The following is a 57,671-nucleotide window of genomic DNA, read 5'->3' on the forward strand; positions in this document are numbered from 1 at the left end:
ACCGCACCACCGGCATGAACCTTCAGGTCGCGTGTACATTGTCCGGCCGGTTGGCCTGGGTGTCGGACCCGATTCCCGGAAGCCGACACGACTCGCACTGCCTGAGAGAATCCGGAATGCTGGACGACCGTGACGTGACCGCCTGGATGGGCGACAAGGGCTATGTCGGCACCGGGATGCTGACACCGATCAGGAAACCCAAACACCGCGACCTGCTCGACTGGGAGAAGGACTTCAACCACCACCACAACAAGAAACGAGTCATCGTCGAACACGCCATCGCCAACCTCAAAACCTGGCGCATCCTCCACACCGACTACCGACGCCCCATCGACACCTTCGCCACCACCATCACCGCGGTCCTCGGCTTACAGTTCTACAGACAGGCGTGAATAACCCTCATAGAGCAGGAACGTTAGGTGATCTTGCCAAGTTGCCGGTGGCTTAGATCACGAGAGAACAACGAGACTATCCTATGTGCAAGACCCGTGGCAGCCACTACTGTGCCCCTTGCTCCTTCTTGCCGCTCGCCACCGAGCGAGCCTGTATGAATTCAGGTGTATCACTGTCCGCTAACCACTGCCAAAGGCTTCAGGCGAATCTCTTTGTATGGTTCTGACATTTCGACGAGAGGATAATCTTGTTAAAGAAGTTGCGCACGACAGCTATGGTCGGACTGGCATTGACTGCTGCGGCCAACTTGTCGGTCGGCGTTGCGCAGGCCGCCCCGGCCAGGTCTGTGACCGCGCAACCGGTCGCAGGCGATGCTGCCGATGCACCGGATCCGGGTGCGAAGCGCAACTCCCCGGAAGTCGACTTGGTGCACTACCCTAAGCTTACTCAGGAACAACTGAAGGCTCGCGTGGCCAGGGATGTCCGCGCGCAAGCCACTGCGCCCGCCTCTCTTGCCAACGCTGAGGTCAGTTCAGTTGAGCGGACGACCGACGGGTTGATCGTGACTCGGTACACCGCCGCTCCCGGAGTGACTCCGGAACAGCTAGCCGAGAAACTTCGCAAGACAGGCAAGCAGGGTGTATCCATCGATAGGATGCCCGCTACTTCTCTGGCACCCAGCGACTGCTCATACGGTACCGCTCATTCGTGGTCGTGCCCGGTGGCCTACTGGCGCAACAACGGGTTTGCCGATCCATTGGTTCGGTTCAATGATCACGCTAGTTCTGCTTGGCCGACTGACAACGCGGTCTACAAGTGGAATCAAACGCCCAACATTGATAGCAAGTACCTGTGGAACAGTTGTCCGTTCCAGGCCGGAGCGCGTTGTGTTGACGTCCGCTCGGGCGACTGGGGCACCGAGGGGGGCTGGATCGGTTCAACGGAATTGCATTTGCAGAGCGGTCCCGGTGGTCCGTTCGTTGAACAGGGTGCTGTCGTTCAACTCAACGACGCATTCGTGCCCGATGGGACGTGGACTCGGAACAATGTGGTGACGCACGAACTCGGGCACGTGCTGGGGCTTGACCACAACTCGTACAGCGGGGACGTTCTTTACTACCTTGCGAACCTGCGAGAGGACATCGGCGGACAGAACCCGGCAATGCTCGCTTCGATCTACTCCATTACCAGATAGGGCAGAACTGGCAGATGACATGCGATGGTCCCATGATAGGCACGGGACCATCGCATGTCATCTTGACACCTGATAGCGCGAGGTTACGCGCAGAGCGACGTAGGCGCAGTGGCCATCGGAGCAAAATCGGAGGTTCCTTCGTTCCAAGTAAACCTCGCGAGATCTGCGTTGACGAGGGTCATCTTCCCTGTGGTCGTGTTGTTTCCTGCGGCATTTACTTTCGGCGGAATCGGAGTCTTTGCGGCCCACCAGTGTCCGCCAAAATTGGCATATTGAATCCCGCAATGGGTGTGGAGAGTGTAGTCGTACGTCTCGCCAACCGCTGGATGGTCGGCTGTGCCCGCTTGAGCGGTTGCGGTAATCGAAGCTGGGCGTGTTGCCGTGGTCCCGTCAGGGAGCGCTGGCGCTGTTGATCCGCAACCTGCCGCCAGGACGAGCACAAAAAGAGATCCTATGGTTGCGCGCATACGATTCACCGTACACCACGCGGCATCTTTGTTCGTAGCCTGGGTGCCAAAAGTGGGTGGCCATGTAATTTGATGTCAGACAAGCGAAACGGTAAAGCTGCCGGTGCTCTCGGTCACCCTCTTCGCTCGCCCCCTCCCGACAACACCTAGGGTTGGTCGGCCCCTAATGAGCACTTTTGGCTGCTCAACAGTTCCTACTAGACCAACCGGGCGAATTCCGTGTGCGGCGAGCCGCGGTTTTACGATAGCATTACCTAGATGGAGATTGCGGCCATGTCCGGTGCACTGGGAGACGAATGAAACGAACGTTTGTTGCGGGCCCGCGCTCTCGTGGTCGCCATTCAGCCGGTCTCGCTTGCGATCGCACAGGCGAAGCAGAGATGTGTTGGAGTTGCGGTCGACGAGGTCCCGCCTGCTGTTCCGGTCACCGGGCCGGATGAGGTACCGGTCACGGGGCGCGAGGCGGACAGTGACAGACCTCGCGGAGGACGAGGTCAGCACCGACCTATGAACTGGCAACTCTTGCTTCACCTGGACGTCGCCAGGCCGGTCTCAGTGACTGCGCCGGTCACACTAGTCAATCGCCCGCCGGTGTGCACCAACTCGGCGTCTGTCGCGTCTCGCAGCACGGCGCAACGTCCGACCCCGGACCGACCGGAGACGATGGTCCGCGGGCGATGTTTACCGATCAGCCAGGAGGTGATCTCCGCGCGATGCTAGCAGGGTTGGGCTACCCGCTCGGTGTGGCGACCGGATCGTTGATGTCCTGTCCATTTCCCACGGGCTTCGTCGCTGTCTGCCAGCCTGAGGCCTGGAAGGTATTCGCGTGGCCTTCCAAGCGCGCCATAAGCGCCGCATGGGTTCTCAAGGTATGCCAAAGTAGCTTCGGCTCAAGTGATCGGTGTGGCCGAGGCTCCAGTGAGTGCTGTCGACCGCGTTCGCGCTAGTCGATCAAGCTGGTGATCCTGGCCTCCGCCACCACGGTGGGTCCTTCCATCACCAGCAGCGCCCTACCGGGCTGGAGGTATTCGGAGGCGATTTCCGGTGCCAGGAAACCGACGTCGGCTACGTCCCTGCCGTTGTGGGAGGTGCCGTTCAGGCGGATGACGATGCTGAGATAGGTGTCGGCGTTCCACGGGTCGGCGCGTTCGGGTTCGCCTGCGGTGAGGAAGACCGCGTTGGCGGCGTAGTCGCCCGGCCTAGGGGGGCCGGAGGAGTGGCCCCCCGCCTCGGCGGGGAGCCACTCGATTTCGGCTGTGGCGGCGGGGTGCCAGCCGGGGGCGTGGATCACGCGATCCTGATCCCGTCCATGGTCCTGTTGATCAATTCGAGTTGCGCGGGGGTAGCGTACGCGGCGGGGCCGATACCGTCGAGCATCGAGCGGTGCAGTAGCTGGTCGTAGACCCATCGGGGGGATGTTCGTGGTGAAGGTGATGCCGCTGTCACCGTTGAGGCGCTTGCCCCAGGTGTCGGCGCCGGCCTTGGTGAGGGCGAACCACTTGCCCTCCAGTGAGTTTCCCTAACAACTCCACTTGTGGGTGGTGGCGATGGAGGTGAACTCCGGGTCGATCACGTTTCGATAGATCGCGACCGGGCTCTCGTCGCGAGTCGGCTTTGGCACCGGCCGGACGGTGGGGGCCGGTGTTTGGGCGGGTGCCGGGGTGGCAGACGGCTCGGTGTCGTCGCCGGTGTGAATGTTGATCCGGGGCAGTGTCGGCGCCGTCTGTGGGCCGACCTCGCCACCCACGAAGGCGCCGGTGATCATGCCGAGGCCGAGGGCGAAGGCCGGTGCAGCCAGTGGTAGGTCCAGTCCTCCGGTGGCGGCGACGGACACGACCGCCACCGCCACGACGACGGCCCGGTGGAACCGACCAGGGCGCGGGTGTTGCCCTGCTGGTCGTGGAAGTACCACGAGGTGCCGCCCGAACCGATCTGCTCGATCGGCAGGCCACCAGGCCCGTAGATGTAGCTGGTGGTCCCGTCAGTGGCGAGGTTGGCACCGTCCCAGGTGCACGTGGTGGTGTTTCCGTTGACAGTTTTGCCCGTGCGCAGGCCGGTGCCGTCGTAGGTGTACGACGCGGTCGACCCGGTGGACGCCGAGCTCAACCGGTTCGCCTGGTCGTAGCCGAAGGTCTTGGTGCCCGACTTGGTCCTGTTGCCCGAGCTGTCAAAGGTGTACCCGGTGGCCCCGACGGGTGGACTGGCGCAGGTCAGGTTGGCGATCGTCGTCACCGCGGACCAACACAACTGCCCGGCCGGGTCGAACGCCTGCCGCAGCGTTGTCGCGGGCGGGTCGGCGACAACAGAAGCTTGTCGACAACAACGGCAAGCAAGGACATCACCTTTACGTGACACTAGGGGGTGCTTGGTCTGCTCAAATAGGTGTGGATGACCTGATTTGATCTTGTGTTGTGGTGCGCAGGCATGGGTTGCCGATGAGCAGTGGGCTGTGATCGAGCCGTTGTTGCCGGTCTCGGGTGCGAAGGATCGTCCTCAGGTGGATGACCGTCGAGTGATCAACGGGATGCTCCGCAAGGCCAAGACCGGATCGCCTGGCGGGACCTGCCGGAACGGTACGGGCCGTGGAAAACGATCTGTAACCGATTCTGGCGCTGGTCTCGCGATGGCACCCCGACCACGCTGGTGTCACGGGCGAGGGTGATCGCCGGAGCGATCGACGAACTCGACCGGGAAGTCTCGGTCGGCTCCTCGATCGTGCGCGCAACCAGCACGCCGCCGGCGCCCGCTTGCCGAGGCCGCACACGTGTTGTAGGTCCACGCGGCGAAGTACCAGTTCTCCAGGTAGCGCGGGTTGCCGCCGTTGGCGGTGATGCCCGCGGTGTAGAGCATGTTCATCGCCTCGAACACCGACCGTGGCACCGAGTCCCACGTGTCACCCGCCGGGTGACTCAGCGCGATCTTCGGGAAGTCGCCGTTGGGCGCGTAAGCGACCAGGCCGAGATTGTCGAAGCCCGCCGGGCGGGCGTACCTGCTGCTGTCAACAGGTTCTGCTCGGCCATCTGCACCGCCCAGTCCACCTGCGCGGGCGATGGCTGCGGCACCTGCCGGGCCGGGTCGAGCCGGGGCGCACCGAGCAGGTCGGCGTCTGCGCGGTCGTGGTCAACGCCGTGCCGGTCGGGGCGGCGTCGCCTTTCGGCTGCGGCACACCGGCCGCGGCGTGCCGGGTGGGCGCGACCGGCACGGCCGGGACGACGGCGGTGACCGGTGTCAGGCCGGAACCGGTGCGGCCACGGGTGAACGCCTTGTCGGTGCGGGTCGAGACGAGCACCTGGTTGCCACCCGCCTGGTTGTTGTCGTCGGCGACGACCGCGTGCCCGTCGAGCGAGGCCGCCCGGGCGGTGGGACGGGCGGCGGCGGTGGTCAACCCGGCGTTCTCGACGACGGCGACAACCGGTGACACGGGCTCGGGAATTCACAGGTCGTCGAGACCACTGCACAGGCTGTCCCAAGTCCCCGAACACATGAAAGGGCACGACCCGCCGGAACTCGTTGAACACGGCGAACGTGTCGAGCATGTTCGCCGCGTCGAACGGCCACCGGATCACAGCCGACCCGAGTTCGTCGACCCTGCTCGCGACCTCGGCCGCGGGCCCGATGGCCACCCACGGGCCGACCGGATTGATCAAGTCCACCGGATTTCCTCGCATCAACCTGTGCTCGAACACCCAAGCGGCAGGGAACTCGGGCGGACGGAGGCGCTCCCCACCTCGCTGGGACTGTGTCCCATGTGGGCGGTTCATCCAAGCGGACAAGGCTCACAAGCCAGACAGTGATGTCAACAGGGCGTGGTGGCCCGGATCAGCGGGGAAGTTCGTCGATTCGGGTGTTCGGGTCCACCAGAAGGGCCTCGATGTCCGGGTGGGACAGGACCTTGTCGGCGTTGACCTGGGAACAGGCGATGTAGGTTGAGGAAAGTCGTAGTCCGTGGCGACGACCCACGTGTGGTCGGCGGGCCACCAGTGTTGCGGGCCCGCGAGGTTTGGCACGGGATTGGATGGCGGGCAGGTCGGCGAGCGGCCCGGTGACCACGAACGGGTCGACACCACCGGCGACGGCGGCGAGGTCGTAGGCGAACGTGACCGGTTGGTCCCCGGCCAGGACCGTGATCAGCGCGTCCCTGAAAGCCACCTCGAGTGTTCCCTCGTCTACGCAGAGCCCGAACCCGTCGAACGCGTGGGCTGGGGTGTCGCCGGTGAGGGCGATCCCGGCCAGGACGGCCAAATCCGCCCAGCGTTCCCGACGGGACTCGTCGTCGGGGTGGTACCAGGAATGGAGCGCGCGGACGCAGGCCGCGAACCCGGGGGGCACGACCTCGGTGACCCGATGGCCAGGTCCGGCGGCCGCGGTCACCAGGTCCCGCGGCCAACCAAGCTCGCCCATGTGACGCGTCCTCAGCTTGAGACAGGTCGGGAAGGTCCTCCCCGGGCAGCGGGGTGCTGCCCGGGGAGGACCGGGATCAATCCTGGTCGGCGCTGTCGGGGTGGACGTAGTGGATGTCCGCCCCGCGCTCGAACAGCCGCCATGCCTCGACCGGTCCGGCGCTCGCCGGGAACGCCTGGATTCGGATGTCGTCGGCCACCGTGATGGTGAAGGCTCCGTCCGGTTCCAGTGACGTGTCGCTGACGGTGTCGGTCGTGGTCAACCGGTCCGTCAGCTTGCGGGCGTTGCGGTCGTACATGGTGACCCGTTCGTCGAACGCCTCACCGGGGTCGTCGGAGCGTCGTTGCGGGTAGCGCATGTCCACGCTTCCCAGCAACACCTTCTCCCGGTGGACGATCCGGAACGGGCACTGCACGTGCAGCCGGAACTCGACGTCACCGAGCTGGAACCCGACCTCGGCCATGTTGACCGTGCGGTCGACGTCAGTCCACCGAGCACCCCGCAGGGCGCGCAGCGCTTCGTCCAGTTCCCGCAATGAACTCATCGATCACCCTCCCGAACAGAACATACGCAGGCCCTCTCGGAGGATGCCGTTGTAGTCCAGTCCCTGCTTGGTGATGGCGTCGTGCCACTGGCGGCGGTCGGCCTTGCTCAGTGCCCTGCCTGCGCGCCGCTGGATCTCGCTCCAGGCCCGGTCGGCCTCGGCCTGCTGCTGTTCCCGGGACGAGGGTGAGTTGTAGCCGTCGTCATCGTCGTCCTCCCCGCCGTAGTCCCACTCCATGTCCTCGAAGCGGCCCAGGCCCTCCATGGCCATGGCGGTCAGGCCGCCCGCGATCGCGCCGGCCGTGGCGACCGCCGCCACACCGACCGCGTCGATGGCGATCGCCCCGCCCGCGGCCACCGCGATGGCGCCGCAGGGTTCGAGGACGGCACAGGCACCCACGGCGGCGACCGCGCCGACGACCATCAACCCCGCGCCGAGCACGTCCCAGAAGCTCATGCCGGTCGGGTCGGTGAAGTCGAGCGGGTTGTCGCCGGAGTAGGCGTAGGGCTGCCGGGTCCGCTGCACGAGCGGGTCCACCGTCATGAACTGGGCGGTGGTCGGGTCGTAGTAGCGGGCCCGCAGGTACACCAGGCCGGATTCGGCGTCGGTGTACTGGCCGGTGAACCGCAGCGGGGTGGTCGCCGTGCCGGACGCGGTGGCCACGCCGTACGGGGTGTAGGTGTAGGTCGCGCCGACGGTGCCGGAGCTGGTGAGCAGCCCCAGGGTCGACCCGACCTGGTCGTGCACGAACCACACCGTGCTCGACGCGCTGACCTGCTCGATCGGGTTGCCGTCCGGCCCGTACAGATAGCTGTTGGTGCCGTCGTCGAGCAGGCTCGCGGTCGCGGCGCCGTCCCACGTGAAGTTCGTGGTCGTGGTACCGACCTTCTTCCACGTGCGCAGGCCCTCGGCGGTGTAGCCGTAGGTGGCGGAACCGCCCGGACCGGTGGTGCTGGTCAGCCTGCGCGCCTGGTCGTACCCGTAGGTCGAGGCGGTGCCCTTGTTGGTGCGGTCGCCTACCGTGTCGAACGTGTAGGCGGTCGCGCCCGGCGGGACGGTCCCGCAGGCCGGGTTGGTGGCGGTGCCGGACGGCAGCGTCCAGCACAGCCTGCCCGCCGGGTCGAACGCCTGCGTCGCGGTGCCCACCGTGGTGGGGTTGTCCGCGGCGTCGACGGCGAACGAGGTGGACCCGACCGAGGCCAACTGCTCCCGAGCGGTGTAGCCGACCGTCTGCTGCGGCGACGTCCCGATGGTCAGGGTTGACACCTGGGCGGCCGCGTCCCGACCGTAGCCTGCTGACAGCACCGTGGTCGTCCCGGTGACCGCCGTGGTCGAGGTCAACGCCCCCCGGTTGTCGTAGCCGTTGGTGACGGTGGTCCCGTTGGGGTAGGTGGTCGTGGTCAGCCGGTCGCTGTTGCTGTAGCCGAACGTGGTGGTGCGGGCGGACCAGTCGGTGGTGCTGCGCATCCGACCCGCGTCGTCGTAGGCCCTGGTCACCGGGGTGGTGCGGCCGGGGTAGGTGATCGAGGTCTGGTGCCCGTCGTCGTCGTAGCCGAAGCTGACGAGGGAGCCGGAACCCTGCTTCAGCGAGACGAGCTCACCGAAGGTGTCGTAGGTGTGCTGGGTGACACCAGTCGCGTCGGTCATAGTGGCCCGGCGGCCCGCCGCGTCGTAGGTGAAGGTGGCACCCGGGGTCACACCGTCCGAGTAGGACACCGACAGGGTCTGGCCGACGGCGTCGGAGGTGAACGAGGTCACCCGGCCCGCCGCGTCGGTGACCGAGACGGTGCGACCGGCCGGGTCGAACTTGGTGGTGTCGGTCTTGCCGTCCTGGTCGGTCCGGCTGGTCTGCCTACCCTGCCCGTCGTAGCCGTAACTGGTGGTGCCACCGCGCGCGTCCACCATGTTCGCCGTGGTTCCGTCGGCGTTGTAGTGGAACACCTGGGTTGTGGTGTCGGGCTGGGTGACCTTCGTCGTCCTGCCGACCGGATCGATGGTCTTGGAGGTGGTGCGGTTGTTCGCGTCGGTGGAAGATTGCGGAACGCCGTCGGCGGTGTACGACGTCTTGGTGACGTTGCTGAGCGCGTCCGTTGTGGACGTAGTGCGCCCGTGCGCGTCGTGGCCGTACGACGTGGTGTGGTTGTCGGCGTCCGTTGTGGACGTAACCCAACCCCGTCCGGTGTCGTAACCGTAGAAGGTCTTGTGCTCCAACGGGTCTGTGGTCGAGCTGACGTCGCCGAACCCGTCGTACACCGACGTGGTCGTCTTGCCCAGCGGGTCGACCGCCCGGTTGCGGTCGCCTGGGTGGGCGGTGTCGTCGTAGAAGTAGTTGGTGGTGCGAACCGGTTCGGGGCCGAAGTTGCCGGTGGTGGACTCGACGACGTTGTTCGCCTTGGTCACCGTGGTCGAGGTGAGCACCCCGACGCCGGCGGCCGCCGCCGGGATGTGACCAGTCTGGTCGTAGCCCATCACCGTGGCGACACCGTCCGGCCCGATCTTCTCGATCAGGTTGTCGGCGTCGTCGTACTGGAAGTTGGTGGTGAGTCCGAGGGCGTTCGACGCCGATGTCTGGTTCCCGTGGTCGTCGTAGGTGAAGGTCTGCACGTGGCCGTCGGCGTCGGTCTGCGTGGTCACCCCCAGTGTGACCGGGTCGTAGGTGTAGGAGGCGGTGCCCGCGTCCGGCGTGCCGTAGCCGCGGGTCTCCGACACCAGCAGGCCGTTCTGGTAGGTCTGCAGGTCCTTGTGCCCGGCCGGATCGGTGATCAACACCTGGCCCGCCGACAGCCCGCCGTTCGGGGCGTAGGTGAACGTGGTGTTCTCACCGTTCGGGTTGCTCTGCGCGGTCACCCGGTCTGCGGTGTCGTAGGTCATCGAGGTGACCGCCGACGCGGGACCGGCGAAGTTGGCCGGGGTGCGGACCGAGGCCATCAGATGCTTGCCCGCCACGTAGGTGTAGCGCTCGTGGTCGTCGTCCTTGAGCGTCGGGGTCCGGGTGGTGCCCACGCCGTAGACGTCGGTGAGGTTGCTCCCGGCGTCGTAGCCGTAGGTCACCAGCCGCCCGGTCTGGTCGCCGACCGAGGCGATGTGGTTGCCCGTCCAGGTGAGCGTGTACTTGCGGCCCGCCGGGTCGGTGATCGTGGTCAGGTGACCGGAGCCGTCGTAGGCCAACTGCGTGCTGTACGCCGGGCTCGCCTTCGAACCCGCGCGATCGGTCTCGGCGGTGAGCCTGCCGGTGGCGGAGTCGAACGTGAAGATCTGCTTGCCGCGCCGGGTGAACACGTAATCCGTGCCGGTCTTGACCAACGTGGCGTCGTAGCGCGGAGCCGACGGGGTGTAGACGCCGCCGCTGAGCAGGAAGGTCACCGACGACCCGTCCTCCTGCGCGATGGTCACCGCGCCGGTGCCCGCGTTCGTGGTGGCCTTGAGGTTGTACGAATACGTCCAGCCCCAGCCGAACGGGCCGTCGGCCGCCAGGGATCCGTTGGGCCCCGCGGGGTTGGCGATGCCGCCCGCGTAGCTGCGCTTGAAGTCCAGCGGCATGCCCCGCCCCGGCGTGGACAGGTCCGAGAACTCCTCGCCGTAGTAGCCGGTGCTGGTGTCGACCGGGTCGCCCGCGGTGCGGCGGACGCAGCCGCAGTTGACGAATGCCGGGTTGGAGCCCTTGGGGGCGTCCTGGATGCCGGGTGGGCCGCCGACCGGTTGGCCCGGGGTGCCGCCCTGGGGGATGAACGCTACGGCGTCGAAAGCGACGTCGTAGTCCGACAGGCCCTGGCCGCCTTGTGAGGTGGAGCTGCCGTTGTTGGTCAGCACGACGTTTCCGCCGTTCTGCATCGCGAAGGTGCCGATTGTCACCCACTGCTCGGAGTTCCACGCCTGGTTGACCCGGATCCGCCACGGGCTCACGCCGCCGCCCGGGTTGATCGTGTAGACGACGTTGGTCGCCTGGGCGCCCAGGCCGGGGATGTGCAGTTTGACCTTGTAGTACTGCAGGGAGGGCAGGTTCGGCGTCCAGGTGCCGGTGTTGATCAGCGCGGGCTCGGTGCCGTCCTCGGTGTGGGTGAACAGGATGTGGCCGCCGAGGCCGGTGCCGAGCTGGTGGGTGTCGATCGCGCCGATCGGGTCACCGTTGGCGTTCGTGCCGTAGGCGTAGGTGAACGTGCCGGTGCTCGACCAGTTCGCCGCGCCGCAGCCCTGCAGGTTGTACCGGTTGGGCTCGTCGTCGACGATGATCGCGTTCGCCGCGACCTTGCTGGTGTCCAGGGTGCAGGTCGGTGGGTTGCGCGAGGGGTTGGCGGGCTCGGTCGACCCGGTGCCGACCGCGTAGGCGCTGGTGGCGCACGTCGTCGAGCACGTCGGGATCCAGGTGACCGGCAAGTGCCACCAGCACTGGAAGTCGTTGAGCATGCAGTGGCTGGCGCCCGGGTTGGTCGGGTTGGTGGCGTTCGGGTCGCACTGGTTGTCCGCCAGGGTGCACATCGCCGTGAACGGCGCGGGCTGCGTCCACGTCTTGCCGCCGTGGTAGTCCGGTGTGGCGTAGGCGCGGGAGCCGTAGCGCAGCAGCGGGCTCGCCATCCACCCGAGGACCCGCTCCTGGTACGGCCAACTCGCGGGGTGCGCCGCGTCAGCGTAGGTGTCCTTCAGGTACGGGTCACGGCTGGGCGGGTAGTCCAGGTTCGCCGGGTTGTTCGTCCAACCAAGGCCCCAGGTGCCGTGCGGACCGGTGCAGGACGGGCCGGGGGTGCAGCCGGTGGTGTTGCCGTTGGCCGCGTTGGGCTGGATGCCCGAGTTGTACGCCCAGGCCGCGAAGTACCAGTTCTCCAGGTAGCGCGGGTTGCCGCCGTTCGCGGTGATCCCCGCGGTGTAGAGCTGGTTCCAGGTGTCCTCCAGGATCTGCAGACCGGCGGCCAGGTTTTCCTGGTAGTCCATGGCGATCTTGGTCTGACCGTTCACCGAGTACACGTGGTCACCGGTGTGCATGCCGGTGGTCACCTGGCCGAGGCCGTAGCCGCAGTCGGAGTGGGCGTAGTCGATCGACCGGATGTCGCCATGCGCGCCGTAGTAGTCGGCGACCAGTGGACCGCCCGCGCTGCCCGCCGGGGCGTGTCAAGACGCCTGCGACCAGTTCGACTCCTGGGCAACGATCGCCTCGTACACCGAGCGCGGCACCGTGTTCCAGGTGTCGCCGGACGGGTGCGACAGCGGGATCAGCGGGAAGTCGCTGTTGGGCGCGTAGGCGGCGAGACCGAGGTTGTTGAACCCGGCAGGCCGGGTGTAGGCGGCACCGGTCAGCAGGCCCTGCTCGGCCATCTGGATCGCCCAGTTGACCTGTGCCGGGTTGGGCTGCATCACCTGGCGGTTGCCGTTGAGCCGGGGGACCGCGCAGACCGGGGTCTGGGCCGTGAGCGCGGCGGGGCCGCTGGATTTGGCCGCCGCGGTGTCACCCTGCGGATCGGGCCTGCCGGGGGCCAGTGACGTCGGGCCCGCGGGCCCGGTGGCGACGAAGTCGGCGGTGGCGGTGGTCTGCGCGTGCGTGGTGGGCGGACGCGGGCGGTTGAGCAGCTTGCCGCTGCCGGTGGCCAGCAGGGCCTCGTCACCGTGTTCGCCCGCGGGACCGGTCACCGCGTCGCCGTCGAGGGAGGCGGCGAACGCGCCCCCGGTCAGGCCCGCGTCGGTCACCGAACGGATGCCGGCCGCGGCCAGCTCGGCGGACTTCGTGGAGGTGGTGCCGGTGAGGACCGGTCGACCCGCGCGGCCGCCGAACAGGTGCAGCCGGGTGCGGTCGCCGGTGCCGAGGGTGATGGTCCTGGCGTCCTTGCCGAGGTGCAACGCCTCCGCGGTCGTGGAGCCCGCTCGAGTGTGCAGGAACCCGATACCGCCGTCGGCGGTCGGGCGGAGCTCGTAGGCGTCACCCGAGACAGCGGTGAGCCTGGTGGTGTTGCCGTCGGGGGCGATCCGGACCAGCCCGTCGCCGCGCACGCCGACCAACCCGCTCGCGACCGGCACGGTCGAGGTCACCTGGTCGTGCACCACGATGGCGGGCGAGCGGCGACCGGTGGCCAGGTCGACCTCGACCAGCTGGGTGTCCCGGTCGTCCGCCCCGGTGTAGAGGGTGAACACCGCGCGGTCGTCGACGCCGCAGCCGGGCGAGAAGTACTTCAACCCGACGCCACTGGCCAGCGGCCGCACCGCGCCGGAATCGAGGTCGACCGAATACGCGAACGCGCCGTGGTCACGGGCGGACTGCTGGTTGACCGCGGAGCCCGGGAGCACCGCGACGGCGGCGAACCGACCGTCCCCGGAGACGCACTGGTAACCGGTCCAGGTCGATTCGTCTCGACCGGCAGGACGCAACACCGCGACTTCCTGCCAGGCGAAACCCGTCCGTTCGCGTCCGATGTGGACGTGATAACCCTGGTTGTCGCCCCAGCCGTCGACCACCAGATCCGGCGAGGTCGAGGCGGTGGAACCGAAATCCGGGATTCCGGTCGGTTTCGGTGGATCGGCGGCGGCGACCGGTGTCACCGAACCGCTCACCACCGCGGCGATGGTCAGAGTCGTGAGGGCAGCCGAAAGCCGCCCACGCGAGCGTGAGCCGAACATGGTCGAAAGCCCTTCCCCAGTGTGCCCGGTCACGTCCCGGAAAGTGGACGCCGGACAGTGATTCCCCAGTCGACCTGCCCGTTGGCAGGCCAAATGGACGGTAACCAGTCCACCTTTGCCGAATCAATAGACCAAATGGCTGCCCACGTTCGCACTACAAACCAAGGAACAGGTAATGAGATTGCCTGCTCGGTACAATTCGCGCCCGATAAGACCGAATCGAGCACGGGCGTAGCGTTCGACCAACGCGCGGAGCAGGAGCCGCAGTTCGGGCGGGACTCGACGGTGAAGTCTGTGGCGAGCGTGCCGATGCCCGCGATGCCGCGACCCGCGGTAGCCGCGGGTGGCGTGGACGGGGTAGTCCAGGCCGCGGAGCCGGTCGATGTCGGTGCGGACGGTGCGGGTGGCGACGCCGAGTCGGCCGGATCGGTGCCGCTCCACACCGGTCGGGACGGCAGCAGCGACAGCAGGGCGAGCAGCCGGTCCGGGGCGTTGGCCACGCAGGCCGCCGCCACTAAGGAAGTAGACGTTCCCATAGGCACGCTAGCGTTAGCGGCATGACCAACACGAGCATCCGCCCCTTCCGCGTCGAGATCGCCCAGGCCGACCTGGACGACCTTGCCGATCGCCCGGCCCGCACCCGCCTCCCCCAGCCCGCCCGCATTTCGTCACCGACATCGACGGCCACCCCATCCGCTTCATCCACGTCGAGTCACGCCACCCCGACGCGACCCCGCTGCTCCTGCACACCTACCCCGGCTCGTCCGCCGACTACCTGGGCATGATCGACCAGCTCGTGCACGGCCCGGCGGACCAGGCGTTCCACCTGGTGATCCCGGACGTGCCCGGCTTCGGCTTCTCCACTCCTGTCACCGAGTCCGGCTGGACCTCGGCCCGCACAGCCCGCGCGTACGACACCCTCATGCGCCGCCTCGGCTACACCGGCTGCGGCGCTCACGGCTCCGACCAGGGTGGCGATCTTCTCGGCCTCGTCGGCAATTGCCTTGACGCGGTCGAGCAGGGCTTGCGCGCGACGGCGGATGCCGTCGAGGGCGCGGATTGCTTTGAAGGCGTCCCAACCCGCTTCGGTGATTTTGCCGACCTTGCCCCACGGAACAAAGCTGAATACCAAGCCCGCGCAGGAGAGGATCTCGCCCTGGTCCAGCGGTCGTGGGACACCTTGTCGGTGAGGGACTTGGCCGCGTCCGAGTCCGACAGCGGCGACGAGGCGTCGGCGTACCACGCGATGTTGTAGTAGCCGTAGCGGTCGGATGGGCAGCCGCATTCGGGGAAGAGGCCGGTGGGGTCGCTGGAGGTTACCGGGCTGTTGTCGGCGTAGGCGTTCATCTGCTGCGGGTCGCCGATGTCCATCAGGGGGTCGGCGGCCAGGAAGCGGCCGGACGTGGTGTCGTAGAGGCGGGCTCCTATGCGCAGGAGGCCGGACTCGTCCTTGTTCGCACCGACGAAACCGTGCCGGTCGGGCCAAGACGACGGGGCGACACCTCGGTCACCGCCGTAGGGCAGCATGCGGCGCTTGGTGACCGCGAGGGTGGTGGCGTTGATCCAGGACACGTTGCTGCCCTGGTGGTCGGCCACCAGCCACGACAGGCCGGTCACGCTGTTGCGCACCGCGATCGCGTGTCCGTTGTGGACGTAGTACCTGGTCCAGGACGGTGTGCTGGTGCCCGCGTCCAGGCGGATCTCTTGGCCGAACGCGTACACCGTGGTGGCCGAGGGTTCCCGGGCGATGATCCGGTTGCCGTCCGCGTCGTAGAGGTAGGTCGAGACCTGGCCGTTGGCGTTGGTGACCTTTGAAACCTGGCCCTCGGCGTCGTACTCGATGTTCTGCGTACCACCACCGATCGTCCGCGTCTTGGCCGAACCCACCTCGTTGTAGGTGAACGAGTCCACCGAGGTGCCGGTGGGGCCCGCTGAGGTGACCGAGGTCAACGCGTGCGGGCGGGCCGCGCCCGCCGCCGGGTACGCCGAGGTCCGGATGGTGTTGCCTGCCGCGGCGTGCGTGGTCTCGGTCGACCGGTTGTTGACGTTGTCGAACGTCCAGGATGTCCAGTACGGCGCGGCGCCGCCCAGCGCGGACGTCGACTTCGCCGTGGCGCAGTCACCGCTCGACGGCGTCCACGCCTCGTTCAACCGGCGTAGTTGGTCGTAGGCGAAGCACTGGGTGTCCGCCAAGCTCCGGCAAGCGGCGCCGCGCGGGGCTGAACATCCAGGTCGCCGCCGACATCGAGGGAGGCCTGCTGGGAATATCCGCCCCCTTTCCCGGCTCGATGCACGACAGGAAGCGTTCTCCGAGTGCGGCTGGGAGGACCTTCTGGCCGAGACCACGGTCATCGCCGATCCCGCCTACCAATGGACTCGTGCGATCACGCCCCTTGGTCTCAATGGGCAATACCACTAAGTTGGGCGGTAAGGTTGTCGGGTGGCCAGGGTTGGGCAGGTGAAGGCGTCGGGCGATCGGTTGGCGGTGCGGTTGACGGATCGTATTTCGTTGGGTGTGTTGGCGGAGGTTTTTCCTCGTGATGTGATCGAGGATGTGTTGGTCGAGACGGGGCGGCGTGAGCGGCGGACGCGTGTGCTTCCGGCGCATGTGATGGTGCGGTTTTGTCAGGCGATGTGTTTGTTTTTCGACGATGACTATGAAGAGGTCTTGCGGAGGCTTGTCGGGTCGTTGAAGTCGACGGGTTCCTGTGGGATGTTCCGGACACCGAAATGAACGCCGCGGAGTTCGGCAGCAAGGGCAACAGCGCGAAATCGGGTGCGTTTCCCCAGGTGTTGACAGTGGTATTGGGTGAATGCGGCTCCCATGCGATCGTCGGGGCCGCCATGGGTGCGTGCAATGGCAACGAACGGGCTTTGGCCGAGCAGATCACTCCTCGGGTGGAGTCGGACATGCTGGTTACGGCGGATCGCAACTTCTACAGCTTCGCTCTCTGGGCCGAGTTTTGCCGCACCGGCGCCGACCTGCTGTGGAGGGTCAACGCGAACGTCGAACTGCCCGTGTTGATATGGCTGCCGGACGGTTCCTACCTCTCGATGGCGTTCAATCCGAAGATCCGCGGCCCACGACGAGCGGATCTGATCAGGCACGCCGCGACGGCGACATCGAACCGCACGAAGGACACCTGGTCAGAGTCGTCGAATACGACATCCCGGACCGACCCGGCAGCGGACCGCGAGAGGTCGTCTGCGTGATGACCTCCATACTCGACCCGGTCGAGGCGACCGCGGAGGAATTGGCCGCCGCCTACCATGAACGATGGGAGTGCGAGGGACTCATCGACGAGATGAACACCCATCAGCGAGGACCGGCGCGGGTGCTTCGATCGAAGTCGCCCGACATGGTGCGCCAAGAGATATGGGCCTTTCTGCTCACCCACTACGGAATCCGACGCCTGATGTGTCGAGCCGCCGACGAGATCGGCGAAGACCCCGACCGACTGTCCTTCATGCGATCCCTGCGTGTCATCCGCCGCCATGTCACCGCACAGGCGGACTTTTCCCCCTGAACACCGCCACAAGGCGTGGACCGAAACCCTCTCAGAAATCGTCGAACGACGCACCAGAGGCCGCCGCCACCGAACAAACCCACGCGTTGTCAAACGAGCACGCCACAATTCCCATGCCGTCAAGAGACCCCAGCACCACGGGACAAATCACCACAACCCCGCCACAATACGCCTCTACAGCACATACTTAACTTAGTGGTATTGCCCCAAGAGTGGCCGGCGCAGTGAGCTGCCCAGCCACGAATCCCCAGAGACGTGAACACCTCACGTCGACCTCGATTCAACCGCCGCTGCCACCGCGAGACAGCCGCCAACCAGGAGTGACGAGGACCACGGCGGACCACCGGTCCGCCAGGTTTAACCACCGCACGCTCGTGGTTCTTTCCGCAAACGACGCTGGACGAGTGGTGGACCGGCAGTATCAGGGCGAGTCGAAGCGCTGGTCCGGCTGTGTCTCTGCGGTCACTCTGCCAGGATGGCGGAACTCGGCCTCGGAGTTGAAGAGTTGGTGGTCATCCATTCAGCTCGATGACGGCGGCGGTAAGGGTGGTGGCCAAGAGGGGGGCGGATGCTGGGTTTTGGGCGGTGATCAACCGGCCGTCTTGGATTAGGTGGGGGTGGTTGTCGGGGGCGGATGAGTAGTGGGCGCCTCGGGATTCCAGGGTGTGTTGGAGCGAGAACGGGACGACTGTGGTTAGGCCGCGGTGGTGTTCTGCGGTGTGGGAGAAAGAGGTGAGGCGCTTGCCGGTGACCAGGTGGGGGCCGGTGGTGAGGGTGACGTTGATCAGGGCTGCTTGGCCGTGGCAGATGGCGGCGATGATGCCGGGGCGTTCGTAGATCTCTCGGGTGAGAGAGTGGATTGCCGGGTTGGTGGGGAAGTCCCACATGGCGCCGTGGCCGCCGACGAAGTAGATGGCGTCGTAGGTGGGTTCCGCTTCGGCGATGGGGATGGTGTTGTGGAGGGCTGGGGTGGCCAGGAGGTCGGCGTGGGTGGGGTCTTGGCCGATGGGGGGTGGGTGGCCGCCTTGGGGGGAGGCGAAATCGACGTGGATGCCTGCGGATTGTAGGGAGCGCCAAGGGGCGGCGGTTTCGCCGACGTGGAAGCCGGTGGGTTGTCCGGTGTTGCCGAGGGTGGGGTGGCTGGTGAGGACGAAGAGGACTCGGCGGCGGGTCATGGGGTGGCTCTGCGGATCGAGGTGATGAGGGTGGCGGCTGCGGCGAGTGCGGCGGCGTAGATGATCAGGGTGGTGGTGTAGCCCAGCCAGGTGGCGACCAGTTGGCCGATGGCGGCGCCCGCGAACAGGACGGCCGTGTTGAGGCCGATGGTGATCGCGCCGGGGGCAAGGGTGTGCAGGAGGCCAACCAGGCCGGGCACGGTCAGTCCCATCCCGGCGACGACGACCACGCTGCCCACGACGGCGATCACAGGCTGGTCTGTACCGGCGAGCGCGATGAGCATGCCCGCCGCGGCCGTGAGGAACCCGACCACCGCCGGATGACGGGGGCCGCGTCGGGCGAGGACTCCGGACAGCATCGGCGCGACCAGCAGCGAGATCGCCCCGACTGCGCGGACGCCGACCTGGCCACTGGACGTGATCTCCGTGGTGGCGGCCAGGTGCGGGCCGAGCACCGCGTAGAGCGCCACGAAACCACCGAAAACCGTGATGGCCGAGGCGAAAACCGTTGCCGTCGACCGTGTTGTCAGCAATCGGCCCATCGTGGGCAGCACGCCACGCCACGAAGGCACGACCTCGGGGCGGTCGGCGGGCAGCACCCGGGCCAATGTCAGTGTGGCGATGACGTAGAGCACCGCGCCCGCCCAGAACGGCCACCGCCAGGCATCGATGGCGAGGGCGCCTACCGTCTGACCGACGATGCCCGCGCCGAGCAGGCCCCCGGTCACCGCGGTCATTACCGACGCCCGGCGCGCTGGTTCGGCCCGCTCGGCGACCATGGCCAGTGCCACCGGCGCGAACGATGCCGCCGCGAACCCCTGTGCGGCACGGGCCGCCAGGAATTCTGTCCACAGTGGAGCGACGGCGACCAGCACCGTGGTGATCGCGACGGCGGCCGTTCCGGCGACCAACACGACTCGGCGACCGAGCCGTTCCGACAACGGCCCGAAGACCAGGAACCCGACGGCGTAGGCGATCGCGAACGCGCTGCCCGCCCAGGCGGCCGAGTCCACAGTGAACTCGGTCGCCAGCACCGGGCTCAGCGGGATGACCAGGTAGAGCTGCGCAGGCACGGTCAACGCCAGCGCCACCAGCAACACCACTTGCGCCCCGGTGAGCACGGGGCGCGTGAGGACGGTGGACATGTGTTCCTCCCAGGGAGGCGCCGTGCGAACCCCGGGCGGGGCCCGCACGGCGCTGGTCACAGACCCGAGACAGCCGACAGTTCCAGGGGCCGCACCCCGACCCGGGCGGCTTCCGCCCGGTGCTCGGGGATCTGGTACCCCCACTGCGCCCACAGCGCGCGGGCGCCGGTTTCGGCCACCCGCCGGACGTTGGCCAGGTTGTCGTCGACGAAGGTCACCGACGACGGGGCCAGGCCGCGGCGGGCGGCCAGATCGCGCACGGCATCGGCCTTTCCGCCGCACTCGCCGTACACTTCGGACACGGTGTCGCCGAGGGCGTGGCGGTCCAGGATGGCCCGGACCGACGCGCTGTCCTTGGCGGTGATGATCGCGACCGACCCGGCGTGCCTGCGCAGCGCGTCCGGCAGACCCGCGTACAGCCGGTGCAGGTCCAGCCAGAACTCCGGTTCGTGTTCGCGCAGCCAGGCCCGCGCCGCGCTCGCCCGCGAGGTGAACTCGGCCACCTCGGCGGGGTCGAGCGCGGCGAACAGGTCGTCGAAGTCCCGCTGCGTGACCACGGCGTCGACCGCCCGGTGGTGGGCGAGGACGAAGTGGTCCAGCAGCCGGGAGTGGTCGCGGACAGCGCGGAACCGGGCCACGAACTCGTCCGGCAGGGCGGCCAGGTGCTCGGCACCGGGGATCGACCGGTCGTGCTCGTGCTCGCCGAACCAGGTGACGAGGGCGCACTCGTCGAGCGCGTCGCACACCACCCCGTCGAAGTCCAGCGCGAGCAGACCGGTCACGCCGCGGCCACCTTGTCGGTGGTCTCGAAGACCGCGCGCATGAACGCGCCCATGTACCCGTAGTACGAGCAGGTGATGATGTTGCCGTCGACCACGACGTCGCTGTCGACCACCTCGGCGCCCGCGTTGACCACGTCGTCGCGGAGTCCGATGTAGGCGCACGCCCGGCGGCCACGCAGCACGCCCGCGCTGACCATGATCCACGGTCCGTGGCACAGCCCGGCGACGACCTTGCCCGCGTCGGCCATGCCCGCGACGAAGTCGAGCACGCCGCGGTGCTGGCGGACCCGGTCCGGCGCCTCGTGCCCGCCGGTGAGCACGACCGCGTCGTAGGCGTCCACGGCGAGGTCGTCGAACGAGATCAGCGGGCGCGCGGTCTTGTCCATCGGCAGCGGCACGCCGTACTTGCCGACGGCGGGCTCGGCGCCCTTGGTGGCGATGTCCACCCGCCAGCCCTCTTCGAGCAGGCGGTAGTAGCAGAACACGACGTCGTGGTCCTGGAAGCCAGGACCGGTGACGATGACGGCGTTGCGGCTCATGTGTTTCCCCCTCCGGTCACGCGCGGCTGATGCTGAGGTAGTCGACGTCGGTCTGCGGTCGCCCGCCGTCCTCCGGGTGGCCGGTGAGCACCGCAACGTCGGAGCGCACCACCCCGGACAGGCACAGCGGCACGTGGAACAGGTCGTCGGGTCTGCGCCGGTAGAACAGGTCCATGCCGGTGCGCAGGTCGAACCGGAACCGCCCGTCCGGGGTGCGCTCGCGCATCCGGGCGTGCGGTGAACTCGGGATGCGGCGCATCGGGTACCGCGGCGCCTCCCGGGTGTGCGTCTCGTAGCCCTTGCCGGTACGGCTGTAGTCGTCGGACAGCCGCATGAGGTCGAACTTGTTGCGCGGCACCTCGACCTCGATCAGTTCCAGCGGTTCGTCGCCGGTGTTGCGGGTGCCGTGGAACGCGCCGGGCGCGATCCGCAGCACGGTGCCCGCGCGTACGTCGACCTCGGGCCGGTTCAAGCCGGTTGTCACACCCTGGCCGCCCAGGCACAGCAGGTACGTGAGCTTGCGCGGGTGCACGTGGACGGACGTGCCGTGCGGCGCGTCGATGTGCAGCGCCCAGAAGTCGAAGAACTCGTCGACGTAAGCGCGATACTCGTAGCCCCAAGGCTTCGGGACTATTTCGTCGAGGTGCGCGTCGGTGTCGAACTGCTCGTTGGCGGCACGCGCTCCCCCGCGCACCAGCCTGGTGAGCGCCGCGACGTCGGCGGTTCCCGCGTCGAACGGCACCGGATGACGGCCGGTGTCCAGCGTGTCCGGCGCCAGGCGCGACAACTCCACCACCTTTTCCATGCTCCCCCTCCTTCGATGTCGGATCCCCGACGGCGGAAAGTGAACCACGGGGTGGAAGCGGCGATCCAATAAGAAGTCCGCAGGCGGCCATAAGCGAACCTTGGGCACCGGTGCGGAATTCATCGGCCGCTCCAGGTCGGAATGTCGGGGTGCATTGATCGACGTGGGCCGTTCGGTCGTCGGGCGACGGGAGAATGTGCTCGGAAACCACTCGGGGTCCGCCCCGGCTGGGACGGACCCCGATTTCGCGGTCAGGCGACGGCGGTCGCCGCCAGCTCGCGCACGACGGCCTCGGCGACCCCGACGGCCGACGCCGGGTTCTGGCCGGTGACCAGGCGCTGGTCGACGACGACGTGGGCGGCGAAGTTGTCCGTCCCCTCGTGCAGTGCGCCGTGCTCCTCCAGCCTGCTCTGCAGCAGGAACGGCACGACCCCGGCGAGGCCGACGGCGTGCTCCTCGTCGTTGGTGAACGCGGCGAGCCGCTTGCCGTCGACCAGGTGGCTGCCGTCGGACAGGGTCAGGTTCACCAGGCCGGCCGGACCGTGGCAGACCGCGGCGACGACCCCGCCGGACTCGTAGATGTCCCTGGCCACCGCGGCGAGCTCGGTGTCGTGCGGGAAGTCCCACATGCTGCCGTGGCCGCCCGCGTAGAGGATCGCCGCGTACTCGGCCGGGTCGACCTCGGCCGCGGTCGGGGTGGTGGCGAGCTTGGCGGCCACGGTCTCGTCGGCCAGGAAGCGGTTCTGCACCGGGTCGGACGGGTCGACACCGTCGCGCGGCGGGTTGCCGCCGCGCACCGACACCAGGTCGACCTCGTAGCCCGACTCGGTGAACACCCGCCACGGGTGGGCGGCCTCCGGCAGGTAGAACCCGGTGGTCCTACCGGTGTCACCCAACTGCTCGTGGCTGGTCAGCGCGATGAGGATCTTCTTGCGTTCGGACATGCCGGACTCCCCTTGAGCCTGTCGTGGGAACGCGCGGCGGATCGGTCACGGCCCGCGCAGCACCGAGCGTAGGCTCGTCGACCTATCGGGAACCAATGTGCGCGACCGCATCCCGCCATCAGGATTTCTATCGGAGGCTTCGGTGGACCTCGATCTCATGCGGACCTTCCTGGAGGTCTACCGGGCCGGGACGCTCACCGCCGCGGCGCGATCGCTCGGGTTGGCGCAGCCGACGGTGACCACGCACCTGCGAACGCTCGAACGCGAGTTGGCGCAGCAGCTTTTCGAGCGGCTGCCACGCGGGGTGGCGCCGACGGCGGTGGCGGACGAGCTGGCCGCGCGGATCGGACCGCACATCGACGCGCTGGCCGCGGTCGCCCGGACCCGGCCGGGGCACCGGCTCGCCCGCCCGGTGAACCTGGCCGGGCCGGTGGAGCTGACCACGGTGAAGGTGTTGCCGTCGTTGGCCCCGTTGGTCGAGCGCGGGCTGCGGCTGCGGGTGACCATGGGCCTGGCCGACGACCTGCTGGCCGGGCTGCCGACCGGGCGCTACGACCTGGTGCTCTCGACCGTGCGGCCGCGAACCCGGGCCACCCACGCCGTGCCGCTGACCGACGAGGAGTTCGTGCTGGTCGCCAACCCGGCGTGGGCGGCCAGGATCGGCGACCGGGTGCGCGTCGACGGCGCGGCGGCGCTGCGGGACGTCCCGCTGATCACCTACGCCGAGGAGTTGCCGATCATCCGGCGGTACTGGCGCAGCGTGTTCGGCCACCGCCCCACCGCCTCGGCCGCGGTTGTCGTCCCGGACCTGCGCGGCGTGCTGGCGGCGACGGTGGCCGGGGCGGGGGTGACGGTGCTGCCGCGGTACCTGTGCGCGGGCGAGTTCGAGTCCGGCGCGCTGGTCGCCCTGTTGGAGCCGGAGATCCCGCCGATCAACACCCTGTACCTGGCCACCCGGGCCGGAATGGAGTCGACCCCGGGGATCGCCGAGGTCCGCGCGCACCTGCTGATGCAGAGCAGGCTGTGGTCGTGAGACCGGAACGGCCCGGCCACGCACCCCTCGGTCGATAGACTGGCAAAAGGGAAAGTGTTCGGCGTTTTCCGAACAAGGGGGAAAGCTCGTGGACTACTCGTTGTTGGCGACCTGCCTGGCCGTGTACCGCAGCGGCTCGCTCACCAAGGCCGCCCGCCTGCTGGGCATCTCCCAACCGGCCGTCACCGGGCAGATCCGCTCCCTTGAGGGAATCCTCGGCCAAACCCTGTTCACCCGCGTGGCGAAGGGCACCGTCCCCACCGACGCCGCCCACGAACTCGTGCGGGACACCGCCGACGCCCTCGACGCGCTCGAGGTCGCCATCACCCGCCGCACCCGCCCGCGCAGCCTGACCGACCGCACCATCCACCTGGCTGGCCCGTCGGAGGCCCTCTCCCTGCGCGTCCTGCCCGCCCTCTCCGACCTGATCGCCGCAGGCCTGCGGCTGCGCCTGACCTTCGGCCTCACCGACGACCTGGTCGGCGGCCTCGCCGAGGGCCACTTCGACATGGTCGTGTCCACCCGCCTCGACCGATCCCCCGGCATCACCTCAACCCCCCTGATGGACGAGGAGTTCGCCCTGGTCGGCTCCCGCGAATGGGCGGTCAAACTCCCCGACGACCTCATCACCCGCGACGGCGCGGCCGCCCTCCTGTGCGCACCGCTGATCTCGTACGCGGAGAGCCTGCCCATCATCCGGCGCTACTGGCACACCGTGTTCGGCCACAGCCCGTCGGTGACCCCGCAGGTCACCGCCCCGGACCTGCGGGCGGTGCTGGGAGCGGTGCGGGCGGGCGCGGGGATCTCGGTGCTGCCGACGTACCTGTGCTCAGCCGACCTGGGCAGCGGCGACGTCAAGGTCCTGCACCACCCGAAAGTCGCCCCGCTCAACACCCTCTACCTCGCCACCCGCTCCACTGGCGCCCTGAGCCACACCATCAACGCGGTACGCGCGCAACTGGTGGCACAAGCCCGCCACTGGTAAACCGCGACCGATCATTGTCGGGGTGAGGCGGAATGAGCTTCGGTGTACGTGTCGGGTCAATCACGTTATCGGCGCTTCGCCGATCATGTCACGATGGGTGGGAGCGCACGTCGACGTGATTCTGGGGGAAAAGCCATGCCGGTGATCACTGTTCAGCTCCGCAGTGGGCGTACCGAACAGCAGAAGCGGGAGCTCGTTGATCGGCTGACCACCGCGTTCGTCGAGACCTGTGGTGGTGAGCGGGAAGGGGTCTGGGTGGCGCTGCAGGAGATTCCCGCCGAGCACTGGGGGATTGGCGGGAAACTCCAGTCCGACCTGATGGGCATCACCACGCCGCCCGCTGAAGGCTAGGGGGCACCTCATGTCTGGCGGGCGGCGGCGCGTTTGACGGTCCTGATCACCGGTGCCGTCTCGATGTGGGTGATGGCGGGGAGGGCGGCCACTCGGGTGGTCAGGTAGCGGTACAGGTCCCGGTGGTTCGCGCAGACGACGGTCGCGTACAGGTTGGTTGGGCCGGTGGTGGCGGCCGCGAAGGCGATTTCCGGGTGGGTGGCCAGGGCGGCGCCCGCTTCTTCGAGGTGGGCGGGGGCGACGGAGAGCCAGAGCAGGGTTCGGGGGCCGAGGCCGAAAAGTCGTGCGTCGATGTCGATGTCCAGGTACAGGACGCCGCGTTCGCGCAGTTCGGTCATTCGGCGGCGGACCGTGGTCGGTGACCAGCCGGTGGCGGTGGTCAACTGCTCGACCCCGGTTCGGCCATCAGCGGCGAGGAGCTTGCGGCCGCCGTCGTCGAGGTGGACAGGGCCTAGGTGAAGCGGGATCGGGGGTGGGCGCGGGCGGGCGATGGCCTCGTCGTCCAACGATCCGAGTTTGGCGACCAGGCTGTCGGGGCGCGTTGCCCACCCACATTCCGCACCGCTGTCCATCCACATCCCGCCCAGTTACCCACAGCCCACAACGCCACCCCCCGTCGATCTTGCCCACCCGGTAGACTGGCTCCAGGGACGCCCCCCGGGAAGGGTGGGGGCCGCCCGGGGGCGGGTTTGCGTGCTGTGTGGCATGCCCACATCCACCTCCCCCTCGGCGTGCGGGGCATGAACACCGGCATCCAGGACGCACTCAACCTGGGCTGGAAACTCGGCGCCGCGGTACGTGGATGGGCACCGGACCACCTGCTCGACGCCTACCACACCGAACGCCACCCGGTCAGCGCCACTGTCCTGCGCAACGTCCAGGCACAAAGCCCTCTGATGGACCGGGAAAACGCCCAAACCCGGACATCACCGCCGCCTGACACACCTTCACTGCCATGGCCTAACTACGCGACGTCCAACACCTTTTGGACGCCATGCTGTCCGGCATGGGCATCCGCTACCCCATGCCCGGCACCAAAACCCACCCACTCATCGGCCTCCCCTCTCCCGACCTCGACCACGCCAGAACGCACAAACTCCTCCGCTCCGGCCGTGGCCTCCTCCCGTGGTCAAACCACATCGACCACACCGAACCCCCATGCTCATTCGCCCCGACGGCTACGTCTGCTGGGCCCACACCCCAGACAGCGACCCGAACAACCGCACTCCACCACTGGTTCGGCGAACCCTCGGCACCTCAAGACCAACCGCGGTAGGTGTCCGACGCGTCGGGGGCATCCAGGTCCGACGGTCCTGCGCGACAACGTCCACTGAGGACTGGTCAGGTCAGGCGCGGAGGTTGGCGAGCATGTGCTTGGCGCCGTCGATGGCGCGGTTGAACTCGTGGGGGTTCTGGTGGGCGCGGGCCAGTACGTAGGCGCCTTGGACGGTGGCGACGATGTGGGCGGCGGTGGTTGCCACGTCGAGGTCGGGGCGGAGTTCGGCCGAGCGGACGCCGTCGGCCAGGACTTCGGTGAGGCGGTCGGTGAGCCAGGTGAAGAACTCGGCGACGGGGGCGCGCAGCCGCTCGTCGCCGACGACGTCGTGGTCGTGCAGGAGGCGACCCATGCGGCAGCCGGCGAGCGGGTCGCGTTCGGAGTCGAGGTAGGCGTTGACGCGGGCGGTGGCCGTGTCCGCGGCGGCGAGGGCCGTCTCGATCTTGGCGCGCAACTGGTCGGACATGTGGGTCATCGCCGCGATGGCCAGCTCCGCCTTGCCCGCGAAGTGGTGGTACATGCTGCCCTGGCCCGCCTTGGACCGCTCCAGGATCATCGCCGGGCTGGTCGCGCTGTAGCCGCGTTCCCACAGCAATTCCGCCGCCGCGGCCGTCAGTGCGTCCTTCTTGCTCACCACCGGCTCCTTCCCTCGGTGCACCCATCGTACCGAGTAGTCGGTACGGCGTTGCATTCTGTACATACTAGTCGTTACAGTCGAACCCATGGAACCGCAGAGGGTGGCCACCGCGCCACCACCGCGCGAAACCGGTCCTACCGTCAACCGCCCGGGGTTGCTGCTGGTCGCGCTGCTCGGCGGCCTGTTCCTGGGCAACATCGACATCGCCGTGGTGAACGTGGCCATCCCGTCGATCCGGGAACGGCTCGGCGCGGGCCCCAGCGAGCTGGAACTGGTCGTGTCCGGGTACACGCTGGCCTACGCGTTGCTGCTGATCACCGGCGCCAGGCTGGGCGAGATCGTCGGCCGCAGGCGGGTGTACGTGCTGGGGCTGACCGCGTTCACCGCGCTGTCGCTGGCCTGCGGCCTCGCCCCGACCGGCGCGGTACTGGTGTGGTCGCTCGCGTGCTGCAGGGCCTGGGCGCGGCGCTGATGGTGTCGCAGGTGCTCACCGAGATCCAGGTCCACTTCCACGGCGCGGCCCGGCGGCGGGCCCTCGGCGCCTACACCGCCGTGCTCGGGGTGAGCTCGGTGATCGGCCAGGCACTGGGCGGGGTGCTGGTGTCGGCGGACATCCTGGACACCGGGTGGCGACCGATCTTCCTGATCAACCTCCCCATCGGCGTGTGCCTCATCGTGCTCGCGCTGGCGTTCCTACCCGCGAGCGCGGGTACGCCCGGCCTGCGGTTTGGACCTGGCGGGGGTCGGGGTGCTCTCGGTGGGGCTGCTGCTCCTGGTGACACCGCTGGTGTTCGGCCAAGAGGCGGGGTGGCCCACGTGGACCTGGATGTGCCTGATCGGGTCGGTGCCGGTGTTCGCCCTGTTCGCCGTGGTCGAGCGGCGGGTCGCCGCGAGCGGACGGGCCCCGCTGATCGCCGTGCACCTGCTGGCCCGGCCCCGGATCTCGCTCGCCCTGTGCGCCCAGGCCTCGATCCGCGCGGCCTACTTCGCGCTGCTGTTCGTTGTGGCGCTTTACCTGCAACAGGGGCTCGGCGCCAGTCCTACGTACTCCGGGCTGGTCCCGGTGTCCTGGGTGGCAACGTTCGCGCTGGTCGGTCCCGTGCTCAGCCGGATGGATCCGCAGGCCAGGTCGCTGGCCGCGCCGGTGGGCGGGGTGCTGATGGCGGTGTCGTTCGCGGGCGTCGCACTCGGCGCGGACGTCTGGTGGTTGGTGGCCCTGCTCGGCGTCGGCGGCGTCGGCTACGGGTCGGCGTTCAGCGGGACCCTCGCCCACCTCACCGACGCCGTCGAACCGCGGCACGCCCCGGACGTCAGCGGCCTGTTCAACACCACGCTGCAGGTCGGCGGCACCCTCGGGGTCGCTGCTTTCGGCACCGTCTACCTCAACCTGGCCGGCGCAGGTCCGCGGCACGCCTTCGCGGTGACCTCGTGGGCGTTGGCCGCGCTGTCGATCACCGCGGCGGTCCTGTTCCACCTGGCGAACCGGGCCGAGTCCACACCAGCATGACGACGAGGGGAAATCCGATGGATGTCAACCGCCACCCCGGCGACGCGACCAAGGGACCGGAAGACCGGTTCTCCGGGGACGTCTGGCTCTGGCCGCGCATCGGGGCCACGCGCAACGCCGAGGTGCGCAACGTCTTGTTCACCCCGGGCTCGCGCAGCGCCTGGCACCGGCACCCGGCGGGGCAGGTTCTGCACGTCACCGAAGGCGTTGGTGTCGTCCAGTCGCGCGGTGGCGAACGCGAGGAGATCCGCGCCGGTGACACCGTCATCTGCCACCCGGGCGAAGAACACTGGCACGGCGCCGCTCCGGGCACCTTCATGACCCACATCGCCGTGACCGACGGCCCAACCGAATGGCACGAACACGTCACGGACGACCAGTACGCGTTCGGTGAGGCCTTGATCCAGCCCGGGTCAGTCCACCTTCCACCAGGCGAAAACGCCCGCGAAGCCGTTGGCCATGAGCAGGGCGATGGTGGCCGCGGCGCCGACGGCCTCGACTGAGAAGCCGAGGGGGTGGTCGATGTCGAACCGTCCTTCGGCGCGGAAGTCGGACAGGTAGGGGATGGTGAAGATGCCGACTCCGAGCGCGAACAGGCTTACCGCAGCGCCTAAATCTGAGGGGGCTTCGGGGCGGGTGGGGCGTGATCGGTGCAGCCAGATCGAGCGGCCGCCGGAGGCTACCGCGCCGAGGCCGGTGAGCAGGGCGATGGGGACGCCGGGGCCGCGGTAGGGGGCCAGCGCGAACAGGACGAGCAGACCGCATCCGATCACCAGGGTGATCCAGCGCAACCACCGTCGCACCAGGGTGATCGTCGTCGGTTCCACTGCTGAGGACTTTTCGGACACGGCGACCAAATTAGCCGGTCGACCTCGTGCGTGCCGCCGATTGGTTGTGGTTACGCCATTCAGCAGATGGCGTCGGGATCGGTTTGAGCACCACGGTGATTGGGCAGCCACGGGTATGAGCACAGACGACAAGGTCGACGCGAAGGCAGACGAACTCAAGGGCAAGGTCAAGGAGAAGGTCGGCGACGCCACCGACGACCAGGAACTGGAAGCCGAAGGCAAGGGCGACCAAGCCAAGGGCAACCTGAAGCAGGCAGGCGAGAAAATCAAGGACGCGTTCAAGGGCTGACCTTCGGGAACGATCAGATCTTGACGCTGTAGGTGGCGAAAGCCCTGCCGATCACCGGCATCGCGACGTTGCGGACGGGTACGCCACCCGAGGTGGCGCCTTCCTCAGAGCCGAAATGGGCGTGCCCATGGATGGCGAGGTGGGCGCCGCACTCGTCGATGACGTCACCGAAGCGGTAACAGCCGAGGAACGGGTAGATCTCCAGAGGTTCGCCGCGCACCGTGTCCACCGTCGGCGAGTAGTGGGTCAGGACGATGCGGACGTCGCTGGTCAGGCCGCTGAGCGCGGACCGGAGGCGGTCGGCGCAGACAATCGAATGGCGGACGAAGTCCTTCATTTCCCGCTCACCGAAATTGGATGCCCGGGTGCCCGGGAAACCGCCACCGAAACCCTTGACCCCAGCGACGCCCACCGTGTGGTCACCGATCCGAAGAGTGATCGCGTCGCCCTCCAGGACGTGGATTCCGTTGTCCGACAGGAGAGTGGTGATGTCCTCGACCTGATCACTGTGATAGTCGTGATTGCCCAGGACCGCCACCACCGGCACCGGCAGAGCCGCGAACTCGTCGACGACCACGCGGGCCTCGTCGGGCTCTCCGCGCCGGGTCAGGTCTCCGGCCAACAGCAACACATCCGCCTGGTCGGCGAGTTGGTCGAGCGCCGGGCGGAGCGTGCCCCGGTCGCCCTCCCCCAGGTGAACATCCCCCACGGCCGCAACCCGGATCACCACAGTCCCCCGCTCCCCGCGGCCACCCCAGTCGAGGCCGCACACGGCATCGTACGTCGGTTAGGCCTGATTCCGCTTGCGCATGGAGATCTTCCGGACCTGGGGGCGAGTCGACACCTGGGACATCCGCAGCCACTCCGATTCCGGTATCGCCCGGAACAGTTCCGATGACGACGTGCGGGCGGGCGGTACATCCGGCTCTTCGTCGTTCGGGTTGAGAACTCGGCTCCAGATGTCACCGGTGACGAACCCGAGCAGGAACTCCGCGGCACCGCAGGGGAAGTACTGCAAGACGGGGTCTTCAGGTTGGATCCGCCATGCGCCTCCGTTGCTCGCCGCCACCGTCCACCGGTCGGGATCAGCGTGGTCCCGCACCCATAACAAGACGGGACGACTTGTGCGTGCCCACGGCAGTACGCCACCCGGTTCGGGGAACAGCGGAACCGGGACATCCTCGGGGTGCGACTGTCGCCAGTCCTCCAGTTCCCCCATTTCCGTCTCGAACTGCCGCACCTGATCGGGCACCCCGTCCACGACGTACGGTGGCTGGAACATGATGGAGTCCCCGTACGGCCCGAAGAAGTCTCCGGGCGGGAAAACCCGGTGCAACTCCTTGTAGTCCGCGGGCAACCCCACCCCGAGCCGGCTTTCCACCACGTCCCAGTCGGTCCGGGCATACGACACACCGGACCAACCGGTCAACTGACTCAAATCGTCAACAGCGCTCATCAGAATCCCTACTCGAAGAACAGGTCCTCGTCGGAGGCGAACTTCGGCTTGTAGTCGCGCCTCCTCAGGATCTCGCTGGGCAACTCGTCCGTCACCAGTGCGAGAAGAAACTCCACCGCACCGACGTCGAACTCCTCCCACCGGTCATTGTTGATGGCGGACGGCACCACCGGCCAGTCGTTGGGATCACCGCCATCGGTCAACCAGAACAACATGCCCGCGCCTTCCGCCCTGCACCGAGCCCAGGGCAACAAACCCGGCACATCCGGATAAACCGGGTACGGCAACTTGCGGATCGACCGCAAGATATCCAACGCCCTCGCGAACATCACCCGCAGATCGACGCAAGTCTGCGGGGAGGGCGGTTGAAGGTCCACCACCCCGCCATACGAGCCGACCGGGATCGTCTCGCCCAGCCGCTTGTAGTCATCAGGCAGAGTCAGACCGAGCGCACCTTCCGTGATCTTCCAGTCTGGAGCGAGCCTCGGTCGCCCCAACCAGCCGACCGCCACAACCAGTTCGTCAACAACCTTTGAAGACGTAACCACTGCTCAATACCTCAGCCTTCGGCGTGTTGGGGATGTTCACGATACAGGTCCAGTCCTTGTTGCTGATAGCTGCCACAACAATCGAGGAGGGTACTCCGGTGTTCTTATCGGGGTAGACCGGGATGCTGACCATGAACACCGGGTCTGTGGCGACCCTCTCCGCGATCCTGCTCTCGACCTGGTGCCACATCCATGAGTTGTTCGTCGTATCCTGATAGCACGGAACGAAGTTCTCCAACATGACGCTTGATCCGTTGAGCTTGTGCCCGATCAAGTGACACCGCGACATTCTCTTGCTCGTGTCCAGTCCCGGCAGTTCGAATGTGAGACTGGTCCGGTCCTCTTTGTTAACGGACACCACGCAGGCCATGCCCAAGGTCGCCCGATACTCGATCGAGTCCGAGGAGTCGGTAAATCTCTGGCGTTCCCCGTAGCTCTGCCAGTTGGCCTTGCAGCGGCCACCGTCGTCCTGGGTCGTCGGGCCAGAGGCCCTGCGGCCATCGCCCTCCGGGTCCTCGTCGGCGTTGACCAGCGGGAGGTTGCCCTGGCGGACCATCTGCCCCGAGACCACCGACGCCACGACGGTGCCCATGTCGGCGACCAGCCGCTGGATCTCCGGCGAGAGGGTCGGCCCCGATGGCTGCCGCGTCAACGGCGTCAATGCGTTGCTGAGTACCCGCATGGCCGCCGACGCGGCAGCGTCAGCGACGCCCGAGTCCTTGCCGCCCTTCTTCAGCCGCTCGGGCGGAGAAGGGACCTTTTTCTTGATCCGGGTAGGGCCACGGCCTCCCCCGTCACCGCCACCCCCTCTACCACCGCTGGTGGCCGTGGTGACGCCGGGGTTGCGCGGTCCGCACCCGATGGTGCGGCAGTTCGGAGCGTCACCGTCGCCGTCAGGCTGAGGCTGCAGCACCCGGGTGTTCCAAGCCATCCCCCGGTACCCGCACGGGCAGGAGATCGCATGGTCGATGCCCTTGAACACCTCGAAGAGCGTTCCCGTACCTCGACTGACCTGGACAGCCTGTTCAGCAAGGCTCACGGACAGGCACCCCAAGCCTGCAAGCTCACCTTCAACTGGGACAGGCAACGAGGCTAAGGCAACGCTACAGACCGTGCCTGCACCGAAATGACCGGTGGGGTCGCTGTTGTTGACCGGGTCGCCCAGACCATAGGTGTACCGGTTGTACCCGGCTACGCCGGGGCCGAGCACAAGGAAGTATCGGTGCCCCTTGGCTCGATGGTCGACATCTCAGTCATTTCGGACATCAACCACCAGATGCGCGTCGGCGGACTCGGCTACGCCACTGCCGTGACCGGCGGCAGCGGCCAGCTCGATTTCACTGCCACGACAGCAGGCCGTTACCTGGTGACCCTGGTTGGTCGCGAGGCGGAGCTCGCGGTCCCGACAGTCCACTAGCGATAGTCATCGCGGCGCAGCAGCCTGCCGCACGCGGCTTGCGGGTAGACAGTGGCGCTCCACGCCTTGTCCGGCAAAACGCCGGCCACCACTATCGAATTCCTACGAGATGGCGGCCGCATTGTCGCGAAAGACGCGGCCATATTTAATTCAGTGCTGTCATTGACGTGGACACCGTCATCGACAAACTAGCCGTACGCCTGCGACATGGTGATCGACCCGCATGGCGGCCGCAGACCGGCCGAAGTCAACGGCAAGGTGACGCACTGCCCATCCTGGGGGTCTACCAGAGCGGCCACGACGGGTCGTCCACCGCGCCGAGGAGACGAAACCTGGCGGTACCGGCCCCCATCGGTCTGCCGCAACCCACGGTCCCGGTTGGCGACCACCCCAGGGCAGGGGCACCAGTTCGTTCGTCCAAGCGATCGAGCGGTACCTGATCGAAACCGATGCGGAAGCGCGTCAGTGAATCCATTTCAGAGACCCTTTGCTGGTCTTGGTCCTGCCCAACTTGGACGTGGTCGACGGTGGCCTAGCGGCTGACCGCGCAAGGCGCTGCGCTCGCCGAGTTCACGTCCGGGATGCGGCAGGACGCGAGGGCCTCGACTGGGGTGACGTCGCCCGGTCGGCGCCTGACTGTTGTCGGGGTTGGTGTGGTGTTCATCTCGAATTGTGGTTGGGGGGTGGGGGTGGTCTAGGTTTCGCGATCGTGGGTTCCGCTGGGTGGGGTTGGGGTGGCGGGGGTGGGGTGCCGGGGGTAGGCGGACCGGGGTCTCGGATGGACTGTGTGTGGGGGGCGGTGGGGCTCCGGTGGCGATGATGGTTCCCGATGACGTGCGCCGGTTGTTCCTGGTCATCACCGGGGAGGAGTGGCCGGACGCGGACGAGGGCAGGCTGCACGGGTTGGCGGAGGCCTGGGAGACGGCGGGGCGGCGGCTTTCGGGGGAGTTGGGGCCGGAGTTGCGGCGGGCGGTGGGGGCGATCCGGTCGACGTTTTCGGGGGAGGCGGAGCTGGCGTTCGCGGGGCGGGTGGCGCCGTTCGTGGAGGGGGCGGACAACTACGTCGACGCGGCGGCGGGGCAGTTTCACGGGTTGGCGCAGTACCTGCACGACCTGGCTGTTGACGTGGAGTACGTCAAGCTGGTGTCCGTGTTGAGCCTGGTGGCCCTCGCGGTGGAGATCGGGTGGGCGGCGGCCGCGGCGGCGGAGACCGGTGGGGCGAGCATGGTGTGGCTGGCGCAGCGGGTGGCGCTGGTGCGGTACCTGCTCAAGTCGGCGTTGGGGCGGTTGGCGTTGCGGTTGGCGCAGGCCGAGCTGGTGGGTATGGCGTTCCAGGCGGTCATCGACGTCATCGCGCAGGGGGTGCAGTTCGCGATGGGCACCCGACACACCTGGAACACCGGCTACACGACCACGGCGCTCGCCGTGGGTGCGCTGGGTGGCGTGTTGATGCTCCCGTTGTCCGCCGTTGGGGAGGTGCTGGCGCGGGCGGCGGCGCAGGGGGTCGAGTCCGTTGTGGCCAAATTCGCCAAGTTCGCGAAGACCATTCCGGCGTGGGCGCACACGGTGCCGGAGTTGGTGTCGGAGATCGGGGTTGAGGCGTTCCACGAGGTGTTCACCGAGACCCTCTACAACTTCCTGACCACCGGCGAGTTCAGCATGAACGTGTTCTCCGCGACCTCCGGCGGTTTCTCCGGTGCGGGTGGCGCCGCCGGGCGAGCCGTCCGGCACCGGGGAACCGGTCACCTGGCCGTCGTGCCGCAGATCCACAGTGGACACCACGAGATATCCACAATGGACCACAAGGTGCCTGTTCCCCGGCTGCAGGACACGACGATCGTGGCCGCGCCGCCTGTCGACCCGCACCTGGTCACCGGCAGCATGCAGGCGAGCACCATCACACCCGTTGCCGCCCGCGCCAAGGCGCCCGCACCGACCACCGCCGCGAATCAGGCGAGCTCGATGGCCGCTGACGCGAGCAATCGCGCGGCGCGGGTGGAGTTGGGTACACAGTGGACCGATCAGCCGAGCAGTCCGGTGCGGGCGTTGACGACCGTGCCGGGCGCGACGGAATTCGTCGTGCCGGAGGCCGGTAACGGCGGCGGGCGGATGGAGGCGGTGGCGATCGGCGCCGTCCAGGATGGGCCGCGCGGGCAGGTCGGCGCGGCCGAGTTCTCCGGCGACACCCGGCCCGGGACGGTCGCACCCGCGGTGGGGATGGACTCGGTCCCGAGCACAACGGCGAACACTGCCTCGCCGGTCCACGCACGTGCTGCGAGGACCACGCAGCCTGAGTCGACCAGGGTGGACGCGACCGAGCAGCGGACCGCGGCGAAGACGTTCAGCCCGGTGGTGCGCCCGGCGACCGCCGATCCGGTGCTCGCGGCGCTGACCGGGCAGCGGTTCGTCGACTTCCGCACGTGGCTACCGCAGATCAACACTGTCCAGGGGACACTCAACTGTGTCTACACGAGCACGGCGGTCTTGGACACCTGGTGGGGATCTCCCACCACCGCCGAGCCCCAACAGGGAAAGATCGATGAGCTGCGGGATCGCGCCGGATTCGATGTGGAGGTCGTCGGCTACGGCTCCCCCGCGATCGACCGGGTGGCGCGCAGGCTGCTGGCAGAAGGCCCTGGGTCGTCGGCCATGGTGGTTCGCTCCCTGGCGGGGGCGGACATTTCCCACGCGTGGAACCTGCTCAACCAGGACGGCGTCGTGTACCACGTGGACGGCCAGTCCGGGAAGTGGTGGGATTCGGCGAAGGGACCGCGTGACCCCAAGCTCGTCGGCAAGATCCAGACGATCGCGGTGGGTCCGACTGGGCACCACATCTCCTTCGCGTCCGAGGTGGGCGCACCCGGCGAGGCGCTGGCCGCTGTGGACGGCTACCTGGAGGTGGCCGCGTCGTTGAGCAGCGCGGCCCGGCAGCTCGGCTGGTCCAGACCTGGGATCATCGAGGCCGCGGAAGCGTTCGTGGCGATGGACGCGACCGAGCAGCTAACCGGGTTCTACGAGGACCTGGGCGGACAGGCGCTGCCCGACGTGCTCGCCGGGATCGCGTCGCGCGAGCAGGCGTTGGTCGACTACGACACGCGCATCGACAGCCTCAAGGCGAGGTTGGCCAAGATAGCCCGAGCGAGCGAGACGGCCGACGCGGCGACGCGGGACCGGATGTCCGTCGCGGCGGTCAACGGCAACGAGTCCCTGACCTTGCTCACCCACGACCGGGACACCGCGTGGGCGGAGTTGGCCGACTTGCGTCGCAAGGCGGATTCCGCCGCCAGTACCGCCGACGCGGCTCGACGGACGTTGGCGGTGAAGGCCGCGTCCGACGCCGCCCACGCGGCACACGCCGACTCCGGGCCGTCGAAGGCGTGGGTGCGGCGGGACGAGAAGGACGTGACCAAGGCGCGTGCCGACCTGGCGGCGCTGCCTCCCGCCACTGACCGGGCCACGTGGGACACCCACGTCGAGCGGCACGTCAAGACGAGCTTGGAGGCCGCCCACGACGCCATCGTCGAGTACCGGCGGGCCAGGAAGGCGTACACGCAAGTCAGGGGCGCGGCCACTGATGCCGTGGCGTTGAGCCACAACGATGTCGAGCGGAGCGTGGTCCTGCTGCGCGGCCTGCCGGTGGGCGACCGCGTCGAGGTGGTGCGGGTCGACGTGGCACCGTTGGCCAGGGCGGTCATGGGTCTGGCCACGAGCCTGGAGCGGACGTCCGCACTCGCGCGGACGTTGACGACGGCCATCCGGACCCGGCTGCCGGTGATCCTCGACGGCGGCTACCTGCTGCGCCTGCTCACCTCGACCGATCCGGTGTCGTTCTGGTTGACGGGCCGGATCAGCGTGCCCACGGACATCCGCCCGGACTCGGGCACGATCCCCTCCGGGGGCCGGGCGGTGCGCCGTGGCGACCGGTCGCTGGTGGACGTGCGGCTGGAGATCACCCTGTCCCGGGTGGACCAGGGCCGGGCGTCGCGGATCGCGGTCATGGACACCCGGTTGCGCGTGCCCGAGCTGGGCATACCGATGTCCATGGTGTACGAGCCGCCCGGCGCCCCGACCGGGCCGGTGCCCGCGCCCGTGCTGGCGAAGCTCACCGAACAGGTGGACATCAGCGCCGACTCCCAACTTCTCCGGCGGTTGGCGGGGTCCGTGGGCGGCGAACACCTGGTGGACCTGTCGGCCTGGCTGCGCACGGGCGAGGTGTTGCGGTTGCCCGAGGGCAGCGGGCTCAGCCGCCGGTTCGGCGGGACTGTCGTGCGGACGACCAGTGGCCCGGTCACGGTAAGCCTGATCGGCTCATCGACCGGGGTGGTGGCACCACCCGCGGTGGAGCCATCCGACGATGCCCTGCGCGGCGCGCCGCACGGCAGCCAGACCGCGGTGACCCACGGCGCGGTCGATGCCACGATGACCTACTGGACGTCCCGAGAGGTGACGGTGGCCGTCGCCGGGCGGCCGGACCTCGTCGGGCGGGTGTACGGGTTGACCGCGCTGCCGGTGCTCGAGGCGGCCCGGGTGGGCCTGCCGATGTACCCCCACATCTCGCCGGGCAACGTCGACAAGCGCATCGGCGGGGGCGGCCGCTACCGGATCGGGACCGACGCCATCCTCGACGTGCCCGGCCGTAAGCGGATCGCGGCCTTCGTCGCCGAGGACCTGGACCTGACGGGCCGAGCGGAGGTGGGGAAGGCGTTCGCCGATCGGACTCGCGCCGCGTCCGCCCTGTACGACGCCCTGCACGGCGGTCTGGAGTTCACTTGGCGGACGGCCGATGAGCGCACCGTCGTGCTGGAGGTGCACGGCGTCATCACCCCGCCCCGGCGGACTTTTCTCTCGCCGCAAGCAGATTCGATCGCGCGGGACCATGTCGCGTACTGGGACGGCACCGGCGTTTCCGCGATCAGCGCCGCCACCCGCGTCTCGGGGTTCCCCGGTGTGCACCACGGGTTCACCGGTGATCTGGAACTGGTGGTGGTGCGCCGCGAGATCGTGGGGTCGCGGGTGGTCCGCCCCACCCTGTTCGACGGTTCGACCGAGCGCTTCCGGCTGGTTGAGCCGACCGCGGCGGACGTCGCCGCGGCGCGCGAGAGCGCCGCCTCCCCCAACTGGCGCCACGACCTGCGCGCGATGACGGTGCCCAGGGCGGTCGTCGTGTCCACGGCGGCCGACAAGCTGGTGTGGGCTGACCGACCACCCGTGGCGACCCCCGGCTTCTCCCCCGGTCTCTACGTGGGTGAGCCGCCCCCACTGTCCGAACAGGTCAGCGCGCACGAGGTCACCATGGACATGTTCGGGGTGTTCGCCAACGTCGAGCACGTCCGGATGTCGCCCGCCATGGTGGAGGCCCCGCGCATCGCGTTGGCCACCCGCGTCGAGGCGACGGCCGGGCGGCCGCGTTGGTTGCGGCGTTCCGGTTCGGACGGCGAGCTGGTGGTGCCGGGGACGGATCGGTGGCCGTCGTGGCGGCGGCACCCGGACGCGGATGGGCCGCCGTCATCGCCCGTGCCGACCCGACGATCGTCACTGCGGGAGCAGTCCGACAAAGAGTCCACAATGGACAACCAGGACGGGCGGGTGCGCTACCGGGCGATGTCGCCGGGATCGGACCTGCCCTCGTGGGGGGAACGCGAACTCGTCGAGTCCACACGGTCCGAAGGCACCCCCGGGCGGCTGCTGCGTTACCGGTTGTCGCCGCTGACCAAGCCCGGTTCGGCCTCGAACGAGCAGGTGCGTGGGCTCGCGTCCCGGTCCGGCGCCCGGGTCCTAGCGCTGCACGGGATCGACAGCAGGCTCGATCTGCCGCAGTTGACGGCGATGGGCCAGGTCGACGACATGGGCGGGGTGCTCGACGTTCGGGTGCGGTACCTGTCGCCGCGCTTGGTCGACATCCGGGTCGACGGGTTCCTGCGGCACACGTCGGAAGCCCACACGCGCGTCGACGGCGCCGGGTCGGCGACGGTCGAGCCCACGCCGGGCTCCCACCACGAACTCGACTACCGGGGCCCAACCGCGTTCATCGCGTTGGACGCCCGCTACACCTTCACCGGCGACATCGCCACGCGGGTGGCCGGGATCAACACGGAGTCCGACTCGGTGCAGGTGACCGTGGACGAGCCGGAGGCCGTCCTCGTCCAACTGCCCTTGCACACCGCGGTGGAGATGTTCACCGAGACCGGGCTGCCCCAGCCCGCGATGGCCCCGATCCACCTCGACCGCAAGACACCGACGCGGTCGGGGGAAACCCAGCAGTTGCTGCCGGACCGCTCCGGTTACGTCGCGTACGGGCCGACGGTGGTGTCGAACTCGCAGTTGGACCTGAGCGGCTGGCACGGGAAGGTGTTCACCCGGCTGACCGAACTGGGGGTCACCGGCGAGTGGGCGGACGATGTCGTGGAACGGGTCGACCGCCTGTTCCACAACCCGGCCGAGCGGGTGAACCTCACCGAGGCACTCGGCGGGGTGCACGCGCTGTCGGTGCCCGGCTCGGGCACGCACGTGACCGAGGTGGTCGACATCCGGGTCAGCGCGACGCGCACCACCGCGGCGGATCTCGCCCCGATCGGGCAAGCCGACCTGACTGTGTCGGTCGGCGGGTGGGGTGGTTCGGTCACCGGCTCCCGGGCGGGTGCGCGGACCCGGTTCACCGACACGTACCCCTCGGTCGACGTCGCCCAGCGCCAGTTGGTCTACAACCTGACGATCACCCGCAGGCACGTGCCGACCTCGCCGGTCAGCCCCCTCACCCTGACCGTGGCGGGCAACGCGAACCGCGCCGCGGCGGTCAGGTCTGTGCTGTTACGCGGCACGGTCGGCCTGACGTCCCCGGACGTGAAGACGTCACCGCCGATGCCCAAGCCGGACCGTTCCCCCACCGTGACCGTGCTCGACCGTAACCCGTTGACCACACGGAGTGCCGATCGACACGTGCTCGACCCGGATGCCATGTGGAGCGTCGTGGCCATCGGGTCGGCCACGACCACGGCCATCGCGAACGCCCTCTACGCCCAACTGGGCCGGACGCCGCTGACCGATCAACACCCGTCCGCGCAGCAGGTGACCGCCGCCGCGCGGCTGACCTCGCGGTACACCGAGCCGGGCACACCGTCCGAACTGGCCGTCCAGAAGCTGACCACCGGCCCGGCGTTGCGCACGGCCGCCTGGAACCTGTTCACCGGCGGGTCCACGGGGGTCGACCGCGTCCCGGGGACCGGGGAACCCCTGGGGGTGCGGATACACGCCCAACTGCGCTCGACCACGTTCACCCTGATGGAACCGGTGCCGGGCGCGAGCACCGTCGAGCACAGCCGGGAGGTGCCGGGCAGTCAGGGGCGCGACCTGCGGCAGAGCGGCCCGTCCTACCTGTTCTCGGTGGACGCGGAATTTTACCTGGACACCCCGGCAACGACCACGACGACGACGCGGGTCAGCAGCCACCAGGACATCCGGATCCGCGTCTGGGAGCCCGACGCGCTGAACCTGGGTCTGCTCAGCCTCGCCGATATCTGGCGGTACGCGGGGGTGAAGGTACCCGTGGGCCTGACGTACGCGTTCACGGGCGACGGCGTCATCCTGCACCTGAAGGGCGAGCAGGCACCCAAACCCCCCGAGCAACGCCGACCGGACGGCCGGACGCTCTACGTTGGACCGAACGTGCCCCGCGCGGCGGTCGTCGAACTGGTGCGCGGCCTGCCACTGCGCACACGGCCAACCACTGCCTACGCCATGGGTGCCGCGCACGGCACCTGGGCGGCCATCCCGCTGCCGGCGTACGAACTGGGATCGGGTCCGATCACCCCACCACGCCCGGCGGCACGGCCTGCCGCGACGACACCCACCGGCACCACGCCGATCAGCGGTACGGCCGGGACCAACCCGGAGTTGATCAGCGATGTCCCGGGGCCGGAAGAGGCGTTGCCGCGACACGACGACCTGGCCGACGCCCCGACCAACAGCGTGGACGCCGTGCTCGCGTACCACTCGGACTACAACACAGCCCGAGCGGACTGGACCCAGCACCCGCTGGAGTACATGGGATCCGGCGCCCAGGCTTTGAGTGCGCTGATAGACCGGGTCACCCTCGCCGGTCACGGCTCCGCCGCCCTGGTGTTCGGCAGGCTGCCCGACGGCTCCCGGCACGGCTGGAACCTGGTCAACCACCACAACCAGATCCTGCTCGTCGACCCCCATCTCGACACGAGCCGCCCGGCAGGCCCCGACGCGATCCCCGACCTCGGCCTCGTGCACGCGATCGTCCTCAACGCCGACAACCACCGCGTCGGCGGGACAGACCTCCCGGCAGGCATCGCCCACGAGTTCGACGTCCTCGCCGACGACGATTCGCCGAACTGGCTCGCGCACCTCGAACGCGTCGACCTCGAACTGCACGACGCGCGGGGCGCCAACCTCGACCTCGGCGCCTCCTCGCGTTCCCCGGTCGCCCGCCGCATCGCCGCGCTCGGTCAACACCGCCAGCGGGTCATCGCCCACCACGTCCGGGCCGCCGCCGAACGTGGCACCGTCATCGAGCTTCCCGACCACGAGGGGCTGCTGGTGCCGTATCGCGGGGGCTGGGTCCTGCTCTCGCACACCCCGGCCGACGCGGGCCGAGTCGCCCAACTCGCCGCCACCGTCCTCAACGGCAGCATCACCGCGATGGTCGTCGACCCCAACCTCAACGACCTCCGGCACCTCAAGTTCCCCCCGCGCGGCCGTCCACTGCCGACCACCCCACCCGATCAGGGCGGACTGGAGTCCGATTAGGACCGCGCCGAGCGCGAACTCGGGACGGTATGGTCGATCTGACCGAGTTGTCCATTTTGGCCGATAGGCTGGTCTAGACCAAACGGCGCAACGGTCGGGTTGCCATAAGAAGTTCAGCCTCTGTTCATCTACAGTCCTGTTTCGGGACCCGGGGAAGAGGCTTTACGTTCGCGGCCATGACTCCTGGTCCGGCTACCGCGCGCGGTGGGCCGGGCGGGCCCGAACCAGGCGGACCAGGGTCTCGGATCGATCCGAGGCGGACCGAGAAAGAACCACCACGATGGCCATGATGGTTCCCGACGACGTGCGCAGGATGTTCCTCGTGATCACCGGCGAGGAGTGGCCGGACGCGAACGAGGATCGGCTGCACGCGTTGGCCGAGGCGTGGGAGACCGCCGCGAACCGGCTCTCCGGCGAGTTGGCGCCGGAACTGCTCAAGGCCGTCGTCGCCATCAGGTCGACCTTCAACGGCGCGACCGAACAGGCCTTCGCCGCCAAGATGTCACCGTTCGTCGAAGGATCGGACAACTACATCGCCGCCGCCGCGGAACAGTTCCACGGCCTCGCGAAATACCTGCACGACCTGGCCGTGGACGTCGAGTACATCAAGCTCGTCTCGGTGCTCAGCCTGATCGCGCTGATCGTGGAGATCGCCTGGGCGGTCTCGGTCGCGGCCGAGACCGGCGGGGCGAGCATCGCCTGGATCGCCGAACGGGTCGCGTTCGTGCGGATGCTGCTGCGGACGGCACTGGGCAGGCTGGCGCTGCGCTTCGCCCAGGCCGAGATGATCGGCATGGCGTTCCAGGTCGTCATCGACGCGGTGGCGCAGGGCATGCAGTTCGCCATGGGCACCCGCTACCAGTGGAACACCGGCTACACCACCAACGCCCTCGGCGTCGGCGCGCTCGGCGGTGTGCTGATGATCCCACTGGCAGGCGTCGGCGAGATGCTGAGCCACCTGGCCGCCCAGGGCGTCGAATCCGTGCTGTCCAAGTTCGCCAAGTTCGCCAAATCCATGCCCGGCTGGGCACACACCGTCCCCGAACTCGTCTCCGAGATCGGGGTGGAAGCCTTCCACGAGGTCTTCACCGAGACGCTCTACAACTTCCTCACCACCGGTGAGTTCAGCATGAACGTCTTCTCGGCGACCTCCGGTGGCATCTCGGGCATGGGCGGCGCCGCGGGCCGCTCCATCCGGCACGCGGGCACCGGGCACGCACCGGCACTGCACCCCGCGGGCGGCCCAACTGTCCACAGCGGACCCCATGGCACCCCGGCGCATCTCGTCGACGAGCACGTCCAACTGCCGGTGAGTCTGCCGGTGAACACGGTGGCGCACACGCCGACCCCGCTCACCGGGATCACGACCACCCCGATCACCGCCGAGCAACCCGCAGGCCGGACAACCGCAACGCCCACCACCCCGACGACCGTCACGGCCGCCGCCGGTGCCCGACCGAACACCCACGCGACGACAACCACTCCGAACGCCGCAACACCAGGCACAACCACCACCAACGGCCACCCGAACGCCGCGGCCACCACTACCGCACCGGGCACCAGGTCAACCTCCGTCAGCACGCCGCCCCCGACCACCACAACGACAGCCACACCCGGCACCCACCAGCCGACCGCCACGACCACAACCACCGGATCACCAGCAGGCAACACCCCACACCCCACCACCACAACAACAACGACAACCACTGGGACAACAGCCGACACCACATCGCACTCACTCGTCACAGCGACGGCGACAACCGCCTACCAAACGACCCCCCAGGCCACCACCACCACCCCGAACACGGGGTCCACGCCCGGCAGCGCCCAGAGCCCGACCGGCACCACCAAGGCCGCCGCACCAACAACTGTCAGTGGCCAACCGGACACCCGACCGACCGCCACCTCATCGACGGCCACCAATGGACAACGCGCGGTCGACTCCCCGACCACCACGGTCGCGGGCGTCGAATCCACCACCGCGACAACGGAAACCTCCGGTGGGTTGATCGACACCCGGGCGATCACCAGCGCGCCTGGCACCGAGTGGCGGGCCGAGAACTCGCCCAAGACGGGCAGTCCCAGCGCCGCACCCGTGGCGGCGACGGCCGGTGGTCAGTCCAGCGCCCCGGTGACCACAACCCCGACGAGCCCGGCGAAGACACCCACGGTCGACGCACCCAAGACGGTCGCGCCCGGTACCAGCGTCACCACCGAACCCACGGCTGCCCCTGCGACGGCCACGGCCGGTGGTCTGCCGACGACGCGCACCGCCCCGGTCGACGCCGGTGTGCCGAGTTCGGTCGCGCCAAGCGTGCCCGCGGCGGCCGCGCACGTCACCGAGACCGTGCGGCAACTGCGGGACCAGGTCGCCGGGCGGGTCAGTGACGTTCGGCGGGCGGTGACGACGGTGCGGACGGAAGTCGCGGCGGCGGAGCACGCGGCGGAGGTGGCCGGGGCGGGCGCCGAGGCGGCGTTGCGCAGGCTGGACCAGGGGTTGACGGCGGCGGGGATGAACAGGTCAGGCGCGCTGCGGTCGCCCACGGAGGCCATGGCGGACTTCGACGCGTTGCAGGCGCACCTCGACAGGTACGACGAGTTCATCGCCGGGCTGACCGAGGACGGCGCCCACGACGTGGCGGGCATGGTCACCGAATGGCGGGAGGAACTGGCCGCGACGGTGGACGGGTTGCGGCGCACCATGGACACCGCCGTCGCCGCCGCCGGGGCCGCGACCACCGCCGCCACCCACGCGGCGAACGCGGCGCTGGCGCTGGCCGAGATCCACTCGACCACCGAGCTCGTCCAAGGCGCGCACGACCAGGTGAGCTCCGCGCTCCGCGACATCGCCGCGCTGCCGTCGGACGCCGCCGAGGACACCGTCGCCGCACACGTGGCCGCCGGTCGAAGCGGGCTCGACCTGGCGACCACGTCCGCCGAGTCGGTGGCGATCGCGGTGGCGTCCGCGCGTGATCACGCCGCGGCGGCCCAGGCGGCCGCCGCCCAGGGCACCATCGAGCGGGGTACGACCCTGCTGCGCGGCCTGCCCTTCACCAGTCGGATCGGTGTGGAGGCGGTCGGGCGGGAACCACTGGCCGGTATCGCCACCGAGCTGTTCGACACCGATCTCGGAGCGGCCGACGACTTCACCCGGGTCGCGGCGGACGCCCTGCGCGACAACATGGCCGCGATCGTCAACCAGGGCCACGAGGTCACCGTGGGCGACGGGTCGGCGCGGGTGTGGCTTCAGGGCAGGGTTGTGGCGCCGGACGACACGCGCGTGGAGGCGTGGGACGCCCCTCGGCGGTATGCGCGGCCGGACGTCATCAAGGTCGAGGGCGCCGACCGCCAGGACGCGCGCACGGCCACCTCGGCCGCCAACCGCGCCCTCCGCGTCCCGTTGAACGTCACCGATTTCACGCCGTTCCTGCGGGGAGGCTTCACGCCTGCCGTCGTGTCCCGCCGGGTGGACAGCGTCGTGGTGGCGGACAGCACCACCCGGCCCGACGCACGCACCGGCGACCGGTCCATCGTGCGGGCCGACGTCGTGATCACCGCGACCCGGCTGGGCACGGACGACCACGGCACCCACTCGGCGCAGACCTCCGTACCGGTGGAGCTGCGCGTCCCGCTGGTCACTCCGGCCCCGACGGACCACGTCCCCACCGGTACCACCACCGAATCCGCCGCCACTCCCCCGGCGACCAGGCGCAGAGTCCGGTTCCAGCTCCCCGATAGCGACAACCGGGCGGTGCTCGCCGGTCAGGCGGAGACCAGGGTCGAGCACGAGCTGACCCGGGCCGTGGTGGGCCAGGTCGGGCAGGCGCACCGGACCGAGGTGGCGTCGTTCCTCGGGTCGGCGGACCTGTTGCGGTTGCCGGACAACGACAACGCGAGCACGCGGATCGGTGATCTGCCGGTGCGGGTCACCGCCGGGCCGCTCGCGGTGTCGCTGGTCGGGGTGTCGGGTGGGCTGCTGGAGCAGCGCGCCGGGACGACCGCGACCCGGGTGGAGCTGTCCGGCAGCGACTTCGCCCCCGGTGTCGGGTTCGGCGGGGGTTACGACAACGGCACCACGCGGTGGTTCGTGGGTGCCACCGCCGATTTCTCCACCCAGCGCTCCGGCGGCATGGTCGTGGGCAACGAGGCCGCCGTCGAGCGCTTCTCGGTGCGGACCACGCTGGAGTACCGGATGCACCGGCCGATCACCGTGACTGTCGCGAGTGGACAGAGCATCAGCGGCGCGGCGTCCGGGTTGGTGTCGCTGTCGGTGACGCGCGCGGCGGAACTCGGGCTGCCCGTCCCCGAGCACCTGGCGGCGAGCACGGTGACCGAGCGGATCGGCGGGGGCGGTGGCTACCGGATCGGCACCGACGACATCCTCGCCATCCCGGGCGAACAGCGCATCGTGGACTTCATCAGCGAGGGCCTCGACCCGGTGGGCCAGGCGGCGGTGCGGCAGATGTTCGACGACCACCCCAAGGCGGTGGCGGCGATCTTCGACTCGCTGCACGGCGGTCACCCGGTGACCTGGCGGACCGGCAACCGCCTGCACGTGCTGGACATCCAGAGCACGATCGTCCCGCCGCGCGAGACCCACCCCTCGGGGCAGTCCAACTCGACCGCGCTGGACCAGGTGACCCGGCAGCAGCAGGTCATCGCCCACGCGGGCCGGGACATCCGGATCGGTGTCGGCGCCGAGGTGCGCCACCTGCTCGACGACGCACCGGCCACGGGCGGTGGCCCGACGGCCCTGCTGCCGCGGCTCAGCCTCGCGGGCTCGTGGACCCGCTCGATCACCACCACCTTGGGGTCCAACGGCCGCGACAGCCGCAACAGCACGTACGGCGGCGAGCACCGCGGGTTCACCGGAGATCTCAACCTGGTGGTGACGCACCGGGAGATCGCCCTGCCCACCCGGTTGCAGGATTCCCTCTTCTTCGGCCGGATGATCGGTGGGCCGCGCGCGGCCGATCGGCTCATCGAGCCGACCGCGGCGGAGGTCGGCCAGCCGGGGCAGGACCACCGGCAGTCGCCGCCGAACAGCAACCTGGTCCGGCGGACCACGGTGACCGAGGCCGTCGCGGTGACCACGGCGGGCGACAAGTTGGCGTGGGCCGACCAGGCACTGATGTCGACCCCGGGGTTCGAACCCGGCATCTACGTGGGCGCCCCGCCCCCGCTGCCGGAGCACATCCAGGCCCGCGCCGTGCGACCGGCGATGTTCGGCGCGGTCGCGGCCATCGTGCACGCGCGCACCACCCCCCGGCTTGTGGAGGCCGGGCAGATCGCGGTCGCCAAGAGCATCAAGGTCCTGGCAGACCCGGGCGGGGGCGGACGACGGCCCGACCCGGCTGTCCGGGTGTCTCCGCCGGGAGCGGGCCTGTGGCCATCATGGGGTCAGCGCGAGCTCACCGAGTCGGTCCGGTTCAACGGCGAGTCCGCGCGGGTCCTGCAGTACCGGCTGTCCCCGCTGAGCAAACCCGGCTCGGACTCGGCCGCGGTGATGCGCCAGTTCGTGTCCCAGGTCGGCGCCCGCGGGTTCGCCGTACTCGGACTCGACGGCCAGGTCAGCGGCCCGCACCCGCTGCTGGCGCCCGGCACCTTCACCACCCTGGGCGGGGCGATCAGCGGGCGGGTGGAGTTCTTGTCGCCCCGGGTGGTCGACACGCGCACGGTCAACACCCTGCACCGCCGCGCCGACGGCGACCACCCGGTCAGCTCCGCCACCACGCACCAGCACAGCGGGGACGCGGCGTTGACCTTCTTCTCGGCGCCCAGGCGCAGGTCCGACTTCGGTGGGCAGGTCCAACTGCAGGTGGCCGGGAACCTGCGCCGCGGCCAGACCGCGGTCAACGAGTTCAGCACCGGCTCCCGGCAGATCTTCAACTACTCGGGCCCGACGGTGCTGCTGGCGCTGGACGCCCGGTTCACCTTCACCGGCGACCTCGCCGTCGAGACGCTGCTGCGCACCAACCGGGCCGAGACGATCCAGGTGACCGTCGACGAGCCGGAGGCGTTCCTGGTCGAGGTGCCCGCGCGCACCGCCGAGGCCATCCTGACCGAGCTCGGGCAGCCGATACCCGCCGAACTCACCAACCTCTTGGCCGCCGCGACGCCCGCGCCCACCGCGGTGCCGGGCTCGCAGCAACTGCTGCCGGACGGCGCGGGCTACCTCGCCTACGGACCCGCGGCGGTGATCAAGTCCGAGCTGGTCGGCACCGACGCCCCGCTGGCCGGGGTGCGGGCCCGGCTGACCGAGCTCGACGTCGACGCCGCGTGGCAGCAGAAGGTCGTCGACCAGCTCACCGGCCTGTTCACCAACCCGGCCGAGTGGGTGAACCTGCGTGACGTGCTCGGCGGTCAACGGGCGATCTCGGTGCCCGAACACGGCATCCTCACCACCGACGTCGTCGACCTGCGGATCACCGCGGTCCCGGCCGCGCCCGGCAGCACGCCGGGGCGGGCAGGACCGGCGGCCGACGCGCTGGTGCCCAACTCGCTGACGCAGTACACCTACTCCGGGGCCACGAAGGTGCGGCAGGAAAGCAGCGCGAGCGGGTACTCGATCGGCCTGCAGGGCGACGGCACCGCGACCCAACCGAGTTCGGCGGCCACGCTGGGCGTGGCCACCGCGATCGGCAAGCAGACCGCGACCAGCGAGACGCTGCCGGGGTCGGGCGCCAAGCGGCCGATGATGACGGTCACCTACAGCGCGCTCGACCGGACGAACCACGACATCACCTACCAGGTGGAGATCACCCGCAGGCAGCGGCCGATGCCGGTGACCGATGCCGTGACGCTGACCGCCGCCCGGTACTTCGACCGGGTCTTCGGCGACGCCGCGCCGCCGGTCCCGGTGGCGGGCTCGGTCCACCTGGTGTCACCTGCCGCGCACACGTCACCGCCGCTGGCCCGACCCGATGTGGCGCCCGCGTTCACCGTGTTCCGGCACAACCCGCTGGACGCAGGCGGTGTCGAGCAGACTGTGCTCGACCCGACGTCGATGTGGTACATCGAGCGGCTCGGGTCGACCACGACCGGGGCCATCCGGGACGCCGCCTACGCCCAACTCGGCGCGACCCCGCTGGACCCCGGGCAGTCGATCAACCAGGTGGTCACCGCCGCGGCGGGCAAGCCGTCGCGGTTCACGAACCGGGGCGAACCGTCCGAACCCGTGCTGCACACGCTGACCGCGGGCCAGTCGCTCTACCACGGCGCGTGGGCGATGTTCACCAGCGACGCCTACTCGGCCAGGGAAGTCCTCGCGCCCAAACGCCTGCTGGGTGAGGAGACCTTCGACTTCCAAGTCCGCGCCCGCCTGGTGCCCGGCACCTTCACCAAGGTGCCGCAGGGGCCGGACGCGCGGCCCGTCACGCACACCCGGGAACTCGAGGACGTCAAGGTGCACGGCTTCTCCCGGGTGGTCACGCGGTTGCGCGGCCTGTCCGTGGCGGCGCAGTCCACGCAGATCTCCGACACCGGGATCGCCACGACGGTGGCCTCAGCGGTCGGCGGGGACACCGGGATCGGCCGCCAACAGACCTCGTCGACCGCCGAATACGGCGTGGGGCTGGTGACGCAGGAGGGCGAGTCCTACCTGTTCCGGGTGGACGCCGAGTACTACGTGTCCACCGCGGCCGGGAAGGCGGCCGCGCCGGGCGAGGCCCGCACCGGGTTCGACGCCTTCGGGTCGACCACGATGAGGATCACCTCCCGCCAGGACGTCCTGGTCCGCGTCTGGGAGGCCACCGCCCTGCGCGAGGGTCTGATCACCCTGTCCGACGTCTGGGAGCGCGGCGGGGTCACCCTGCCCGCCGGGCTGACCTACACCGCCACCCACGACGGTCTCGTCGTGCACCGGGCGGGCGACCAGCCTGCCGCGCCGCCCGCGGACCAGACCGGTTCGCGCACCGACGACCGGGGCCGCGTCCTGCACATCGCCCCGGGCGTCGCCCGCGGCGACATCGAGGCGTTCACCGAAGCCCTGCCGGACAACCAGCGCCCTGCCGACATCCGCGACCTGGCCGCCATGCACGCCGACACCACCGGGAGGCCGGCCCAGCCCAGCACAATCACCGAGGTCGAGGTCAGCCCACCCGTCGCGGAGGCCCGGTTGGAGTCCGACGAGGTCGTGGTCGACCACCCGGTCGTCCCGGTACCGCGACCCGGGGAGGTGGGTGCGGCACTGCCCAGCGCCCGGCACGCGGACCCGCGCGGTTGGGCAGACCGGGTCAACGGCACCGGTGGTACGTCGGCGGCCGACGGTTTGGCGGCCGCCCGGCGGTTCCACTCGATCTACCAAGGCGAACACCTCGTCGTCGAGCACGAGGGCCAGTCCGCGATCGACCACCCGCTGGAGTTCTTCTTCTACGGCCGAACCGGGCTGGACGTGGTGGTCGACCGGGTCACCCACGGCGGGCCGGGCTCCGACGCCATCGTGGTCACCAAGCACGACAGCGGTGCGGTGCGCGCGTGGAACCTGGTCAACCACAAGGGCACGGTGCTGCTCGTCAACCCGCTCAACGGCACGCACCAACTCGCCGCCGCGGCCGACATCGCCGACTCCACCGAGATTTTCGCGGTCCCGTTCGACAGCGCCAACAACCACATCGGACCCGAGTCCGGGCCGACACACCTGCCCGCCGGAATCGTCCGCGAGTACGAAGAGGCGACGAGCGCCTTCACCGAGCCACTGGGCGACTCGGCGGGCCGCGCACCCACCGCACTTCCCGACCACCTCAACCGGGTCGACCACGAGCTGACCGTCAACTGGCAGGTCGCGGCCGAGGTGACCGGGCGACCACGGCGAACCCTGCTGGACCGCATCGCCGCGTTGGGGGCACACCGGACCCGAGTGATCGAGACCCACCTACGAGCGGCCGCCGCACGCGGCAGCGTGATCACACTGCCCGACGGCATCGGCAACCTCGTCCCCTACCGCGGCGGCTGGGTCCTGCTCTCCCCAGCGCCGGTACCGGCGGGGACGGTGGCCCACTTCGCCTGGGTCCTCAATGGACAGATCACGGCCATGGTGGTCGGCGCGGACCTCGACGACCTCCGCCACCTGCGTTTCCCCCCACGCGGCCGCCCGCTACCGGTGGACGAAGACCCCGCCGACGACCGCCAACTCACGGGAACAGACCGGTGAAGCGGCCTACCCAGGCGGTGTCGCGCCGGTGGTGACCGGGGTGCGTTGGTCGTCGCCGGTGTCGACGTGGACCGGTGGTGGGACGACGGGGGTGCTGGGCGGTAGGTAGATCTCGCCGTTCTTGCAGTAGACGACGACCCGGCGAACGGCGCCGCCGCCTATGTAGCCCGCCGGGTTGCCCTGGCGGGCGAACCTCGCGGCCACCTCGGCCCGGGTGACGTTGGGCGCGGTGATGTGGGTTTCGACGTCGCGGAAACCGAACCTGACCGCTTTCTCGTGGGCGACCACGGCGGACTCGTACACCTTGGCGGCTCCGACCGCGCCCGCCTGGGGCGGTCCCTTGAGTTGCAGCGGGCGCGGTGGCTTGCCGATCGTGCCGTCGATGCCGCCGAAGTCGTCGCCGAACAGTTCGACCGGTTCGCCGGTGGACCGGGCGACGCCCTGGGCCTGGGTGATCTCGGCGTTGGACGGTGGCCGTTCGTTGTAGCGGATGCTCACGTTGCCGCCCACGTCCTGCGGCCCGTTCGCCATGGCCGGGTTGAGCGGGTCCGACTGGTTGGTGGCGTTGGCCCGGTCCCGCGCCTGCTGAGCCGCCTCCACATCGGCCTGTTTGCCCATCTCCGCCGCGGCCACCCGGCGCAGTTGGTCCGGCGTCATCGCCTTGAGCTTCGCCTCGAACTCCGGGGTGAGCTTCCCCGCGGCCCGCCTGCCCGCGATGAACCGGTCGAACGCGGCCTGCTCGCCCGCGGTCAGCCCGGCCCGACCGGGGAACCCGACCTCCGGGGACGCGACGGCGGGCGCCTTGGGGGTGTCGACGACCGGGCGGGTGGTCGGCGGCGGGTTCGGCAGCCCGACGGCGGTGCGGGCGCGGAGCTTGATCCGCTCGCGGATCGCCGCCAACGCGCTCGCCGCCTTGGGGAAGCGGGCCAGCAGGACCTTGCCGAGCTTCTGGCCGATGGCGGCGATGAGCACCAGCGCGAGGGTGATGCCGAGCGAGATCACGGAGTCGGCCATGACGCCGTAGTCGTCACCGAGTTGGTCGACCGTGCGGCCGGGTCGGCTCAGGTTCGACCACGCCTTGGCGATGCTCGCCACCTGGAGGACCACGTCGGCGGCCAACAGGGTGAGGCCGACGGCCAGCATCGCGCCCTCGCCGACGATCGGGGTGCCGAGGATCGACCCGGCGATGAAGGCGGCGATCGACACCTGGGCGAACAGCGTCGACAGGATGGCCATCAGCTCGCGGGCCGCTTTCAGGCCCGCGTCGACGGCGTCGCTGAACCGCCCGGCGAACAGGTCCTTGAGCGCCTGCCAGACGGCGGTGAGCATCGGCGGCAGGTGCCGGTACAGCGACACGAACGGCACGAAGATCTCCAGCAGGGCGTCCAGGACCACGCTGCCCCAGTGACCGCCGAGGTACGCCAGCCGCGCCTTCAGGAACTCCCAGAGGATGTCGGCGTGCGACGGGGGTGCCCCTTCTTGCTGTGTGGGCGTGGCTTCCTGGCGCTGGACCGTGCGCTGGACGGCGGCTGCCTGCTCCTGGCCACCGCCGAACAGGGGCGCGACGTGCTGGTCATACATCTCGTGCGACTTCTCCGGCACCGCGGCGACCATGCCGCCGACCTGGGCCCGGTACGGGGCGACGAAAGCACCCGGGTCGCGCACCGCCCGCACGAGCCCGGACAGGGCCTTGTTACCGGTGATCCGCAGCAGCTCACGCACCCGCCCGGCGAACGCCAGCACGGCCCGGCCCGCCGCGATCACGCCCCGGACCAAGCCGGTCAGCCGGTCACGCAGCCAGCCGCCCACGGCCCGCAGCGCAGACCACAGCGAGCGCAGGACCCCGGCCGCGAACCCGCGCAGCCGGTCGACCAGCCTGCCCAACGTCGCCCTGGCCGCGGCCACGACCCGCCGGATGGTCGCGACGGCGGCGCGCGCGGCGGACGCCAGGCGAGCACCGACCCGCCCCGCGATCTCGCGCGCGGCGGCAACGAACCGCCCGACGCGGTCGACGATGGCCTGGCGGACGCGGTCGAACAGTCCCCGCACCCGGTTGAGGGCCGCGTCCAGTACCGACCGGGCCGCCGACGCCACGGCCGACAGGCCCGAGCGCACCGCCCCCACGGCACTGCTCGCCGCGCTCTTGATCCGCCCCCACAGGGAACGCTGCACGGGCGCGCCCGGTGGAGTCCCGCCCTGCCGGTCCGCTTCGCCCCGGGCGCTGGACATGATCGTGGTGGCCTCGGCGTTGGCCGCGCCTGCCTGTTGCTCGACATCGGCGCTCGCGCCCGCCCGCAAGGCCCCCAACTCGGCGCGACCCGCAGCGGCGGCGTGGCCGCTCTCGGTGCGCCACGCCTGTTTGTGCGCGTCGACCTCGCCTGTCGTGCGGGCGTCGAGTGCTCGGGCCTCGCCGCCGACCGTCTCCTGCTCGGCCTCGACGGCACTGTCATGCGCGGCGCGGGCGTCGCCGGTCACCTGGGCGTGCTGGGCGACGGCCGCTTCCTGCTCTTGCTGAGCGGCGCCCGCCGTCGCCGAGAGCCTGCCGCCGAAGCCTGCGTCCAGCACCCGGGCCACCGCGGGCTCGATGGTGGGGATGCCCGCCAGCTCGGGCGCGGGCGCGGCGATGGGCGGAAGCGGGTCCCGGGCGACGGTGCCGAGCGCGGCGGAGGCGCCCATCGGGCCGACCCGTAGTGCGTCGGCCTGGCCCGCGGCGGCGCGACCGGCGGCATCGACGGCGTCGCCCTCGGCCCGCTCCCGGGTCGCCAGGCCCGCGGTGGTGGACCCGGTGGCCAGGCTGTCCCCGTCGCCCGCGGGGACCGGCGGCACTCCCGCGCCCACCTCGGCGACGGCCGGTATCGAGGGTTCGGCGAGAACCGGTTCCGGCGTCACGGGGAGACCCGAGGGGGCGGGCGCCGCCGTCAGCAGGGCGCCTGCCGCGCCTGCGGCTTGCTGGTGCGCACCGGCCATGCCCCGGGCCAAGGCCGCGACATCGCCCGCGAACGTGCTGGGCTTGATCGCCCCGCCCGAGCCGCCGCCGATGAGGCCCGCGATCGCCCGGTTCCCGGCCGCGCGCTGGAGGGCCGTCACCGCCCGCATCGGCGCTCGGACGCCGTTGGCGGTCCTGTCCGCCGTGGCGACCTGGCTCGCAGCGACGCCCCGTTGGCGGTCCACCGCGCCACCGTAGGCCCGGCACTCGTGCGGCCACCACCGGTCGCGCGAAGTCTGCCCTTGAGGACGTTCCCAGTGGCCCGAACGGTCAGATCAGGTGCCAGCCCGCGAGGTGTTCGAACTGGCGGAGGTACGTGTCGGTCGCCTCAGCGAGGGTTCCCGACCGGGGCCCCAGCCGGGTGGCGGCGATCAAGGCGGCCGGATCTTCGTCTTCGACACCCACGGCGACCGCCAACTGCAGGTCGTCGTCCACGAACCGACCGTCGCGGGCAATCGCCGCCGCCAGGGCCATGGTCAGGGCGGTCAGCACGGCGTCCGGCCTGCGGACGGGACTGAACACCAGGCCGCCGCCGCCCGCCACCGTGGGCATGAGGACGACCACGGTGCCCGCCTCGTCGACCACCTCCACCAGGGGATCCGGCACGCCGGGGCCGATCAGGGTCGAACCGAGGTCGTCCTCGCCGAGCCGCCGACCGGGATCGACCACCTGCCCCCGGTCCCGCCTGCGCCCAGCCACCAGCGCGAGCGCCGGAACATCCGCCAGCCCGAGCAGATCAGCGGCGACGCGGCGAGCACCCACCACCAACTCCGCCAGCGGCAACGGCCGCCGAATCCGCGCCTGGAAGTCAAGAGACACAGCCAAAGCTTACGTCCGCCCCGCAGGATCAGCCTTCGCCCGCCGACCAGTCCGCCACCAACACGATCGTCTCATCCGCCCGCACCCCGCCACTGAACCGCCGCTCCACCAAAGTGATCCCGGCAGCGATATCAATGAGCCGGGTTGCCAGGTCCTCCTTGCCGCCGCGCAAGACGGCGGATAAGAACAAGCAGGCGACCCGTGCTTGTTTGGCTTGGAGCGAGTAGACCCGGGGCTTGTCGGATGTCAGGACGGGCAGGAGGTCGCGCAAGACGGCGATTGCCCGCGTTCGCCAGAGGTCCGCACCGTGATGGCCGAGTTGGTCCAGTACCGAGCCGAGCAACTCACCCAACGCCTCGGGAGGCGCGTCCCAGCCGGTCCACCCGGGGAAACCGGTCTGGTCGATCCACGCTTTGCTGAAGCCGCGCGCGGAGACATTGTCCTGCCGCAGCTCCGTCAGCCCCGAGTCCAAGGCGAACTTCCGCACCACCGGGGCGAACACGTTACCCGTGGACCGCCACAGATCGACAAAACCGATAGCCGGGTCGCCCAGCAGCGGGTGCAGCACCTCGGCTTCCGAATAGAGCTCGATGCCCACCAAAGCGGCGAACGAGTCTTGCAGGATTTGCTTCTGTCCCATGAGCGCGGTGTGCAACCTCGCCGTCAGGCGGACGCTGTCCCAAGTGGCCTGCGGGTTGCTCGCGGCGGCGTACACCTCAAGCAACATCATCAAAAACACCGCGGGCGTGTCAAGGTCGCGAACCAACACCTCCCACAGGTCGTTCTCGGTCACCAAGTGGGCTTGGCCGTGGTGGGACCAGACGCCGATCGTCTGGTCGAAGGTCCACACCAGGAGGCTGGCGACAGGGTGTTCGGCCATTTCCCGACTGCCCGGCAGGCGGTAGGTTTGGTCGGTGCCGAGCAGGGAGTTGAACCACAGGCAGAAATCCCGAGCGTGGCTCCCCGACATCCCAGAGCAGATCCCATTCAGGTCATCAGTCGTGTCGGTGGTGATGCCGACCTCGAGTTCGAACAGCCGGTAGAGCGCGGCCGGGACCGCCTTGTCCGCGATCCGGACGCCCTGGCGCGGGTGCGACCAGCCGGTCACGTACTGGTTCGCCAGGATGGTGGCGGTGGCGCGGCGTTGTTGTGCGGTCGCCTGTCCGAAGCGCTGGGTGTCGAGGAGGTTGGCCAGTTCTTGCCGCAGGTCCGGTTCCAGCGCCAGCGCGTCGCCCTGTTCCAGGCATTTGTAGGCCAGCGACAGCGCGTTCGCCGATCCCGACGCCAGGCACGCCTGGATGATGTCGTCGGCGTCGGCTTCGGCGGTGTAGAGGAGGGTCGTCTCCTCCCAGTACGCGTCGTCGACCCGGTAGACAAGCTCGTCGACCAGTTTGTGTTCGCGGATGTGCGCGGCGGCCAAGTATTCCTGGAAAGTCTTGTGCGCGAACGCATATCGACCGGCCTCGCGCTCAACGAGCAGGCCGTTGGACGAGGCGTCGGCCAGCATGTCCTCCGCGGTGAGCGGGGTGGACAGCTTGCGCAGGGCGGGTGTGAACCCGGCCAGCACCTCCTCGCGCCGCAGCTCGGTGACGCCTGCGGTCATCATCCGGAAGGCCAGCGCGCGCAGCATCTGTTCCTTCTTCTCACCGGCCAGGCCGACCGGGAGCTTCTTGGCCTCCTGCCTGCGCCAGAGCATCACCTGGCAGATCTCGCGGTACAGGTCCGCCCGGCTGCCCGGCAGCGCGCCGCGGAACCGGTGCACGTTGGCGATCATGGTGAGCAGCAGCGGGTTGGCGGTGAAGTCGGCCAGGCCGGGCGCGCCGCGCAGCTTGTCCAGCAGGTCCTCGCCCGCCTCAAGCGCGCGGGCGGCCACCTCCTCCTCGCTGCCGCCGGTGCTCAGCCGCTCCACCGCCCCGTACCACTGCAGGACGAACCGCCGTACCTGCTTGGGGGTGAACTGCCTGGTCTGCAGCACCTTGGCGCCGGTGAGCGGCGCGTTGAGAATCCCGTCCAGCCGGGAGGTGACCACGAAGTCGTTGCCCCGGTACTGGTTGGCCTGCCGCTCGACCCAGTCCGCGATGAGCAGGCGCTGCTCCTGACCGGCGACCTCGTCGAGACCGTCGAGCAGGATCACGCACTGCCCGGCCACCAGCCGGTCGCCGAACCAGCCGGTCGGCTCCCGCTCGGCCAGCTCACCGAGGGTGTCCCGGACGAGTTCGGGCAGCAGGACCGACTTGTCCTCCACGATCGCGTCGACGTGCTGGCGCAGGTAGAGCAGGACCGGGACCGGACGGCGGCGGTTGGGGTTCTGGCTGATGGCGCGCACGGTGTGCCGCAGCAGGGTGGTCTTGCCGCTGCCCGGGGCGCCGACCACGGCCAGCAGCGTCGCCTCCGGCTGGTCCAGGAACTCGTCGATGCTGCGCCTGCGGGTCGCGCCCGCCAGCTCGGTGGTCACGATCCCGGCGTCGGCCTGGTGCGGCACGAGGTAGGTCACGCTGACGTCCACGTAGACGTCGTCGAGTTCGGGGTTGGCGAACCCGGTCGTGCGCAGGCCCTTCTGGTCGACGAAGCGCACCGAGCTCGCCAGGTGGTCCCGGTACGCCCGGGGGAAGCCGCTGACCAGGCCGGAGCGGTCCACCCGCAGGACGATCACCGGCTTCCAGTGCCGCCAGAGCAACCGAGCGACCTGGGTGAGCACCGCGCCCGCCGCCCCGGCCGCCAGCACGGTCAGCGGCGGCCACCCGAGGACCAACCCGACGAGGACGACGAACACGCCCGCGACCAGCGCGATGGGGACCCGCACCCGCCCTCCGTCCGCAGTACGGCTCGATGTCGGTCAAGATACCGGCGACCGGGCCGGACCGGGTCGGCGGCGTCGTCCGGGTCGGCGGACCGGTCCCGGAGTGGGGCGGGTGGTATTCTGTGTGTTCAGGGTCCGCTCAGTCTGGCTCGGGCCCGATCTGGGTCATGACCATGTGCTGCGGCTGAGGTGCCGCGCCGGGTAGGACCTTCCTTCCACGTTCGGAGAAGTTTATGGCGGTACGCCGCCCTGCGAGTTCTGTAGTAGCCGCCGGTACGA

Annotated in this window: 40 protein-coding genes and 5 pseudogenes (1 of these 45 running past the window's edge); 18 read left to right on the plus strand and 27 right to left on the minus strand. The window is 69.3% G+C overall.

Features of this window, described 5'->3' with window-relative positions:
- Together H504_RS0116890 and H504_RS41355 are read left to right on the plus strand one after the other, a co-directional pair.
- Positions 1 to 392, plus strand: a 392-nt coding sequence (locus H504_RS0116890) for a transposase family protein (RefSeq protein WP_026423734.1), incomplete at its 5' end; no start/stop codon positions are given.
- A gap of 248 nt (positions 393 to 640) precedes the next feature.
- Positions 641 to 1,588 (plus strand): matrixin family metalloprotease, encoded by a 948-nt coding sequence (locus H504_RS41355; protein ID WP_157440475.1) that lies wholly within the window; start codon positions 641 to 643, stop codon positions 1,586 to 1,588.
- Positions 1,589 to 2,998: 1,410 nt separating this feature from the next.
- On the opposite strand, the gene H504_RS0116900 is transcribed toward H504_RS41355, so the two are convergent.
- The 3 genes from H504_RS0116900 to H504_RS0116920 all read right to left on the minus strand — a co-directional run bounded on the left by H504_RS0116900 (position 2,999) and on the right by H504_RS0116920 (position 4,287).
- A complete protein-coding gene (locus H504_RS0116900) occupies positions 2,999 to 3,346 on the minus strand; it encodes a hypothetical protein (protein ID WP_026423735.1) in 348 nt (115 codons plus the stop codon).
- 228 nt (positions 3,347 to 3,574) lie between these two features.
- The gene (locus H504_RS0116915) at positions 3,575 to 3,820 is read right to left on the minus strand and encodes a hypothetical protein (RefSeq protein ID WP_026423736.1); all 246 of its coding nucleotides are present in this window, start codon (positions 3,818 to 3,820) and stop codon (positions 3,575 to 3,577) included.
- Positions 3,817 to 4,287 carry a hypothetical protein gene (locus H504_RS0116920; protein ID WP_026423737.1) on the minus strand — a complete coding sequence of 157 codons (471 nt, stop codon included), beginning with the start codon at positions 4,285 to 4,287 and terminating at the stop codon, positions 3,817 to 3,819. Before H504_RS0116920 ends, H504_RS0116915 begins: the two co-directional genes overlap by 4 nt.
- Before the next feature lie 172 nt (positions 4,288 to 4,459).
- Between H504_RS0116920 and H504_RS44055 the strand changes: the two are divergent.
- Positions 4,460 to 4,680, plus strand: a pseudogene (locus tag H504_RS44055) (transposase); the annotation flags it as partial.
- A gap of 21 nt (positions 4,681 to 4,701) precedes the next feature.
- On the opposite strand, the gene H504_RS41360 reads toward H504_RS44055, so the two are convergent.
- The 7 genes and pseudogenes from H504_RS41360 to H504_RS41365 all read right to left on the minus strand — a co-directional run.
- Complete coding sequence (locus H504_RS41360) at positions 4,702 to 4,923, minus strand: hypothetical protein (RefSeq protein ID WP_026423738.1); 222 nt, start codon at positions 4,921 to 4,923, stop codon at positions 4,702 to 4,704.
- 130 nt (positions 4,924 to 5,053) lie between these two features.
- Positions 5,054 to 5,476, minus strand: a complete 423-nt coding sequence (locus H504_RS0116930) for a hypothetical protein (RefSeq protein ID WP_026423739.1) — start codon at positions 5,474 to 5,476, stop codon at positions 5,054 to 5,056.
- A 398-nt stretch (positions 5,477 to 5,874) separates the two neighbouring features.
- A complete protein-coding gene (locus H504_RS0116935; protein ID WP_026423740.1) occupies positions 5,875 to 6,456 on the minus strand; it encodes a hypothetical protein in 582 nt (193 codons plus the stop codon).
- A gap of 76 nt (positions 6,457 to 6,532) precedes the next feature.
- Positions 6,533 to 7,000, minus strand: coding sequence for a hypothetical protein (locus H504_RS0116940; protein ID WP_026423741.1), 468 nt, complete (start codon positions 6,998 to 7,000; stop codon positions 6,533 to 6,535).
- Positions 7,001 to 7,003: 3 nt separating this feature from the next.
- Positions 7,004 to 11,989: an RHS repeat-associated core domain-containing protein gene (locus H504_RS35540; protein WP_245614308.1), complete on the minus strand. Its 4,986-nt coding sequence runs from the start codon at positions 11,987 to 11,989 to the stop codon at positions 7,004 to 7,006.
- 114 nt (positions 11,990 to 12,103) lie between these two features.
- Entirely contained in the window at positions 12,104 to 13,534 is a 1,431-nt protein-coding gene (locus H504_RS43160; RefSeq protein WP_245614310.1) for a hypothetical protein, read from the minus strand.
- Between the two features lie 387 nt (positions 13,535 to 13,921).
- Positions 13,922 to 14,136, minus strand: a pseudogene (locus H504_RS41365) (helix-turn-helix domain-containing protein); the annotation flags it as partial.
- Positions 14,137 to 14,300: 164 nt separating this feature from the next.
- Here H504_RS41365 and H504_RS43880 point away from each other — a divergent pair.
- Positions 14,301 to 14,516, plus strand: a pseudogene (locus tag H504_RS43880) (alpha/beta fold hydrolase); the annotation flags it as partial.
- 38 nt (positions 14,517 to 14,554) lie between these two features.
- Here the strand turns inward: H504_RS43880 and H504_RS0116960 are convergent.
- Positions 14,555 to 15,793 carry an RHS repeat domain-containing protein gene (locus tag H504_RS0116960; RefSeq protein WP_026423743.1) on the minus strand — a complete coding sequence of 413 codons (1,239 nt, stop codon included), beginning with the start codon at positions 15,791 to 15,793 and terminating at the stop codon, positions 14,555 to 14,557.
- 247 nt (positions 15,794 to 16,040) lie between these two features.
- Here H504_RS0116960 and H504_RS35550 point away from each other — a divergent pair.
- Positions 16,041 to 17,127 (plus strand): annotated as a pseudogene (locus tag H504_RS35550) (IS4 family transposase).
- Positions 17,128 to 17,639: 512 nt separating this feature from the next.
- Here the strand turns inward: H504_RS35550 and H504_RS0116980 are convergent.
- The 6 genes from H504_RS0116980 to H504_RS0117005 all read right to left on the minus strand — a co-directional run bounded on the left by H504_RS0116980 (position 17,640) and on the right by H504_RS0117005 (position 22,517).
- A complete protein-coding gene (locus H504_RS0116980; RefSeq protein WP_026423747.1) occupies positions 17,640 to 18,302 on the minus strand; it encodes a type 1 glutamine amidotransferase domain-containing protein in 663 nt (220 codons plus the stop codon).
- Complete coding sequence (locus H504_RS0116985; protein ID WP_026423748.1) at positions 18,299 to 19,447, minus strand: MFS transporter; 1,149 nt, start codon at positions 19,445 to 19,447, stop codon at positions 18,299 to 18,301. The genes H504_RS0116980 and H504_RS0116985 overlap by 4 nt, the downstream gene beginning before the upstream one ends.
- Positions 19,448 to 19,503: 56 nt before the next feature.
- Complete coding sequence (locus H504_RS35555; RefSeq protein ID WP_035304665.1) at positions 19,504 to 20,229, minus strand: HAD family hydrolase; 726 nt, start codon at positions 20,227 to 20,229, stop codon at positions 19,504 to 19,506.
- The gene (locus H504_RS0116995) at positions 20,226 to 20,768 is read right to left on the minus strand and encodes a DJ-1/PfpI family protein (RefSeq protein ID WP_026423749.1); all 543 of its coding nucleotides are present in this window, start codon (positions 20,766 to 20,768) and stop codon (positions 20,226 to 20,228) included. The genes H504_RS35555 and H504_RS0116995 overlap by 4 nt, the downstream gene beginning before the upstream one ends.
- 16 nt (positions 20,769 to 20,784) lie before the next feature.
- Positions 20,785 to 21,573, minus strand: coding sequence for a cupin domain-containing protein (locus H504_RS0117000; RefSeq protein WP_084467815.1), 789 nt, complete (start codon positions 21,571 to 21,573; stop codon positions 20,785 to 20,787).
- Between the two features lie 251 nt (positions 21,574 to 21,824).
- Positions 21,825 to 22,517, minus strand: coding sequence for a type 1 glutamine amidotransferase domain-containing protein (locus H504_RS0117005; RefSeq protein WP_026423751.1), 693 nt, complete (start codon positions 22,515 to 22,517; stop codon positions 21,825 to 21,827).
- 142 nt (positions 22,518 to 22,659) lie between these two features.
- On the opposite strand from H504_RS0117005, the gene H504_RS0117010 reads away from it, so the two are divergent.
- The 3 genes from H504_RS0117010 (at position 22,660) to H504_RS0117020 (ending at position 24,886) form a co-directional block, all read left to right on the plus strand.
- A complete protein-coding gene (locus H504_RS0117010) occupies positions 22,660 to 23,550 on the plus strand; it encodes a LysR family transcriptional regulator (protein ID WP_026423752.1) in 891 nt (296 codons plus the stop codon).
- Positions 23,551 to 23,638: 88 nt separating this feature from the next.
- Positions 23,639 to 24,535, plus strand: a complete 897-nt coding sequence (locus tag H504_RS0117015; RefSeq protein ID WP_026423753.1) for a LysR family transcriptional regulator — start codon at positions 23,639 to 23,641, stop codon at positions 24,533 to 24,535.
- 135 nt (positions 24,536 to 24,670) lie between these two features.
- A complete protein-coding gene (locus H504_RS0117020; RefSeq protein WP_026423754.1) occupies positions 24,671 to 24,886 on the plus strand; it encodes a 2-hydroxymuconate tautomerase in 216 nt (71 codons plus the stop codon).
- 8 nt (positions 24,887 to 24,894) lie between these two features.
- On the opposite strand, the gene H504_RS35560 is transcribed toward H504_RS0117020, so the two are convergent.
- Complete coding sequence (locus tag H504_RS35560; RefSeq protein ID WP_425394063.1) at positions 24,895 to 25,392, minus strand: Lrp/AsnC family transcriptional regulator; 498 nt, start codon at positions 25,390 to 25,392, stop codon at positions 24,895 to 24,897.
- A 234-nt stretch (positions 25,393 to 25,626) separates the two neighbouring features.
- Here H504_RS35560 and H504_RS43660 point away from each other — a divergent pair, with 234 nt between their 5' ends.
- Complete coding sequence (locus H504_RS43660) at positions 25,627 to 26,220, plus strand: FAD-dependent monooxygenase (protein WP_157440477.1); 594 nt, start codon at positions 25,627 to 25,629, stop codon at positions 26,218 to 26,220.
- Positions 26,221 to 26,232: 12 nt separating this feature from the next.
- On the opposite strand, the gene H504_RS0117030 is transcribed toward H504_RS43660, so the two are convergent.
- The gene (locus tag H504_RS0117030; protein WP_051385972.1) at positions 26,233 to 26,796 is read right to left on the minus strand and encodes a TetR/AcrR family transcriptional regulator; all 564 of its coding nucleotides are present in this window, start codon (positions 26,794 to 26,796) and stop codon (positions 26,233 to 26,235) included.
- Positions 26,797 to 26,884: 88 nt separating this feature from the next.
- Here H504_RS0117030 and H504_RS38765 point away from each other — a divergent pair, with 88 nt between their 5' ends.
- From H504_RS38765 to H504_RS35570, 4 genes and pseudogenes are all read left to right on the plus strand, one after another.
- Positions 26,885 to 27,271 carry an MFS transporter gene (locus H504_RS38765; RefSeq protein WP_051385963.1) on the plus strand — a complete coding sequence of 129 codons (387 nt, stop codon included), beginning with the start codon at positions 26,885 to 26,887 and terminating at the stop codon, positions 27,269 to 27,271.
- Positions 27,271 to 27,453, plus strand: a pseudogene (locus tag H504_RS44060) (MFS transporter); the annotation flags it as partial. The gene H504_RS38765 and the pseudogene H504_RS44060, both read left to right, overlap by 1 nt.
- 73 nt (positions 27,454 to 27,526) lie before the next feature.
- Positions 27,527 to 28,306, plus strand: coding sequence for an MFS transporter (locus tag H504_RS38770; protein ID WP_051385964.1), 780 nt, complete (start codon positions 27,527 to 27,529; stop codon positions 28,304 to 28,306).
- A 17-nt stretch (positions 28,307 to 28,323) separates the two neighbouring features.
- The gene (locus H504_RS35570; RefSeq protein ID WP_084467829.1) at positions 28,324 to 28,809 is read left to right on the plus strand and encodes a (R)-mandelonitrile lyase; all 486 of its coding nucleotides are present in this window, start codon (positions 28,324 to 28,326) and stop codon (positions 28,807 to 28,809) included.
- On the opposite strand, the gene H504_RS0117045 is transcribed toward H504_RS35570, so the two are convergent.
- Entirely contained in the window at positions 28,720 to 29,154 is a 435-nt protein-coding gene (locus tag H504_RS0117045) for a hypothetical protein (protein WP_157440478.1), read from the minus strand. The two genes, H504_RS35570 and H504_RS0117045, sit on opposite strands and share 90 nt — an antisense overlap.
- Positions 29,155 to 29,269: 115 nt before the next feature.
- Here H504_RS0117045 and H504_RS40205 point away from each other — a divergent pair, with 115 nt between their 5' ends.
- Positions 29,270 to 29,443 carry a CsbD family protein gene (locus tag H504_RS40205; protein WP_084467817.1) on the plus strand — a complete coding sequence of 58 codons (174 nt, stop codon included), beginning with the start codon at positions 29,270 to 29,272 and terminating at the stop codon, positions 29,441 to 29,443.
- Positions 29,444 to 29,456: 13 nt separating this feature from the next.
- Here H504_RS40205 and H504_RS0117055 read toward each other — a convergent pair whose 3' ends face one another.
- The 4 genes from H504_RS0117055 to H504_RS0117070 are packed head-to-tail and all read right to left on the minus strand — an operon-like array spanning position 29,457 to position 32,486.
- Positions 29,457 to 30,170 carry a metallophosphoesterase family protein gene (locus H504_RS0117055; RefSeq protein WP_026423757.1) on the minus strand — a complete coding sequence of 238 codons (714 nt, stop codon included), beginning with the start codon at positions 30,168 to 30,170 and terminating at the stop codon, positions 29,457 to 29,459.
- Between the two features lie 60 nt (positions 30,171 to 30,230).
- The gene (locus tag H504_RS0117060) at positions 30,231 to 30,899 is read right to left on the minus strand and encodes an SMI1/KNR4 family protein (RefSeq protein ID WP_026423758.1); all 669 of its coding nucleotides are present in this window, start codon (positions 30,897 to 30,899) and stop codon (positions 30,231 to 30,233) included.
- Positions 30,900 to 30,907: 8 nt separating this feature from the next.
- Positions 30,908 to 31,411 carry a hypothetical protein gene (locus H504_RS35575; protein WP_026423759.1) on the minus strand — a complete coding sequence of 168 codons (504 nt, stop codon included), beginning with the start codon at positions 31,409 to 31,411 and terminating at the stop codon, positions 30,908 to 30,910.
- Between the two features lie 10 nt (positions 31,412 to 31,421).
- Entirely contained in the window at positions 31,422 to 32,486 is a 1,065-nt protein-coding gene (locus H504_RS0117070; protein ID WP_084467819.1) for a DNA/RNA non-specific endonuclease, read from the minus strand.
- 87 nt (positions 32,487 to 32,573) lie between these two features.
- Here H504_RS0117070 and H504_RS0117075 point away from each other — a divergent pair, with 87 nt between their 5' ends.
- From H504_RS0117075 to H504_RS0117085, 3 genes are all read left to right on the plus strand, one after another.
- The gene (locus tag H504_RS0117075) at positions 32,574 to 32,864 is read left to right on the plus strand and encodes a hypothetical protein (protein ID WP_026423761.1); all 291 of its coding nucleotides are present in this window, start codon (positions 32,574 to 32,576) and stop codon (positions 32,862 to 32,864) included.
- An 819-nt stretch (positions 32,865 to 33,683) separates the two neighbouring features.
- A complete protein-coding gene (locus H504_RS0117080) occupies positions 33,684 to 41,636 on the plus strand; it encodes a toxin glutamine deamidase domain-containing protein (protein WP_157440480.1) in 7,953 nt (2,650 codons plus the stop codon).
- Positions 41,637 to 41,925: 289 nt separating this feature from the next.
- Positions 41,926 to 50,787, plus strand: coding sequence for a WXG100-like domain-containing protein (locus tag H504_RS0117085; protein WP_157440481.1), 8,862 nt, complete (start codon positions 41,926 to 41,928; stop codon positions 50,785 to 50,787).
- Positions 50,788 to 50,793: 6 nt separating this feature from the next.
- Here the strand turns inward: H504_RS0117085 and H504_RS35580 are convergent, their stop codons facing one another.
- The 3 genes from H504_RS35580 to H504_RS38775 form a co-directional block, all read right to left on the minus strand.
- Positions 50,794 to 53,958, minus strand: a complete 3,165-nt coding sequence (locus H504_RS35580) for a coiled-coil domain-containing protein (RefSeq protein WP_084467822.1) — start codon at positions 53,956 to 53,958, stop codon at positions 50,794 to 50,796.
- An 85-nt stretch (positions 53,959 to 54,043) separates the two neighbouring features.
- Positions 54,044 to 54,592, minus strand: coding sequence for a hypothetical protein (locus H504_RS0117095; protein ID WP_026423764.1), 549 nt, complete (start codon positions 54,590 to 54,592; stop codon positions 54,044 to 54,046).
- A 28-nt stretch (positions 54,593 to 54,620) separates the two neighbouring features.
- Positions 54,621 to 57,395 (minus strand): NACHT domain-containing protein, encoded by a 2,775-nt coding sequence (locus tag H504_RS38775; RefSeq protein WP_051385965.1) that lies wholly within the window; start codon positions 57,393 to 57,395, stop codon positions 54,621 to 54,623.
- Positions 57,396 to 57,625: 230 nt separating this feature from the next.
- Here H504_RS38775 and H504_RS0117105 point away from each other — a divergent pair, with 230 nt between their 5' ends.
- Positions 57,626 to 57,671, plus strand: partial view of a DEAD/DEAH box helicase gene (locus tag H504_RS0117105; RefSeq protein WP_026423765.1) — the 5' portion only. Its footprint extends 1,457 nt past the window's final position; the window shows 46 of its 1,503 coding nt (coding positions 1-46); it begins with the start codon at positions 57,626 to 57,628; its stop codon lies off the right edge, out of view.

This window comes from Actinokineospora inagensis DSM 44258 (genome assembly GCF_000482865.1).
GTDB classification, from domain to species: Bacteria; Actinomycetota; Actinomycetes; order Mycobacteriales; family Pseudonocardiaceae; genus Actinokineospora; species Actinokineospora inagensis.

Excerpts from the sequence above, each read along its gene's own strand:
- H504_RS0116915 (WP_026423736.1), bottom strand. The coding sequence starts at position 3,820 with ATGATCACCGGCGCCTTCGTGGGTGGCGAGGTCGGCCCACAGACGGCG.
- H504_RS0116935 (WP_026423740.1), bottom strand. The coding sequence starts at position 6,456 with ATGGGCGAGCTTGGTTGGCCGCGGGACCTGGTGACCGCGGCCGCCGGA.
- H504_RS0116940 (WP_026423741.1), bottom strand. The coding sequence starts at position 7,000 with ATGAGTTCATTGCGGGAACTGGACGAAGCGCTGCGCGCCCTGCGGGGT.
- H504_RS0116980 (WP_026423747.1), bottom strand. The coding sequence starts at position 18,302 with ATGACCCGCCGCCGAGTCCTCTTCGTCCTCACCAGCCACCCCACCCTC.
- H504_RS0116985 (WP_026423748.1), bottom strand. The coding sequence starts at position 19,447 with ATGTCCACCGTCCTCACGCGCCCCGTGCTCACCGGGGCGCAAGTGGTG.
- H504_RS0116995 (WP_026423749.1), bottom strand. The coding sequence starts at position 20,768 with ATGAGCCGCAACGCCGTCATCGTCACCGGTCCTGGCTTCCAGGACCAC.
- H504_RS0117000 (WP_084467815.1), bottom strand. The coding sequence starts at position 21,573 with ATGGAAAAGGTGGTGGAGTTGTCGCGCCTGGCGCCGGACACGCTGGAC.
- H504_RS0117005 (WP_026423751.1), bottom strand. The coding sequence starts at position 22,517 with ATGTCCGAACGCAAGAAGATCCTCATCGCGCTGACCAGCCACGAGCAG.
- H504_RS0117020 (WP_026423754.1), top strand. The coding sequence starts at position 24,671 with ATGCCGGTGATCACTGTTCAGCTCCGCAGTGGGCGTACCGAACAGCAG.
- H504_RS43660 (WP_157440477.1), top strand. The coding sequence starts at position 25,627 with ATGAACACCGGCATCCAGGACGCACTCAACCTGGGCTGGAAACTCGGC.
- H504_RS38765 (WP_051385963.1), top strand. The coding sequence starts at position 26,885 with ATGGAACCGCAGAGGGTGGCCACCGCGCCACCACCGCGCGAAACCGGT.
- H504_RS35570 (WP_084467829.1), top strand. The coding sequence starts at position 28,324 with ATGGATGTCAACCGCCACCCCGGCGACGCGACCAAGGGACCGGAAGAC.
- H504_RS40205 (WP_084467817.1), top strand. The coding sequence starts at position 29,270 with ATGAGCACAGACGACAAGGTCGACGCGAAGGCAGACGAACTCAAGGGC.
- H504_RS0117060 (WP_026423758.1), bottom strand. The coding sequence starts at position 30,899 with ATGAGCGCTGTTGACGATTTGAGTCAGTTGACCGGTTGGTCCGGTGTG.
- H504_RS0117075 (WP_026423761.1), top strand. The coding sequence starts at position 32,574 with ATGACCGGTGGGGTCGCTGTTGTTGACCGGGTCGCCCAGACCATAGGT.
- H504_RS0117080 (WP_157440480.1), top strand. The coding sequence starts at position 33,684 with ATGGTTCCCGATGACGTGCGCCGGTTGTTCCTGGTCATCACCGGGGAG.
- H504_RS0117085 (WP_157440481.1), top strand. The coding sequence starts at position 41,926 with ATGGTTCCCGACGACGTGCGCAGGATGTTCCTCGTGATCACCGGCGAG.